This is a genomic window from Paractinoplanes aksuensis, from assembly GCF_024137025.1.
In the GTDB taxonomy this organism is placed as follows: domain Bacteria; phylum Actinomycetota; class Actinomycetes; order Mycobacteriales; family Micromonosporaceae; genus Actinoplanes; species Actinoplanes aksuensis.
In genome coordinates this window covers 1-57,671 of sequence record NZ_JAMYJR010000038.1, presented here as the reverse complement: position 1 = coordinate 57,671, position 57,671 = coordinate 1, and the positions used below count along the sequence as shown (strand labels likewise).

The 57,671-nt window shown below is 68.5% G+C and carries 46 protein-coding genes (1 of these 46 running past the window's edge); 23 read left to right on the top strand and 23 right to left on the bottom strand.

What is annotated here, in order from left to right; translation table 11 throughout:
- The 6 genes from M1L60_RS33375 to M1L60_RS33350 all read left to right on the top strand — a co-directional run.
- A protein-coding gene (locus tag M1L60_RS33375) for a toxin glutamine deamidase domain-containing protein (RefSeq protein WP_253241550.1) crosses the window boundary here: on the top strand, window positions 1–1,420 show its 3' end. Its footprint begins 14,567 nt before the window's first position; the window shows 1,420 of its 15,987 coding nt (coding positions 14,568–15,987); the start codon falls outside the window, past its left edge; the stop codon is at window positions 1,418–1,420.
- Between the two features lie 279 nt (window positions 1,421–1,699).
- Entirely contained in the window at window positions 1,700–2,005 is a 306-nt protein-coding gene (locus tag M1L60_RS33370) for a hypothetical protein (RefSeq protein WP_253241549.1), read from the top strand.
- 48 nt (window positions 2,006–2,053) lie between these two features.
- Complete coding sequence (locus M1L60_RS33365; RefSeq protein WP_253241548.1) at window positions 2,054–2,740, top strand: hypothetical protein; 687 nt, start codon at window positions 2,054–2,056, stop codon at window positions 2,738–2,740.
- Window positions 2,741–3,221: 481 nt separating this feature from the next.
- Window positions 3,222–3,692: a hypothetical protein gene (locus M1L60_RS33360; protein WP_253241547.1), complete on the top strand. Its 471-nt coding sequence runs from the start codon at window positions 3,222–3,224 to the stop codon at window positions 3,690–3,692.
- Between the two features lie 142 nt (window positions 3,693–3,834).
- Window positions 3,835–5,034: an AfsR/SARP family transcriptional regulator gene (locus M1L60_RS33355; RefSeq protein ID WP_253241546.1), complete on the top strand. Its 1,200-nt coding sequence runs from the start codon at window positions 3,835–3,837 to the stop codon at window positions 5,032–5,034.
- A gap of 172 nt (window positions 5,035–5,206) precedes the next feature.
- A complete protein-coding gene (locus M1L60_RS33350) occupies window positions 5,207–6,283 on the top strand; it encodes a hypothetical protein (RefSeq protein ID WP_253241545.1) in 1,077 nt (358 codons plus the stop codon).
- Between the two features lie 677 nt (window positions 6,284–6,960).
- Here M1L60_RS33350 and M1L60_RS33345 read toward each other — a convergent pair.
- Window positions 6,961–8,535, bottom strand: coding sequence for an alpha/beta hydrolase (locus M1L60_RS33345; RefSeq protein ID WP_253241544.1), 1,575 nt, complete (start codon window positions 8,533–8,535; stop codon window positions 6,961–6,963).
- Between the two features lie 185 nt (window positions 8,536–8,720).
- Here M1L60_RS33345 and M1L60_RS33340 point away from each other — a divergent pair, with 185 nt between their 5' ends.
- Both M1L60_RS33340 and pgsA read left to right on the top strand, forming a co-directional pair.
- The gene (locus M1L60_RS33340; RefSeq protein WP_253241543.1) at window positions 8,721–8,891 is read left to right on the top strand and encodes a hypothetical protein; all 171 of its coding nucleotides are present in this window, start codon (window positions 8,721–8,723) and stop codon (window positions 8,889–8,891) included.
- On the top strand, window positions 8,891–9,505 hold the full coding sequence (gene pgsA, locus M1L60_RS33335; protein ID WP_253241542.1) for a CDP-diacylglycerol--glycerol-3-phosphate 3-phosphatidyltransferase: 615 nt from the start codon (window positions 8,891–8,893) through the stop codon (window positions 9,503–9,505). The genes M1L60_RS33340 and pgsA overlap by 1 nt, the downstream gene beginning before the upstream one ends.
- Here the strand turns inward: pgsA and M1L60_RS33330 are convergent.
- The 3 genes from M1L60_RS33330 to M1L60_RS33320 all read right to left on the bottom strand — a co-directional run bounded on the left by M1L60_RS33330 (window position 9,441) and on the right by M1L60_RS33320 (window position 11,995).
- Window positions 9,441–10,289 (bottom strand): UbiA family prenyltransferase, encoded by an 849-nt coding sequence (locus M1L60_RS33330; protein WP_308208575.1) that lies wholly within the window; start codon window positions 10,287–10,289, stop codon window positions 9,441–9,443. The two genes, pgsA and M1L60_RS33330, sit on opposite strands and share 65 nt — an antisense overlap.
- Window positions 10,290–10,307: 18 nt before the next feature.
- Window positions 10,308–10,649 carry a beta/gamma crystallin-related protein gene (locus M1L60_RS33325; protein WP_253241540.1) on the bottom strand — a complete coding sequence of 114 codons (342 nt, stop codon included), beginning with the start codon at window positions 10,647–10,649 and terminating at the stop codon, window positions 10,308–10,310.
- 407 nt (window positions 10,650–11,056) lie between these two features.
- On the bottom strand, window positions 11,057–11,995 hold the full coding sequence (locus M1L60_RS33320; protein WP_253241539.1) for a TIGR03619 family F420-dependent LLM class oxidoreductase: 939 nt from the start codon (window positions 11,993–11,995) through the stop codon (window positions 11,057–11,059).
- Between the two features lie 170 nt (window positions 11,996–12,165).
- On the opposite strand from M1L60_RS33320, the gene M1L60_RS33315 reads away from it, so the two are divergent.
- From M1L60_RS33315 to M1L60_RS48020, 3 genes are all read left to right on the top strand, one after another.
- The gene (locus M1L60_RS33315) at window positions 12,166–13,101 is read left to right on the top strand and encodes an alpha/beta hydrolase (RefSeq protein ID WP_253241538.1); all 936 of its coding nucleotides are present in this window, start codon (window positions 12,166–12,168) and stop codon (window positions 13,099–13,101) included.
- A gap of 57 nt (window positions 13,102–13,158) precedes the next feature.
- Complete coding sequence (locus M1L60_RS33310) at window positions 13,159–13,593, top strand: hypothetical protein (protein ID WP_253241537.1); 435 nt, start codon at window positions 13,159–13,161, stop codon at window positions 13,591–13,593.
- 99 nt (window positions 13,594–13,692) lie between these two features.
- Window positions 13,693–14,487, top strand: a complete 795-nt coding sequence (locus M1L60_RS48020) for a GNAT family N-acetyltransferase (RefSeq protein WP_253241536.1) — start codon at window positions 13,693–13,695, stop codon at window positions 14,485–14,487.
- 55 nt (window positions 14,488–14,542) lie between these two features.
- On the opposite strand, the gene M1L60_RS33300 is transcribed toward M1L60_RS48020, so the two are convergent.
- Complete coding sequence (locus M1L60_RS33300; protein ID WP_253241535.1) at window positions 14,543–15,652, bottom strand: FAD-dependent monooxygenase; 1,110 nt, start codon at window positions 15,650–15,652, stop codon at window positions 14,543–14,545.
- Between the two features lie 188 nt (window positions 15,653–15,840).
- Here M1L60_RS33300 and M1L60_RS33295 point away from each other — a divergent pair, with 188 nt between their 5' ends.
- The 3 genes from M1L60_RS33295 to M1L60_RS33285 all read left to right on the top strand — a co-directional run bounded on the left by M1L60_RS33295 (window position 15,841) and on the right by M1L60_RS33285 (window position 19,812).
- The gene (locus M1L60_RS33295) at window positions 15,841–16,041 is read left to right on the top strand and encodes a hypothetical protein (RefSeq protein WP_253241534.1); all 201 of its coding nucleotides are present in this window, start codon (window positions 15,841–15,843) and stop codon (window positions 16,039–16,041) included.
- Window positions 16,042–16,060: 19 nt separating this feature from the next.
- Window positions 16,061–18,766, top strand: a complete 2,706-nt coding sequence (locus tag M1L60_RS33290; protein WP_253241533.1) for a helix-turn-helix transcriptional regulator — start codon at window positions 16,061–16,063, stop codon at window positions 18,764–18,766.
- A gap of 122 nt (window positions 18,767–18,888) precedes the next feature.
- The gene (locus tag M1L60_RS33285) at window positions 18,889–19,812 is read left to right on the top strand and encodes a 2-hydroxyacid dehydrogenase (protein WP_253241532.1); all 924 of its coding nucleotides are present in this window, start codon (window positions 18,889–18,891) and stop codon (window positions 19,810–19,812) included.
- 58 nt (window positions 19,813–19,870) lie between these two features.
- Here the strand turns inward: M1L60_RS33285 and M1L60_RS33280 are convergent, their stop codons facing one another.
- Window positions 19,871–20,569: an alpha/beta fold hydrolase gene (locus M1L60_RS33280; protein WP_253241531.1), complete on the bottom strand. Its 699-nt coding sequence runs from the start codon at window positions 20,567–20,569 to the stop codon at window positions 19,871–19,873.
- 854 nt (window positions 20,570–21,423) lie between these two features.
- On the opposite strand from M1L60_RS33280, the gene M1L60_RS33275 reads away from it, so the two are divergent.
- A complete protein-coding gene (locus M1L60_RS33275; RefSeq protein ID WP_253241530.1) occupies window positions 21,424–21,564 on the top strand; it encodes a hypothetical protein in 141 nt (46 codons plus the stop codon).
- Between the two features lie 60 nt (window positions 21,565–21,624).
- Here M1L60_RS33275 and M1L60_RS33270 read toward each other — a convergent pair whose 3' ends face one another.
- Window positions 21,625–21,978, bottom strand: coding sequence for a beta/gamma crystallin-related protein (locus M1L60_RS33270; protein WP_253241529.1), 354 nt, complete (start codon window positions 21,976–21,978; stop codon window positions 21,625–21,627).
- Between the two features lie 503 nt (window positions 21,979–22,481).
- Between M1L60_RS33270 and M1L60_RS33265 the strand changes: the two genes are divergently transcribed.
- Window positions 22,482–22,841, top strand: coding sequence for a hypothetical protein (locus tag M1L60_RS33265; protein WP_253241528.1), 360 nt, complete (start codon window positions 22,482–22,484; stop codon window positions 22,839–22,841).
- 73 nt (window positions 22,842–22,914) lie between these two features.
- On the opposite strand, the gene M1L60_RS33260 is transcribed toward M1L60_RS33265, so the two are convergent.
- The 5 genes from M1L60_RS33260 to M1L60_RS33240 are packed head-to-tail and all read right to left on the bottom strand — an operon-like array spanning window position 22,915 to window position 27,376.
- The gene (locus M1L60_RS33260; RefSeq protein ID WP_253241527.1) at window positions 22,915–24,081 is read right to left on the bottom strand and encodes an ABC transporter substrate-binding protein; all 1,167 of its coding nucleotides are present in this window, start codon (window positions 24,079–24,081) and stop codon (window positions 22,915–22,917) included.
- An 11-nt stretch (window positions 24,082–24,092) separates the two neighbouring features.
- Window positions 24,093–24,836 (bottom strand): ABC transporter ATP-binding protein, encoded by a 744-nt coding sequence (locus M1L60_RS33255; RefSeq protein WP_253241526.1) that lies wholly within the window; start codon window positions 24,834–24,836, stop codon window positions 24,093–24,095.
- A complete protein-coding gene (locus M1L60_RS33250; protein ID WP_253241525.1) occupies window positions 24,823–25,542 on the bottom strand; it encodes an ABC transporter ATP-binding protein in 720 nt (239 codons plus the stop codon). Before M1L60_RS33250 ends, M1L60_RS33255 begins: the two co-directional genes overlap by 14 nt.
- A complete protein-coding gene (locus M1L60_RS33245; protein WP_253241524.1) occupies window positions 25,539–26,507 on the bottom strand; it encodes a branched-chain amino acid ABC transporter permease in 969 nt (322 codons plus the stop codon). Before M1L60_RS33245 ends, M1L60_RS33250 begins: the two co-directional genes overlap by 4 nt.
- Window positions 26,504–27,376, bottom strand: a complete 873-nt coding sequence (locus M1L60_RS33240) for a branched-chain amino acid ABC transporter permease (RefSeq protein ID WP_253241523.1) — start codon at window positions 27,374–27,376, stop codon at window positions 26,504–26,506. The genes M1L60_RS33245 and M1L60_RS33240 overlap by 4 nt, the downstream gene beginning before the upstream one ends.
- Before the next feature lie 234 nt (window positions 27,377–27,610).
- Between M1L60_RS33240 and M1L60_RS33235 the strand changes: the two genes are divergently transcribed.
- Both M1L60_RS33235 and M1L60_RS33230 read left to right on the top strand, forming a co-directional pair.
- Entirely contained in the window at window positions 27,611–30,499 is a 2,889-nt protein-coding gene (locus tag M1L60_RS33235; RefSeq protein ID WP_253241522.1) for an AfsR/SARP family transcriptional regulator, read from the top strand.
- Window positions 30,500–30,862: 363 nt separating this feature from the next.
- The gene (locus tag M1L60_RS33230) at window positions 30,863–31,324 is read left to right on the top strand and encodes an aldo/keto reductase (RefSeq protein WP_253241521.1); all 462 of its coding nucleotides are present in this window, start codon (window positions 30,863–30,865) and stop codon (window positions 31,322–31,324) included.
- Window positions 31,325–31,476: 152 nt separating this feature from the next.
- Here the strand turns inward: M1L60_RS33230 and M1L60_RS33225 are convergent, their stop codons facing one another.
- Entirely contained in the window at window positions 31,477–31,800 is a 324-nt protein-coding gene (locus M1L60_RS33225) for a hypothetical protein (protein ID WP_253241520.1), read from the bottom strand.
- Between the two features lie 152 nt (window positions 31,801–31,952).
- Between M1L60_RS33225 and M1L60_RS33220 the strand changes: the two genes are divergently transcribed.
- Window positions 31,953–34,811, top strand: coding sequence for an AfsR/SARP family transcriptional regulator (locus M1L60_RS33220; RefSeq protein ID WP_253241519.1), 2,859 nt, complete (start codon window positions 31,953–31,955; stop codon window positions 34,809–34,811).
- Window positions 34,812–34,836: 25 nt separating this feature from the next.
- Here M1L60_RS33220 and M1L60_RS33215 read toward each other — a convergent pair whose 3' ends face one another.
- The gene (locus M1L60_RS33215; RefSeq protein WP_253241518.1) at window positions 34,837–36,138 is read right to left on the bottom strand and encodes an FAD-dependent oxidoreductase; all 1,302 of its coding nucleotides are present in this window, start codon (window positions 36,136–36,138) and stop codon (window positions 34,837–34,839) included.
- Window positions 36,139–36,276: 138 nt separating this feature from the next.
- Between M1L60_RS33215 and M1L60_RS33210 the strand changes: the two genes are divergently transcribed.
- Window positions 36,277–37,779: a trypsin-like serine protease gene (locus M1L60_RS33210; RefSeq protein WP_253241517.1), complete on the top strand. Its 1,503-nt coding sequence runs from the start codon at window positions 36,277–36,279 to the stop codon at window positions 37,777–37,779.
- A gap of 52 nt (window positions 37,780–37,831) precedes the next feature.
- Window positions 37,832–38,257, top strand: a complete 426-nt coding sequence (locus M1L60_RS33205; protein WP_253241516.1) for an MFS transporter — start codon at window positions 37,832–37,834, stop codon at window positions 38,255–38,257.
- On the opposite strand, the gene M1L60_RS33200 is transcribed toward M1L60_RS33205, so the two are convergent.
- Window positions 38,200–39,270 carry a caspase family protein gene (locus tag M1L60_RS33200; RefSeq protein WP_253241515.1) on the bottom strand — a complete coding sequence of 357 codons (1,071 nt, stop codon included), beginning with the start codon at window positions 39,268–39,270 and terminating at the stop codon, window positions 38,200–38,202. The two genes, M1L60_RS33205 and M1L60_RS33200, sit on opposite strands and share 58 nt — an antisense overlap.
- Complete coding sequence (locus tag M1L60_RS33195) at window positions 39,270–39,662, bottom strand: hypothetical protein (protein WP_253241514.1); 393 nt, start codon at window positions 39,660–39,662, stop codon at window positions 39,270–39,272. Before M1L60_RS33195 ends, M1L60_RS33200 begins: the two co-directional genes overlap by 1 nt.
- A gap of 389 nt (window positions 39,663–40,051) precedes the next feature.
- Here M1L60_RS33195 and M1L60_RS48015 point away from each other — a divergent pair, with 389 nt between their 5' ends.
- Complete coding sequence (locus tag M1L60_RS48015; RefSeq protein WP_253241513.1) at window positions 40,052–41,032, top strand: ROK family transcriptional regulator; 981 nt, start codon at window positions 40,052–40,054, stop codon at window positions 41,030–41,032.
- 26 nt (window positions 41,033–41,058) lie between these two features.
- Here M1L60_RS48015 and M1L60_RS33185 read toward each other — a convergent pair whose 3' ends face one another.
- From M1L60_RS33185 to M1L60_RS33175, 3 genes are all read right to left on the bottom strand, one after another.
- Complete coding sequence (locus M1L60_RS33185; RefSeq protein WP_253241512.1) at window positions 41,059–41,553, bottom strand: DUF6924 domain-containing protein; 495 nt, start codon at window positions 41,551–41,553, stop codon at window positions 41,059–41,061.
- Window positions 41,554–41,709: 156 nt separating this feature from the next.
- The gene (locus M1L60_RS33180) at window positions 41,710–41,934 is read right to left on the bottom strand and encodes a hypothetical protein (RefSeq protein WP_253241511.1); all 225 of its coding nucleotides are present in this window, start codon (window positions 41,932–41,934) and stop codon (window positions 41,710–41,712) included.
- Between the two features lie 359 nt (window positions 41,935–42,293).
- On the bottom strand, window positions 42,294–42,404 hold the full coding sequence (locus M1L60_RS33175; RefSeq protein WP_253241510.1) for an alpha/beta fold hydrolase: 111 nt from the start codon (window positions 42,402–42,404) through the stop codon (window positions 42,294–42,296).
- Window positions 42,405–42,734: 330 nt separating this feature from the next.
- On the opposite strand from M1L60_RS33175, the gene M1L60_RS33170 reads away from it, so the two are divergent.
- On the top strand, window positions 42,735–51,722 hold the full coding sequence (locus tag M1L60_RS33170; RefSeq protein ID WP_253241509.1) for a hypothetical protein: 8,988 nt from the start codon (window positions 42,735–42,737) through the stop codon (window positions 51,720–51,722).
- 89 nt (window positions 51,723–51,811) lie between these two features.
- Here M1L60_RS33170 and M1L60_RS33165 read toward each other — a convergent pair whose 3' ends face one another.
- The 4 genes from M1L60_RS33165 to ypfJ form a co-directional block, all read right to left on the bottom strand.
- Window positions 51,812–52,198: a hypothetical protein gene (locus M1L60_RS33165; protein WP_253241508.1), complete on the bottom strand. Its 387-nt coding sequence runs from the start codon at window positions 52,196–52,198 to the stop codon at window positions 51,812–51,814.
- Window positions 52,199–52,209: 11 nt separating this feature from the next.
- Window positions 52,210–52,569: a hypothetical protein gene (locus M1L60_RS33160; protein WP_253241507.1), complete on the bottom strand. Its 360-nt coding sequence runs from the start codon at window positions 52,567–52,569 to the stop codon at window positions 52,210–52,212.
- Between the two features lie 483 nt (window positions 52,570–53,052).
- Window positions 53,053–56,142 (bottom strand): S8 family serine peptidase, encoded by a 3,090-nt coding sequence (locus M1L60_RS33155; RefSeq protein WP_308208574.1) that lies wholly within the window; start codon window positions 56,140–56,142, stop codon window positions 53,053–53,055.
- Window positions 56,143–56,300: 158 nt separating this feature from the next.
- Window positions 56,301–57,191: a KPN_02809 family neutral zinc metallopeptidase gene (gene ypfJ / locus M1L60_RS33150; RefSeq protein WP_253241506.1), complete on the bottom strand. Its 891-nt coding sequence runs from the start codon at window positions 57,189–57,191 to the stop codon at window positions 56,301–56,303.
- Window positions 57,192–57,671 lie beyond the last annotated feature (480 nt).

Here is a 57,671-nt window from a genome sequence, read left to right as displayed (position 1 = left end):
ACTGAGAAGACTGGCCGACAAGCCTTCAAACCGGCAGCCCAGGCTAGACCAGTTCTATTCTGCCGACCGCGGTTTTCGTATCACCGAGGCGGAAATGGCAGAAAAGTATAGAATCACTGAGTACGACCCGACCGTGGACCCGCTAAACGACCTTTATGTTCAGTACACCTTCGGAGTTCCGGTTGAAAGCATCTATCCCTTCTTGCAATTCGTAGCACACCCCGAGAACACATATGAACCGGAACGCATCGCTCTCCTCCGGGCAGGGCTCGATTTTTCCGATCACATCACGGAAACCTTCAGGCCGACATCAAGCCGTGCAACACCAGCCGACGTAATAAGGGATGTGATGGGTCTCCGCGGATTCTTAGCAGTCGTCTACACAAATGTTGTAGGTATGGCACTGCCTGGGGTCGTGGCGATCAAAAACCAGCAAATTTTCGCTGCGCGACGTGCTCGCTCCAAAAGATCTGGGGGAGACGAACCGATTCCGGACCAACTGGCCAAGAATTACTTCTTAGCCGCTTCACGCTTTTCACTTGCCGCGATTCGCTCCATGCTTTCCGGGCCGGCTCGCGATTGGCTAGAGTCTCAGTCGGCGGATATCGTCCACTACCTTGACCTGCATGCCAGATCCAATACCGAGATAGATTTGGTCAGCAGATATCACAACACGACTTTTCTCGGACTGACTACGAAGCTCCGCGATGACCGAACCGCGGTCACCCCACAAAGATTGTTGAACAATGCGCTGCTCCCCATTTCAGCCCGAAATGTCGAACTCGACCAATACGAGTTGTTCGGCATTCGAAGCAACTTCACGATCAGTGATATTCCTCCTCGTGAACCGAGGATGGTCCGCTTCGAACTGCGCGCATTCGGAGAAAAGCCTCGAGTGAACACCTCTGAGATGAAAACCAACGCCGACCTGATTTCTCAACTGACTCGAGAGTCCGATCGTGCGACCAAGGCCCTCGCCTCTCCTTCACCGGCAACCTCCGCCATCCTCACGTTCAACAGGAGGCGAATTACGATTGAGGAACGCGATTTGGCCCAGATCGAAGCCATTGCGGTATGGCTTGTCCAGCAGCACATCTACCGGCAGCATGTCGGCGGAGCACCCCCGTTCCAGGTCGTGATCGAATCCGGCGGCAACAATCCCAAGACCGCGGCGGCGCGGGAACGTGGGAACGCCGTGAAAACGCGGCTCATCGAACGCGTCAGAGCTCTGGCGCAAGCCGCCGGCTTCCCCGCCGACGTTCAGTTTTCTGTCCGAGCCATTAATCGGGGCAACGGCGCCAGCCAAAGCCCCATACAGGATCAACGCACGTCTGCGGCTCGAAGCGCTCGGTGCGCTCTTATTTGGATAGAGCGTGTCAACGATCCGGTCGTTACCGCGAACAGCAGTCGTAGAGTCTGAACGACACGGGCACGGTACATGGCCAGGCAGCACCCACTCAGCCCATGTTGCCGGGCCGTGGTCGTTGGCAAATTCGTACGGCTGCTACCGAGATTCATGCATCAACTCCTATGGCTCACGGGCCTCGGCCGTAAGGCGGCGCGCCGCTCGATACGTCGTCGCGAGTGAGAGCAATCGGCGCAGAAGCGGCTGGGCTGCAGGTCAAGACGGAGCCTGGTCGACACAGGCACACCGTGTCACCACCCGGCCCGAGCTCAACCGATCTGATGGAGACAAGAAATGACCAGGCCCGACGAGGTGGAGTCCCGCCTTCACCACATGCTGCTGAGACTTGCCGGCTGGCTGCCGGATCAAGTCACAGCAGGGGCCCGCATGTGCCTGGCCGAGGGCAGGCCGGTGGACACGGCAAACGCTGTTCTCGGCACTCTCGTGGCTGACCGTCTGCCTGTAGCCCCGGTGGATGCCGAGGTCTTGGTTCGGCTTCTGGCGTCCGAACCGGCGCTGAACCAGCTGGCAGGTCTGCCTGTGGCCAGCCTCGACGTGCACCCGGCCTTCGACTTCGTCCCTAGGCTGCCCGGACCGTAGGACACCACGCCTCCGCCGCTTCTTCTCGATGCGACCGGCACTCCGCAGTTGCTCGACCCCATCGATCTGGCCACGGTGGATGCCCTAGCCCATGTGCCGCATCCGCTCGCGCTGTGGCGAACCTGGCGAGCTGCACAACCGGGGACCGCCGAGAGTGGCCCGATACGGGTCTATCTGCTGGTGATCGACACGGATCCGTCGGCCTATCCCGGCGCGACGGGGTGGCTGCAGGAAATGCTGACGAATGCCGGCGTGACCGACCCGCAGGTGGACACGTTCGGCCCCGCGACGGAGCTCCCGGCCTATCAGCAGCAGGCTCGCGGACGGTCCACGTTGCTGTGGGCTGCGAACCCGGCCGGTTCGGTGCGGACGGCCCGGGTCTTCGACTCGTTCGCACTAGAGTCCGGCGGCCGGTCCGATCCTGCGCATCCGCGCCTCTCCGACACCACCGAGACGGCTCGTGTGCTGCGCTATCTTGAAAATGGAACGATGTTGCTGACCACGACGGCTCGCGAGAACGACGTTCTCGACCCGGCGGCCGGCCCCGTGGTGCCGATGACCTTCCGCACTGACGGTCGCTGGATCTGGACCGACGCCGTGGCTTACTACCTTCGTACGTACGCCTTGAGCCCTGACGAGCAGTTATTGAGCCACATCCGAAGCCAGGGCGAGCCGCCGCCAGTGGACATGGTCGCCGAGCATCGGGCTCTGGCCGCGCTGACGTCCGGACGCTGATGGTCGACGGAGCCGACAGTTGTGCTTAGGTGGTGCACGAACGTTCCGTCGAGCGATTCGACCCTTCAGGACTGCCCGGCGGTGACATTCACTTGGGCGCGCGAGGAAGGGAGCCGCGTGATGAGTTTCCAGCATGAAACGCACCAGCGGGGGTATCGATGAGCCCGGCCGAGGGCAATGTCTATGTCGACCCGGAAGACCTCAAGCGGGCCGGTCTGGACGACTGCGGCACCGGCGTGACGGAGAGAACCCTGATGCCGACCCCGACGCCCTGGACTACCGGAGCCTCCTGATCGCCATTCGGCCCGACGCGGACGGACACCTTCACTACCGCGAGAGCCGAAGGTGGTCCTGGCTGGACTGCCTCCGGCTTTCACGTACATGGTCAGCGACCGATCAGCGCCGGGAAATCACCCCGGCGCAGGTCAGACCGGCCGGCCACCCGCTCGGCCGAGGGCTCCGGGACCGGTAGCGCCTCGCATTGCAGGTCGGACCGGTTGCCTTGGCCATTGATGTCCACGCAAGACAACGGACGGAAGCCGACCTGCAGCGTCTCCGGGACGCCGAACCCTCGTTCTCCGCCGAGACGCTCACCAGCCGGTTCCTGACCGGCACCGTCCGCTTGCCGGAGGCCTACCTGGGCTCGCTGCGTCAGCCGGAGTCCCGGGGCGTGAGCAGGCTGGCCCAGGTCGCCCTCGCCGACGGCGAGCTGGTCGGTGGCGCCGAATGCGTCGGGCCGATCGACTCGCCGCGTCCAGCCGATCTCTCGGTTCTCGTGGCCGACGCCTGGCAGGCGCCGTGGCGTCGGCCTGCTGCTCGTGAACGGCCTTCTCCGGCACTGTGCCGCGGCCGGGATCACGCGCCTCGAAGCGGTGGCGGCAGGGCGAACGCCGGCTGCCTCACCCTGTCCCGGGCGATCGGCGAAGCGAACGGCTGGTCGATACGGTCGTAGGCGTCGGACGGGCTCCGGCAGTTCGAGCTCATCCGTCAGGAAAGCGCGGTGAACGACGACGCCCTGACCCCGCTCCCCCTGCCGGTGAACCTGGAGACGGCGACTGCGTCGACACGTACGTAAGCGAGCTGGGCTGGCATCGATGAGATTCGAGGTGCTCGGGACGGTCCGGGCGCTCCGTGACGGCACGGAGCTCGACCTCGGAGCCCGGCAACCCCGGCTGATCCTGACGCTGCTTCTGGCCAACGCCGGACGAGCCGTCGGACTCGCCGACATCGTCGATCTGCTGTGGGGTGACCGGCCGCCGCGCAGTGCCGTCAACGTCGTACACCGGTATGTGGGCGCCCTCAGGCGGACGTTCGAGCCGGACCTGCCGCCCCGGGCGACCGGACGCTGGCTGGTGGGCGACGCGGCCGGCTATCGGATGCGTGTCGGCCCGGACGACCTCGACCTGCTTCGGCTGCGAACCCTCGCCGAGCAGGCCCGGTCGGACGAGTCCGCCGGGCGTCTGCCCGAGGCGCTGGCGGCGTACGAGACGGCTCTGGCCCTGTGGCGGGGACCGTGCGGCGCCGCCGGCGACCACCTGGCGTTCGACCTGGTGGATCACGAGTGCGCCGACGTCGCTCGCACGGCTGCCGCCCTGGCGTTGCGCCTCGGCAGCGTCCGATCGGTCCTTCCTGTGCTGCGGCGCATGGCCGAACACCGGCGCCTGGACGAGGCGCTGCACAGTCAACTGCTGCTGACTCTGTGCGCCGATGGCCACCAGGCCGAAGCCATCGCGCTCTACCAGACCCTGCGTATGCGGCTCACCGAAGAGCTCGGCGTCGACCCGGGCGAAGAGCTCCGCGACGCGTACCGGTCGGTGCTGGATCCGAATGCCGCTGAACCGGTCCCTCCGTCGGGACAGTTGCGGATCAGCCGGCTTCCGGTCACGACCCTCGTGCTGCCGGCTCAGCTGCCGCCCGACCTGCCCTACTTCACCGGCCGCGACGACGTGCGAAACGAAGTCCTCGACCTGGTCGACGACCACGGGCGGACCCAGGGATCCATGCCGATCCTCGCCGTCGACGGGCTTCCCGGAATCGGTAAGACCAGTGTCGCCGTCCACCTGGCGCACCAACTGGCCCCCGCGTATCCGGACGGCCGACTACCGCGCGCCAGGAGGGCAGTCGAACCCGGGCAGCAATCAGCCCGGACGAGATCCCTTCATCGACTGGCTGGGGCTTTCCTTCACACCAGGGGACCAGACATACGACTCCGCGGGCAGAGTCATCATGCGGTCGCCGACTCCGGCATCCGGCTCGACGAATCCACCGGACGTCGGTCAGCCCCCACCAGATGATCGCGGCAAGCCACTTCGCGGGTGGACCGACGGTCGTGCTGAAGTGGTGCACGAACGTTTCGTCGTACGGCCCGATCCTTCCGGACCGCCCGGCGGCGACATTCACTTGGGCGCGCGAGGAAGGGAGCCGCGTGATGAGTTTCCAGCATGAAGCACACCGGCGGGGGCGGCGATGAGCCCGCCCTCAGGCCACATCTACGTCGACCCGGAGGGCCTCAAGCGGGCCGGTGAGGCGTACGACGACCACGCCCAGTACTACGACCATCAGCTCAGGAATGTGCAGGGTCTGCGCTCGACGTACGACGGCTGCTGGGGCGACGACGAGATGGGACGCGAGTTCGCCACCTCGTTCCTCGCCGGCTTGGACGGCGCCGAGGCTGTGCTCAAAGGCAGCCATGCCCACGTGCGGTACGCCGCGGACACCCTCGCGGACAGCGGCACCGACTACCGTGACACGGAGGACGGTGCGGTCGACGCGGGAACCCGGCTGATCGCCCTGGCTGAGCCCGGGCCACCACCTCCCATTAGCCCGGGGCCGCCGCCCCCGACCACCCTGGCAAACCAGCCGTCACCGGCCGCGGCCGACGAGAATCCAATACCCCAGGAGTATTTCGGGAAGCCGCAGATCCCTGCGTCACCCGTGCAGGGTGGGGCGGCCAACCTCAGCCTCAGCACCGACCCGACCGGTGACACCACCCCCCTCACCATGCGCGACGGCGAAAAGGCTGACGGACTCATCCCCAGCGAACACTTCGGGACACCGCAAACCCCCGCCTCCCCCACGCATGGCGGTCCTCTGAACCTCATCGCTGAGCCCGGCGGGGAGACGCCGGCCCGCTCGCCCTACGGCGGTGAGGTCGAGGCGCCTGTCCACACCGCGGCACCGCTCGGCCCCGGGCACGGCCCGCACGAGGGGGACGTCCAGACGCCTGGCGCCGGCGCCGCACCGTTGGCTCCCGGCCATGGCGGGGCGCCGGAGATCTCGGCTCCTCACTACAACGGCCAGCCGCTGGAAGATGGCGTCCGGATGGTGGCGCTCGCGCCGGAACCCGACGGATCGTTCGTCTTCGACGCCAACCGCTACGACTCCGTCACTCCGGTGTCGCAGTCCGCGGTGTCCGGCGCTCAGGGACAGCCGATCCCCGGTGACGGTCTGCGGTTCTTCCTGGTGCGTGAGAACCCTGACGTCGACCCCGACGCCCCGGGCTACCGGAGCCTCCCGATCACTCTTCGGCCCGACGCGGGCTGACGCCGTCGCTCCCGCGAGAAGCCGGAGGCGGTCCTGGATGGGCTGCCTCCGGCTGGCGCGTACCGGGCCAGCGACCGATCAGCGGCGGGAAGCCAGCCCGGCCGACGCGGGCCCCGCTCCGCCGAGGCTCCGGAGCCGGCAGCGCCCTCGGACTGGAAATTTGACCGATTGCCTTCGGCCCGTTCGGGCAGCGTGCCATCCCGCAGACAGCCGGCGATGGTGTCGTCGACATAGGCGACATCCCCGTAGCGACGAAACGCGGGTGGTGCCGCCGACCCCCTCGACCAGAGCTCCCGAGTACGGCGTGGCCACGTCACCGGTCTCGTCGATGAGCAGGATCGTCGTCCTGGCCCCATCAACCCGCACCGCAGTGCCGGAGCGGGCGCCCAGTCGCGGCAGAGCGCGTTGAACCAGGCGTTGCCCAGACATCCCGCCGCCAGGCCCGAGGCCAGGCGACGGCGGTGACACCATGGCCAGGTAGACCGCCTGCAAGTTGTCGGAGCCGGCTGATCCAGGCGGGGCGTACCGGCCGAGCAGGCCGGTGGCGTCGCCATGGTTGGCCCAGGCCGGGAAGGTCAGACGGGGAGGAGCCGACCGGGTTCAGCGAACAAGTTCAAGGGCCGAGCAAACGGCTGCGCCGCCGGCCCGATGGGCCGGCGGCGCCGCGTGAAGGCGTCTCAGCGGCCGATCAGCTGCTGAACGTCGGCCCGGCTGATGCCGTCGGCGTCGGCGACGCGCGCGGCGGACGGGTCCGGCACCGGCACCGGCGCGCACTGCCGGTCGGATCGGTTGCCCCCAACCCGCTTGGGCAGGGTGCCGTCCCGCAGATAGTCCGCGATGGTGTCGTCGACACAGGCGACGCCGCTGAGCGAGCCGGCGTGGGTGGTGCCGCCGACCCCCTCGACCAGCACCGAGCGTGGGAACCGCTTGCGAACTTCCAGAGCTCCCGAGAACGGCGTGGCCGCGTCGCCGGTCTCGTTGATCAGCAGGATCGGCGGCGTCTTGGCCCCGTCCACCCGCACCGGAGTGCCCGGGCGGGCGCCCCAGTCGCGGCAGGGCGCGTTGAACCAGGTGTTGCCCCAGGTCAGGAACGGGTATCGGGCGTGCAGGGCCCAGGCGTCCCGCTTCCACGTCGCCCAGTCGCGGGGCCACGTGACGTCGGTGCACACCGTGGCCAGGTAGACCGCGTAGCCGTTGTCAGCACCGGGCGTGCCGGGCGGGGCGTACAGGTCGAGCAGGCCAGTGGCGTCCTTGCCGTTGGCCCAGGCCGAGAAGACGGTGGCCATGTCGGGCCAGTAGTTCACGTTGTAGCCGGCCGACAGGAAGATGTCGTCCCACTCCGACGGCCCGATCTGACCGGCGGCCGGGGTGGCGTTCAGCTGTCGCCGTTCGGCGTAGAAACGGTTGCGGACAGCCTTACCGGTCGTGCCCAGGTGGTAGATCTCGTCGTGCTCGGCGACCCAGTCGAAGAAGACGCGGCTGGCCTTGTCGAACTCGACGTTCTGGTCGAGGTTGCCGCCGTACCAGACCCGGGTGGGGTCGACGTTCGCGTCGAAGACCATGCGGCCGACCTTCTGCGGGTGCAGCGTGGCGTAGACCTGCCCGAGGTACGTGCCGTACGAGAGACCGTAGAAGTTGATCTTCTTGGCGCCCAGCGCCCGGCGGATGCTCTCCATGTCGGCGATCGTGTCGGTGGTCTTCATGTGGTCGAGCAGCGGACCGCCCGCCTTGTCACACGCCTCGGCGTACGCCTTGGCCTTGCTGAGCCAGGCCTGCTCGATCTGCCGGGTCGTGGGCACGTAGTCGGGCCGGTTGTAGCCGGTGTAGTTGACGTCGCAGCTCAGCGCCGGCCGGCTGGAGCCGACACCACGCGGGTCGAAGCCGATCCAGTCGTAGTCAGCGCCGACGCCGCCGGGCACGAACCGGCCGAGCACCGGCACGATCAGACCCGATCCACCCGGCCCGCCCGGGTTGGTGAGCATGACGCCCTGGTAGTCCTTCTCGGACGAGCTGTGCTTGACGCGTGACACCGCCAGTTCGATCTTGGCACCGTCGGGACGCGCGTAGTCGAGCGGCACGCGGACGAAGCCGCATTCGGCGCCGATCTGCTGCAGGCGCGGATCGGCGCAGACGCCCCAGGCGACGGGGGCCGGTGTCCAGCCGCCCCGTTCCGGGGCCTGCGCCTCAGCCGTCACCGGCAGGAGGGCAGCACCGAGGAGCAGGCCGACACCGACCGCCAGGAATCTTTTCATCCCGAGCCTTTCTGGTTCCGGTCGACCGGCCGCCCCATCAAGGCATGGAAATGAGCCGGTCTCTTGTCCTGCCAGACGCCGAAGGAGTGAGCAGGTTCAGCTGAATGCGGACGCAACCAGCCGGCGGCAGACCGTGAACCTGAGAACAGCGGCTGCGTCGGCAGGTACGTGACGAAATTGGGCGGGTGCCCGTGAGATTCGAGATGCTCGGACCGGTAGAGGTCTGTCGTGACGGCGCGGCGGTGGACCTCGGGGCCCGGCAACCCCGGCTGATGCCGGCCGGCGCCGTCCACCGGCAGACCCGCTTGCGGATGAGCCGAGTCGCTGAGCTCGACCGGGCGGCGGTGCGTCTCTGATGGAGGAAGAGAAGTTGCCGGCGGGACCAACCCGCACGGTGTCGCCCTACAACGCCGCGAACCTGCTGACCGTCCTGCGCCTTGTTCTGGTGCCGGTCTTTCTCGGTCTGGCGGTCTCCTCGGGTCTGACCGGCACGCCGGCCCACTTCGCTGCGTGTCTGGTCTTCATGGCGGCGTCGGCGACCGACTTCGCCGACGGCTGGATCGCCCGCCGCTGGTCGCTCATCACGCCGTTCGGTCAGCTCGCCGACCCGATCGCCGACAAGGCACTCACCGGTACGGCGTTCGTCCTGCTCTCCGCCTTCGACCGGCTGCCCTGGTGGGTGACCCTGCTGATCCTCACCCGCGAGTGGGGCGTCACCGCCCTGCGGCTGTGGGTCGTCCGGCACGGCGTGATCCCGGCCGGACGAGGCGGCAAGGCCAAAACCGTCCTGCAGGTCGTTACCCTCACCTGGTACTTGTGGCCGGCGCCCGCCTCGCTCGACCCGATCGGCGTCGGGCTCATCACCGCCGCCACCGTATTGACCGTGACAACCGGTGTCGTCTACCTCATCGGGGCGGTGCGTTTGCGGTACGGACAGGGCACGGCGGTGCCACCGCGCCAGAACCTATAGATGAGTCGAGATGAAAAAGGTCAAGCCACGATGCTCCGGTGGCGTCCTCAACAGTGTGGTGCGCAGCTTGCAGCACGGTACGGAACCGGGCCGGGAAGAGGTCCTGGGCAAGACGCTCGGCCGGCTCGGGCGGATCGACGAACACCACGTCGGTGATCTCGTCCGGGTCCGGGCGCACCTGTTCCGTCAGTGCCCCGAGGTAGAGGTGCACCGAAAAGGCGCGGTGTGTCCCGTGACGGCGGCCAGCAGGCCGAGGCAGCCAGGGATCGAACGCAGCCACCCACCACGGTGTGGCCCGGCCGAACAGCAGGGCCGTGGACTTGACGCCGATCCGCCGGTCGCCCTCCCGATCCTGGTGACCGTAGATCGTGTCGTAGCCCAGCGTCCAGAAGACGCCCGCCGCCCACAGCAGGACAGCCGGCGCGCCGACCGTTCCGGTGACCGCCACCCAGCCTGCGAAGACCAAGGTGTTGAAGCAGAGACCGAGCCAGGCCAGCGGAAACAGGATGACCTCTTCATGAACGGATACGCGACGTAGGTGGGAAGGCAGACAGCGACGACGGCGGCGGTGCCGATGGGCCCCTGCAGACGCAGCCTGGGATATTCCGTAGCGAGCCGGGCCGGCTCGCGGAGGAGTTTCATGAGAGCCACTCGACTTCCGCCATTCACGGATTCCCGTCGCAAGACCTGGGGTGAATTCGGGTCCTTTGCCGTTGGGGCCACTTTCATCAGCACGACCGCGGCGTGTGCCCGCTCCTCGGCTTGAGGACCAGGCACACGCCACCGTCGACTCAGACCCGCACTAGCAAGGCTTGATGGAGCTGACCCTGTCGTTCAGTCCGTCGTAACCCAGATTGGTCTGAACCCAGCCGGTGTAGTACGAAATCGAGTCTCCGCGATAGTTGGCGTCCGCGAAGAGGCGCCAGCAACCGAGCTGCACCTTGAGGCTGGTAATTTTGTCGTTGATATTGTGCGGGGCGAGATCCGGGAGAGCCCCGGTGACCTTGTATCCAGGTCCACCCCAAGCTTCATCGACGTAGACGAACAAGGTTTCGCCGGCCGCCGATGCGGGAGCGGGCGCCACCGCCAGACCGACAGTGGCGACCACGGCCGCAGCCGCAATACGTCCCAGTGCTTTTTTCATCAGATATTCCTCTCGATAAATTCGGCGCCGCTATCGACGACCGGTTATCACGCTAGATCCGCCATCAGCGTCGCGCCAGACAAGCCGGCGAGAGCATATTCACTTGAACAAAGTGTCCGTGGATACGTTTGCCAGGGTGTCAGCATTTGTTGCGCGATGAAATATGAGAGGCCTGGATCCGCGATTCAACGCGTCCAGCAGTGACCTAGCTGGCGGAACGCCGAACCCGCGTCCGGCGTGCATGGCACAGCGTCGGGGTTCCGCACGATTTGCATCGGCTACATGTTGACTTGGCAGCCGGCAGCGTTTATGCCTCGGGCGGGCACCCTCCTTCGATGTCCGCCATGAGGATGGAGTGGGCACAGTACGGCGGCCCTGCAGGCCGACAACCAGGCCCACGGAGCGACTCAGGCGACGGTCTCGCGCACTGAGGCGTGGAACTCGGCCAGCCGGTCGTAGTACTCGTTGCGGTCGCGCACGACGTACGGCAGCGTGGCGTAGACATGGTCAACGCCACCCTCAGCCAGCTCGGCGATGTCGGCCGCGAGTTGCCCGGCGCTGCCGGTGAACGGCTTCCGGTCACCCTCGGGCACCTCGACCAACGGCGCCACCAGGCCGATCTGGTAGACGCACCTGATCTGGGCCGGGTCGCGGCCCTCCTCCTCGGCCAGCTGGCGGATCTGGGCCAGACCGGCCACCGTCTCGGCCGAGGAGATCCCGGTCGGCAGCCAGCCGTCGGCCCGCCGGGCGATGCGCCGGAACGCGGTCCGGTTGCTGCCGGCCAAATAGACCGGCATGGGCCGGGCGGGTTTCGGGTTCACGTCGGCCGGGTCGATGCGGTAACGGCCGGTGTTCACAGCGACCGGGTTGGGACCCCACACGGCTGCGGCGACGTCGAGGAACTCGTCCAGGGCGGCGCCGCGCTCGGCGATCGGCCGGGGCGCCGTGGCCGCGAACTCGTCGACCGACCAGCCGCTACCCAGGCCGGCGATGACCCGGCCCCGGCTGGAGTGGTCGAGGCTGGCCAGCGTCTTGGCCAGTTTGACCGGCAGGTGCAGCGGGGCCACGAGCACGCCGGTGCCGAGCTCGACCCGGCTCGTGACGGCGGCCGCCATGGCCAGCGTGATCAGCGGGTCGGAGACGATGCCGTACAAGGCGGGCCAGGGCAGATCGGGTACGCCGTAGAGCCCATGGGCTCCCGACTGGTCGTGCGGGAGGAGGACCCGTTCGAACGCCCACACACTGTCGTACCCGATCTTCTCGGCCGTGCGGGCCGCGTCCGTGATGTCGGTGGCGAGGTCGTAGTCGGTGGTTTGCGGAAGGCTGACGCCCAGCTTGATGGTCACGTCCTCTAAAGCGATCTGGACGACTCGGCGTTCACCGTTGTGAATAAGATCGCTACGGGGCCGAGATCGATTCGCGCACCAGTGGCACGCCGGCCCCGCGTTCATCGACCGCTGTGTGACGGCGTCATTCATGCGATGAACTTCGAGACCCGGCACCCGTCGACGTGTTCGTGATCCTGCGAAGCTTTCTGCGGGCCGGTGCTGCCCTCGTTCTGGTTGTTCTGCTCGCGGTCGGTGTGATCTACGCCTGGCCACTGGGTCTCGACGCGGGCACGGCCCGCCCAGTCTCGTTCACCGAGGCGCAGGCCCGTGCCGGCCGGCTGGTCGCCCGGGACGAGGCCGACCCGGCGGTCACCGTCAAGTGCCGGTCGCGCGCGCTGATCCACCCCGGCCGGGCCGCCAAGTCCGTGCTGATGCTGCACGGCTACACCGAATGCCCGGCCCAGATGTCGTCGCTGGCGCAGCGCTTCTACGACCAGGGCTACAACGTTCTGGTCCCCCGGGCGCCCCGGCATGGTGTCGCGGACCGGAAGGCGCACACCGGGCTGGAGGCCGACGAGCTTCTCGCGTACGCCTCGGAGTCCTTCGATCTGGCCGCCGGCCTCGGCGACGAGGTCGGGGTGGTCGGCATCTCGGGCGGCGCCGTGCTGGCGACCTGGCTGGCCCGGCATCGCGCCGCGGCCCGCCTGCTGACGCTGTCGCCGTTCTACAACCCCTCGGCCACGCAGGCGCCGGCCTGGCAGGTGAAGCCGTTGGTCGTGCTGTACGGCAACCGGCTGCTGCCCGACCGTTACGCCAGCGGCACCGAGTTCTCCTACGCGGCGCTGTCGCAGTACCTGCGGATCGCCCGCAACCTCGGCGGCGGCCGAAGCTCCACCTTGAAGTCGATCGGCCTGGTCACCTCCGAGGCCGACACCTACATCGACCTTCACCGAGCGACCGAGGTGGCGGAGTCGCTGGGTCCGGTCACCCGGTTCGACCTTCCGGCCTCCTGGGGCATCGAACACGACATCGTCAACCCGGCCGCGCTCGGCCCCCGCACCGCGACTCTCGAGAAGACCTACTTCGAGCTGTACGAGGGCCGAGCCGTGCCAGCCGTCGGGTGAGAACCTCCGCCTCACCCGACGCCCCTCTTGACCGTCCGCTCGCCGACGAGGTCCTCTGTGAGTTTCCCCTTTCGCCTGCGCTGGTCCTGCGAGTCCACCGTCCTGGAGCGATACGTCGCCCATTCTTTGGAGCTCCATCGGTCCTTCGAGATCATCACGCTCGAAGCCCGGTACACCGAGGTCGTCCACGAGGTCGATCTGTTCCCGTTGAACCCCTATCCGTTCGAGCCCGACAAGGTGCAGGTCCTCGTCGGGCACCCGATCGCCTCGCGCATCACCGTCCACCAGGACGGCCGCGCGTACGTCGTGCGGGTGCCCGAGTTCGCCGGAGTTCCGGAGGAGTCCCTCACGGTACGAAGGAGCGGGGCGGCGCCGGTGAACCCCGGGGTGTTGATGGTGCCCGCCGAATCGGTCGTCGGACTCGTCAAGTCGATCTGCGCCCACAACGTGCTGCCGGGCTGGGCCGAACTCATCGAGCGGTCCGACGGGTGAGTCCCGGGCCCGGCGCTACCGGCACACCGAACGATGTGACTGGTCACCGAATCTGCCGGGCCAGGTGAACCGGCCGCTCCGCAACGCGTCCTCTCCCACGTGACAGAAGAATTCGAACACATCGAAGCGCAGTCATTCCTGGCCGTGACCAGTGCTGCCGGTCCCACCCTGGAACGCGATTACGACGCGCGCGCCACCGCCATCGGCGGGGTGACCGTGCTGAGCAGGCCCGGCCCGGACATGCTGTTCTGGTGCCAGGCGATGGGATTCACCGAGCCGCCCAGCGCCGAGCTGATCGACGAGATCGTCACCCACTACCGGGCCCGAGGGGTCGAGCGGGCCCGGATCGTGCTGCCGGTACCGGCCGAACCGGCCGATTGGCCGTCGATCGTGGCCCGGCACGGACTCACCGTCGCCGACCGCAGCGTCAAGCTCGCCATGCGGTCCCCGTTCCCCTCGTTCGAGCCCCGCACCGACCTTCGCACCGCCCGGATCACCCCGGACGAGCAGGAGCACTGGGTGACACTGATGTGGAACACCTTCGGCTTCGATGCCGAGGCCAACTTCGACGTGACCCGGGGAGCTCTGAAGGACCCGCGGTTCGAGGCGTACGCCTGCTACGACGGTGACAAGATGGTGGCCACCGGCATGATCTGGCTCGGCCCGGGATACGCCCATCTGTCGTCCGGGGCCACCCTCCCCTCGCACCGGGGCCGCGGCGCCCAGACGGCCCTGCTCGCTGCCCGGGTCGAGGCCGGCCGCCGGGCCGGCTGCTCCCTGCTGGTCAACGAGGCCGAGGTGACCGACGAGGGCTACTCCGTGTCGGCCCGCAACCAGGTCCGGGTCGGCTTCGTGCCGCAGTACGAACGCCGCGCCTGGCTCTGGACGGCATAGCGCGCCGGGCCGCCGGCTTCTCGGTACGCCGGCGGCTCCACCTTGCGACCGGAGCTCAGCGGGACGGTTGCCGCAGTGGACCGTACGCCGCCCGGTAGGAACGCGGCCCGAGGACCGGCAGCAACAGGTCACGCAGCCAGATCGGCGCACCGGCAGCCCGGGAGAACGTGTCGGTGTGGGCCTGCACGTGATCCACCCGGGCCCGGCGGCGCCGCTCGTACCGTTGACCGGCGGTGTCCCACTCCCCCGCGGCCAGTTCGTCCGCCAGCACCAGGGCATCCTCGACCGCCAGGGCCGCACCCTCGGCCCAGATCGGAGCCGTGGCGTGGGCGGCGTCACCGATCAACGCGCAGCGGCCGGCCGTCCAGGACGGGAGCCGGATCTCCTCAACCGGTGAGTGATACAGCGTCTCGGGCCGATCGAGCGCATGCCGCAGCACCGCCTGGACCGGCGCCGGGTAGTCCCGAAACGTCGTGCCGAGCCAGGACGGGTCGGCACCGACCGGACCGCCCCGGGTGGCGGACGCGTAGACGTACACCTGCTCGTCGTCGACCGGCAGGAGCAGCACCGAACCCGCGCCTCCGGACCAGGCGACCCAGCAGTCGACGCCCGGGTTGGGAGCCATGAACCGCCAGCTCGCCCCGCTCAGCACGGCCTCCTTGGCGCCGGCCTCGCCGAAGAGAGCGCCGCGTACAACCGACCGGACGCCGTCAGCCCCGGCCACGAAGCCGTAGCGACCGGTGCCACCATCGGTGAACTCGACCTCGGCACCGCCGTCAGCCACCCGTACCGACTGCACCGTGGCGGCTCGTGGTTCGACACCGAGACCGGCGGCCAACAGCGTATGCAACTCCGAGCGCATGACGCAGCGGGACCGCGCGGACGGTCCCCAGAAGGCCTCCTCGTCGATGCCGAACAGTCGCCGCCCGGTGGCACTGCGGTACTCCCGGCGGCCGACCGGCCGTCCGATCTGCTTCAGCTGGTCGCCGACCCCGAGCGCGTCCAGGGCCGTCACCGCGTTGCCGGGCAGGTTGACCGCCAGGCCGCCACCGGCGCCCGGAGCCCGCTCCACCAGCTGGACCGCCACCCCACGCCGCCGCAGCGCCCGGGTCAGGGCCAGCCCCGCGATCCCGGCGCCGACCACCAGCACTCCGTCGTTGTTCATGTCACCACACCTTTCCCCACCCACAACGCGGGAAGCGACTCGAGGTTCATCCGACCGGCGTCATCCGGGCTGGATGGGCCTGGTCGCAGTGACGGTCGTCCCATCGGTGAGCGCGCGGGCCTCCGCGCCGTCGTAGACAGTGCCGGCGATCCTGACCGCCCGGCCCGGACGGAGTGGAGGCCTCCCTGATGAGTCGATGGGCGTACTTCCTGCTGAACGCGTTCGCCGCGATGGCGGACGCCGAATACACCCACCCCCACGCCCGCCCGGACGAGCCGCAAGCCGAGCCGGCGCTGGACCTCGGCGACCGCGCCTCGGTCCGGGCCGCGTTTCGCTCGATCGTCGAACGGGAGTGGGGCCCGCGCGCCCTCGAGGAGGGCGGCCGATAGGGCGCGTATGGTGGCCGTCGTGGCAGAGCTGTTCGGGCGCGAGGTGGAACTGGCGCGCATCCGCGGCTTCCTGGACTCGATGCGCCACGGCGGCGACGTGCTGATGGTCCGGGGCGAGCCCGGTGTCGGCAAGTCGGCGCTGCTGGCCGCCGCGGCCGGCTTGGGTGCGGCCGAAAGCCTGCGGGTGCTGAGCGCGAACGGCTTCGAGTTCGAGGCCGACGTCAGCTATTCGCTGCTCAACCAACTGCTGCTACCGCTCTACACCGACATTCAGCGACTGCCGCCGGCACTGCGCGACGCGCTCACCGTCGCTCTCGGCTTCGGCCCCGGACCGGCGCCGGCCACCCTGCTCGTGTGCAACGCCACGTTGCTTCTGCTCACCACCGCCGCCCGGACGAGGCCGGTCCTGCTCGTCGTCGACGACGTACAGTGGATCGACCGGCCCAGCGCCGTCGTCCTCGGGTTCGTCGCCCGGCGCGTGCAGGGTGCGCCCGTCGGCGTCATCGCCGCCTCCCGCACCGGCACGGAAAGTTTCCTCGACCGCCGCGGCCTGGCCGAGGTCACGGTCGAACCGTTGAGCGACGAGGCGGCCGGCCACCTCGTCGACACCCGCTTTCCCACCCTGACCGGGCGCCTGCGCCACCGTCTGCTCGACCTCGCCCAAGGCAACCCGCTGGCCCTGGTGGAACTGCCGGGCAGCCTCACCGACTCCGCCCATCCGCTGGACGTGGTGCCGCTCAGCGACCGGCTGCAGACCATCTTCGCCGCCCGGCTGGCCGATCTGCCCGAGGCCACCCGCCTGCTCCTGCTGCTCGCCACCTTCGAAGGAAGCGGCGACGTACGCACGCTTCGCGGCATGACCGACCTGGCCCATCTCGCCCCGGCCGACCGGGCCCAGCTCGTCCGCGTCGACGACACCAGCGGGCGCATCGTCTTCCGCCACCCGTTGATCCAGTCGGCGATCGTCGCGATGTCCACCTACGCCGAACGCCGGCAGGCTCACCAGGCCATTGCCGCCGCGCTGCCGGGCGACCCGGAACGCCGGGCCTGGCACCTCGCCGCGGCCAGCGCTGGACCCGACGAGGCCGTCGCCGCCCAGCTCGAGGAGGCCGCGCAGGTGGTGTTGCGGCGCGGTGACGCCTTGGCCGCGATCGCCTCGCTGGTCCGCGCAGCCGAGCTGAGCGACACACCCCAGGATGCCGCCCGCCGACTGGCCCAGGCCGCCTACACGGGCGCCGAGGCCGGCGTTCCCGGCGACGCGACAACGCTGCTGGCCGACGCGCAGGCGATGAGCCAGGGGCCGGCCGGAGCGCTGCTGGCCGCCAACGCGACCGCCCTGCTGATGATCAACGGCGACGGCGACGTGCACACCGCCCACCGCCTGTTGGCCGGCGCCATCGAGACCGGCGACCACGGCTGGCGCGCCGCCGACCCGGCCCTCGACGAGGCGATGCACACCCTCATGCTGCTGTCCTGGTTCGCCGGCAGCACCGAACACTGGGCCGTGTTCCACCGGAACATGGCCCGGCTCGTCCCTGCGCCGCCCGACATCCTGTCCGTGCTGAGCAGAACGTTCCCCGACCCGGTTCGCACCGGCGCCGCGGCCCAGCCCGACCTCGATGCGCTGCTCGCCGCCCTGCCCGGCGAGCAGGACCTCAACCGGATCGTGCGGACGGGCACCGCCGTGACCCACCTGGACCGGCTGGGCGAGATGCGGGAGCAGTGCTGGCGACTCGTGCGCCAGGGCCGCGAAGGCGGCGCGCCCCAGTGGCAGCTGAGCGGCCTGATGCACTTGTGCCGGGAGGACTACCTGGCCGGACGCTGGGACGAGGTCGAGGAACTGGCGGCCGAGGGCGAGCGCGTCGCGACCGACAGCGGTTTCCCTTTCCTGCGGTGGTACTTCCTGCTCAACCAGGCCGTCATCGCGGCCGGCCGGGGTCGCTTCCGCCAGGCGTACGAGCTGGCCGACGAGATCACCCACTGGGCGGTACCGCGCGGCCTGGCCAGCTCGCTGGCCAATGCTCACCTGCCCCGCACCATGGCGGCCGCGGCCGAGGGCGACTTCGAGGCCGCCTACCGGCATGCGACCGACATCAGTCCGGCCGGGGTGCTGGCACCGTATGTGCCGATCGCCACCTGGGTGATGTTCGACCTGGTGGAGGCCGCGCTGCGCACCGGCCGGACGACTGAGGCCCGGGCACACGCCGAGGCCATGCGAGCGGCGGACGTGACCGCCCTGTCTCCCCGCATGCGGCTGATCCAGCACGGCGTTGACGCACTCGTGTTCGACGACGAGGCCGGCGAACGCATCGAGCAGACCCTGGCCGAGCCCGGTACCGACCGCTGGCTGTTCGAGGCTTCTCGCATCCGGCTCGCCTTCGCCGGGAAGCTGCGACGCCGCAAGGAACTGCTTCGAGCACGTACGCATCTGTTCGCCGCCCGCACCGGCTTCGCCACCATGGGCGCCGAGCCTTGGCTGGCCCGAACTGACGCGGAACTGCGCGCCGCCGGCGACCGGTCGGCGGCGACCGCACCGCCACCGGCCGCCCTGACACCGCAGGAGCTCGAGATCGCCGGCCTGGCCGCTTCCGGCCTGACCAACAAGCAGATCGCCCAGCGCCTCGACCTGTCCCCCCGCACGGTCGGCGCTCACCTCTACCGGATCTTCCCGAAACTGGGTGTCACCTCCCGGGCCGGGCTACGCGACGCCCTCAACGAGATCTGACACCGAGCCCCCGCGACGCGGGGATGTGCGACGACGCCACCGAGGGGGCTTGGCCCCGTTGTCGAGGCAGTGACCAGCGGCACCGCCATGAACGGCGAACCCCGGTCTGCGTTCAACTGGTCATGCGCACCAAAATCTGGATCCCGCACAAGGCCGGGTTGCCGTACTTCGACGATCTGGCCACCGATGTCGTGGTCGAAGTGGCGAACGAACCGGCCGCGTTGCCGTCGGACCCGGACGGCGTCGAGTTCTGGGTTCCGACGTTCCTCGGCCAGCCCGATCTGCGCGGCCTGGTCGCCGTACTGCCCGATCTTCGCGTGATTCAGCTGCCCAGCGCCGGTTCCGACGCCTGGAGCGACATCCTTCCGCCCGGCGTCGTTCTGGCCGACGCGCGTGGACTGCACGACGCGGCCACCTCCGAGTGGGTGGTGTCGGCCATCCTGGCCAGCCTGCGGTCCTTTCCGGCGTTCCACCGCGCCCAGCGAGCCCATGAATGGGCGCACGACCGCTTGACGCCGACCCGGGAGTTGCGGGGGCGACGGGTGCTGGTCGTCGGGGCCGGCAACATCGGCACCGCACTTGCCCGTCGGCTCGCCCCCTTCGACGTCGAGCTCACGCTCGTCGCTCGCACGGCCCGGCCCGAGCACAACGTCCGCGGCGTCGCCGAGCTGCGGGCACTCCTGCCCTCCGCCGACATCGTCGTGTTGCTGGTCCCGCTCACCGAGCACACCCGCGGCCTGCTGGACGCCCGCATGCTGGCCGCGCTCCCGGACGGCGCGCTGGTCGTCAACGCCGCCCGCGGCCCGGTGGTCGACACCGCGGCCCTCTACGCGGAATTGGCCGGTGGGCGGCTGGAGGCCGCCCTCGACGTCACCGACCCGGAGCCGCTGCCGCCCGGGCACCCGCTGTGGGACCTGCCGAACGTGCTGCTGACCCCGCATGTGGGCGCCATCACCGACAGCATGCGGGGACGGGTGTACGAGCTGGCGGCTGCCCAGGCCCGCCGCTACCTCGCCGGCGAGCCGCTGCACAACCGCGTGGTGTGACCGGCCCGTGGGCGGGGCCGGCTCACGGGCGTGAGCCGGCCCCGGGGGACGGGAAGGTCTAGCCCGCGTTCCGGGCGGCGGTGGCGATGACGTCGGAGACGACGCCCGCCTGGGTGATGAACAGCGCGTGGCTGCCGGGCACGTTGGTGATCTCGGCGCCGATCCGCTTGGCCATGTGCTGCAGCATCGCCTGATCGAACGCCTTGTCCTCGGTCGCGATGACCGCCCACGACGGCTTGTCGCGCCACGCCGCGTTCTTCACCGGCGCCGAGAACGCCGACATGTTGATCGGCACCTGCGAGTCCCGCAGGAACGCGGCGTCGGTGTCACTGGTGTCGGCGGCGAAGCCGGCCTGGAACTTGTCCGGGTTGATGAAGCCGAAACCGTCCTCGCCGACGTCGATCACGAACTCGGGGGTGGGCGCGAAACCCTCGTACTGCTGGGCCGTGGTCTCACCGGCGTCCGGCGCCAGCGCCGACACGTACACCAGTCCGGCCACCTTCGGGTGCACCCCGGCCTCGGTGATGACCGTGCCGCCCCACGAGTGACCGACCAGGATCGTCGGCCCGTCCTGCCGGTCGAGCACCCGGGTGGTCGCCGCCACGTCGTCCTCGAACGAGGTCAGCGGGTTCTGCACGATCGTGACCCGGTACCCCCGGCCCCGCAGCCGGTCGTACACGCCGCGCCAGCCCGAACCGTCGGCGAACGCGCCGTGCACCAGCACCACATTCTTGATCTCTTGACCGTTGTCGCTCATGAGAATGCTCCCTCACTCTGTCCCGCCGTGGCGGGTGACGTGACCTTCAGCGATCTGACGGAAACCATGCTGCGGTCCGGGGACCGCCGGTCGAATCAGTCATTCGCCTGCCTCTCACCGGCCCCGGCCCGACTGTCAGCCCCGCCGGCCCGCGCGCCGAGCCACCCGACGTCCAGGCCTGGGCTTCGTTCGCTCGCCGATACCGGATCTTCGCCGCCGAACGGTTAGGTCATTCGACAGATGGCCGCGCATGAACTTCGGTGACGGCCGGACGTCGTTCAAGCGTGAACAAAGCGACCACGCCGTCCTCAGGGCCGGGGAATCTTTGTCGTCGGTGTCTCTCGTGTCGCCCGGCGCCCCCTTTGCGCTGGAGCACGGAACCGGCGGAGGGCTGAGCGCCGAGGCGTCCCGGATCGCGTCGATGACGTACTCGAGTCTCGCCGCGACGCGTGCTCCTGGGCGCCGTCGCCGTCGGATGAACAGGTCCGGAAAGTGAGAGCGCTGGGTTCGGCCGTCCTGGCCCCGGTTCTCGTTCCAGGCCGAGTCGTAGCCGTCGAAGGTCACGCGGCCGTTAGGGCTCGGATCGACCGTGCCGGCGCCCACGTGGCGGGACAGATGCACGGCCCTGACGGCCAGCGGTTCACTGGTGGATTCGGTGGAGAGCTTGATGCGTACGGCTTCTCTCCGTGGACCGCCACCTGGGCCACTGCCGTGCAGAACGGCCGGAGCTCCGGATTCGAGCGAGACGGATCGACAGGTGATCCGCGCGAGTATCGAAGAACTCGGCCCGCGCCGTCGTGGTGCTCAACGCCGGGACGAGCGGCAACTCCCCGCTGAACTAGGGTCAAGGTCGTGTGCACGACCCTTCCGCCGTCCGCGATCCGGCTGCTCCGATCCGCTGGGATGCCCGCTACGACCAGGGCGACCATCTGCACCCCCACAACGCCGGAATGGAGGTCCTCGCCACGGCGATCAGCCTCGACCTTCTGGCCTGACCGACGCCCTGGCCCGGGCGATCGGCCCGGGCCAGTTCCCAGATGAACTATTCCGCCGGATCAGCAGACCCGGGCGGAGGAGATCCGGTCGTTCCATCCATTGTCGGTCAGGTTTCCCCGGTATTGATACGTGCCCATCACGAAGTGGTCGCCGCCAAAATTCACGTGATCGAAGAAGCACCATTGGACACCGTTGGTGGCAATGCTGGAGACCTTGTCGTTCAGTCCGAGGGTGCCGAAGTCCCGAACCTCCTTGGTGGCGAAGATGTTCTTGTAAATGCCCAGGCGATAGGCGTCCGAGAACACCTCCAGGTTGCGCGCATCCGGCATGGCGGAAGCGGGGCTCGCTACCATCAGCCCTCCACCCATGACAACTGCGGCCACAACGATACGACGGATCTTATTGAAGCGCATGACAATCCCTCCTGATTCGCCGATCGGCGAGGGTCAGACCACACCAAATGGCGGAACGCTGAATCGCGGGCCGCGATGCCGGCCGGCGCTCAGACATCTAACGGCCTCTTCCGTAAGCGCGGCAACTCGGATCAGTGTGGGATATTCGACACCATGGCGGAGTCATTCATCGTAACTGGTCGGCGCATTTTCGCGCCCATCCAGCGGCACTACCCCGGTTAACGTTGTATTTCCAATTGAACGTCCGGTTCCGCGCTGCGTGCCGGCGAATGCGCGCATGCGACGGCCGGCGGGTCGCGGATCCGCATGCTTCGCGAGTCGTATCAAGCAGAAGACCGTGCGGCGACGGACAACGCGCCGGGCGTCGGGGCCGCGCTCACCCACGCCGCCATCGCGCCGAAATCCTCTCAGCTGAACCATCGTCTGCTCAGGACGTCGTGCGCAGTGTCCAATCAGCACAGTCGGCCGAGAACGATTCTCGGATCCGGCAGAAGGAGGTAATGGTGAAGCTTTCGATCAAGACACGCCTGAGCACGGCCCTGGCCTTGGCCATGGCGGCAGCCGGCGCCCTCACGCTGGGGACGGTCAGTCCGGCCGCCGCCGCGACCCCCTTCGAACTGAAGGTCTGCTCGTCGACGAACTACCGGACCTTGGCCAGCTGGCAGGGAGGTGCCCTCGACGTCCCCCGGGGGGAATGCAAGCGACACAACTGGCAGCCTTGGGGGCCCAACCCGTCGCTCGTGCTCAATGTGGCCCTGTACGGAGGTTCGAGGTACATCACCACGGCCCGGGTCGACATCGTGCCCGGTGCCGGACTGTGCACCTCGGGCACGACGAGCAGCCCTTCGGCCTACTCGTGTTGACGCCCAGGTAAGACCCTGAGCAGCGAGCACCTTCCACGCCAGGACGGGAGGTGCTCGCGCAGAACGACCGGATTCAGTCGGCGAGCGTCCAGCGGCCCTGCTTCACCGTCAGGATGCCGAGGGCGGCCGGCTGCAGGCCCGAGTGCTCCTCGGCGCTGAACCGCAGCGGGCCGCTGACGCCGTCGATCTGCCCCTTCTCGAGCTCGTCCCGGAGCGTCGGCCCGTCCGTGCCGCCGGCCCGGCCCACCGCGTCGGCGATCGACTGCAGGGCGTCCGCGGCGAAGGAGGCGAATCCGGAATAGTCGCCGTTGGCCTTCTGGTAGGCCTCGACCCACGCCTTGCGGGCCTTCCCGGCCGGCGTGCCGGTGTCGATGTCCTCGGTGGCCAGCACCTTGGGGAACACCATGTGGGTGCCTTCGGCAGCCGCTCCGGCTCCCTTGATGAACAGCTCGGCCCCAGCCCCGGCGTCCAGGTAGATCTCGCCCGGGTACCGGGCGTCCCGCAGGGCTTTGACCACTGTGCCGGCCGCCGGCGAGACAGCCCAGACGACGACGGCCTCCGGCTTGGCCGCGACGACCTTCGAGACCTGGACCGTCACGCTCGTGTCGGCCTGACCGAACTGCTCGGCCGCCACGACGCGGATCGCGGCCTTACCGGCCGCCTCGGTGACCGACTTCTGCCCGTCCTGGCCGTAGACGTTGTTGACCGAGATGAGACCGACCCGGCCGACGCTCCTGCGCTTGAGCTCGGCCACGATGACGTCGGCGTCCTGCGCGGGGTTGGGCGAGATCTTGAACACGTACGCCCGCTCGGCGACCGGAGCGGTCAGGGCACTGGCCGAGGCCAGCGCGATGGCGGGCACCTTGTTCTCGGTGATGGCGGGGACGGCGGCCAGACCGCAGGCGCTGCACGCGCCGACGATCAGAGCGTCCGCCTTCTCGTTCTTGATGAGGGCGTTGACGTTGGTGACCGAGGTGTTGTTGTCCGTCCGGTTGTCGCGCACGACCAACTTGATCCGGCGGCCGCCGAGCGTCCCCGACTGGTTGAGCTGGTCGGCCTTGAGTTCGAGGGCCTTCTGATAGGCCGTGCCGATCGAGGCCGTCGGCCCGGACAGCTCCAGACTGGCGCCGACGACGATCTCCTCGCCCGAACCGGCCTGGGTCTCGTCAGCCGCACAGCCCGCCGCAGCGGCCAGGGTGGCCGCGGTCAGAACGAGCGGCAGGAGGCCACGTAGTCGCACTTGAGTTTCTCCTAGTGGTGTTGTTCGCCCGGAGCGGGAATGGCCCCGAGGTAGGCCGAACGCACGCGCGCGTCGTTGCGCAGCGTCGCGGCCGGCCCGGAGGTGATGATGTGCCCGCGGTCCAGCAGATAGCCGCGGTCCGCGAGCCGGAAGGCGACCGCCGCGTCCTGTTCGACCAGAAGGACGCCGGCCTCCGCACCAGCGAGGCCGGCGATGATGTCGCCGACCTCGCCGACGATGCGCGGGGCGAGCCCGAGCGAGGGTTCGTCGAGCAGGATGACTGACGGCGCTGCCATCAACGCACGGCCGATCGCGAGCATCTGCTGCTCGCCGCCGGACAACGTGCCGGCCGGCTGACCGCGACGCTCAGCCAGCCGCGGAAAACGCGCGTAGATGTCGTCCAGGCCGGCGGCGATCGCCTTACGGGCACGGCCGTACCCGCCGAGCAACAGGTTGTCGTGCACGGATATCGGAGCGAACACGCGACGCCCCTCGGGCACCAGGGCCACGCCGGCTCGGGTCCGCCACGGCATCGGGCGACCGCTGATGTCCTCACCACGCAGCAGCACCCGCCCACCGGTCGGGCGGATCAGGCCGGCCACCGTCTTGAGCAGCGTGGACTTGCCAGCGCCGTTGCGGCCGATGAGGCAGACCACCTCACCCGCGCGCACGGTGAGGCTGACGCCGTGCAACGCCTCGATCCGTCCGTACCCGGCGACCAGCCCGGACAGTTCCAGCAGATCAGTCCCGGACATCGTCGTCCCCCAGGTAGGCCTGCCGCACCTCGGGATCGGACGCCACCTCGGCCGGGGTGCCGTCGGCCAGCAGCCGGCCGCGGTCGAGCACCAGGACGCGGTCGCTGATCCGCAGGACGCTGGGTACGTCGTGCTCGATCAGCAGCAACGTGGTGCCGCCGTCCCGCAACCGGCCGAACAGGCTCAGGAGTTCGTCGCTCTCACTGCCGGCCAGCCCGGCGAGCGGCTCGTCCAGCAGCACGATGCGCGGGTCGAGGGCCAGCGCGCGGGCCAGTTCGAGGCGGCGCTGCTCGCCGTAGGCCAACTCGGCCGGGCGACGAGACTCCGTGCCGGCCAGACCAACCTCGGCGAGCAGAGCGAGCGCACGCTGCCGGCCGTGGTTCCGGGCGCCGTACGGCACCAGCAGGTGATCGAGCACGGTGAGCGAGCCGAACAGACGCAAATTCTGGAAGGTTCGAGTCAGCCCGGCACGAGCGATCTTATGAGCGGCCAGCCCGGTCAGATCGCGACCGTCGAGAAACGCGCGGCCCCGGGCCGGACGTACGACTCCGGACAGGACATTGACGAAGGTGGTCTTGCCGGCGCCGTTGGCGCCGATCAGCCCGACCACGCCCCCGCTGTCGTGGCGCAGGCTCAACCCGTCGAGCGCCGTCACACCGCCGAAGCGCACAGTGAGGTCCTGGACCTCGAACACCGCCGGGCTCATCGGGCTCCCCTGGCGCGCCGGCGCAGGGCGGCGGGTAGACCGGCCAAGCCTCGCGGCAGCAGCAACAGACTCAGGACCAGCACGACGCCGTACGCGGTGAGCTCGGCCCCCGCTTCCGAGCCGGGCAGACGTCCCCGCACCACCTCGGCCAGGGTGACCACGGTGAACGCGCCCAGCGGGGCGCCCCAGACGCTTTCCCGGCCGCCGACGGTGATGATGATGAGCAGCTGCACCGAGTTGAGCAGGCCCAGCATGCTGGGGTCCACGTAGCGGAACCAGTGGGCGTAGCCGCTGCCCGCGACCGACGCCAGCACAGCGGAAACGACGAAGGCGGTGCGCCGCAGGGCGGAGATGTCGATTCCGGCGGCGGCCGCAGCGATCGGACTGTCGCCCGCCGCCGTGAGCGCCGAACCCACGGGCGACCGGAGCAGCAGGTGGACGGCGACTGTGGCGACCAGCAGAAGGCCGGCACAGAGCCAGTAGAACGGCAGGTCGGTGGTCAGACTGGCGCCGAGGATGCGGAGGGGAGGCAGGCCGCTGATGCCGGCGTTGCGGCCGGTCACCGGAAGCTCGTTCACCAGCGCGGCCACGGCCAGGCCGAAGGCGAGCGTCGCCAGCGAGAGGTAGTGCCCCTGAGCCCGGAAGATGACGGCGCCGAGGCTCCAGGCCACCGCGGCGGCGAGGACGACGCCGGCCAGCAGGCCCCACCACGGATCGACGTGGTAGCGCACGGTGAGGACCGCCGAGGTGTACCCGCCGATGCCGTAGAACGCAGCTTGCCCGATGGACACCTGCCGGGCCAGACCGGTCAGCGGCACCAAGCCGAGCGCACCGATCGCGAGCAGAACCATCAGCACCGCGGTCGACAGCGTGTAGAACGGCACCCGGGTGAAGACGGCCGGCACCGTCAGCAGCACCGCGACAAAGACCATGTACCCGGCGACCGGCCGGAACCGGGCGGTCACAAGCGCTCCCGTACGGCCGCGATCAGCAGGCCGCCCGGGCGCACCAGCAGGACGGCGACCAGCAGGCCGTACACGATCGTGTCGCGATAGCCGCTGCTCACCAGCCCGGTCACCACGGCCTCGACCACCCCCACCACGAGACCGCCGGCGATCGCCCCCAGCGGAGAGGTCAATCCGCCGAGCACGGCCGCGGTGAACCCTTTGAGCCCCAGTGGCACCCCGGCCGTGGCGTCCGGCGGTTGAATGGGCGCCAGCACGACACCGCCGATGCCCGCCAGCACCGCCGCCAGCAGCAGGGCGATCAGCCCCATACGCAGCGGCGCGATGCCCATCAACCGGGCGGTCTCCCGATCGGCGGCGACCGCCCGCATGGCCCGGCCCGTCTGCGATCGGGAGAGCAGCGCCCAGACGGCCGCCGCGACAGCGGCGGCGGCGGCAGCACACCACAGATACTGAGCGGAGATGCTCACGCCGAACGCCTGGAACTGACGATCGCCGCCGAACGGGGCGGCGAAGTGCTGGTCGGCGCCGAAGACAAGCACGGCCGACCCCTGGATGAGGATGGACGCACCGATGGTGAGCACGATGAGGCGGTCGTGCCCCGCGTCTCGGGCCGGTGCGAGCACGGCCAGGTGCAGGGCCGCCCCGCAGCCGGCCGTCACGGTCAGGGCCAGAGCAGCGGCCACAACGGGGTGCGCGCCCTGTTCCGCAGTGAACGCGAACGTGAGTCCGCCGAGCATGACAAAGTCACCCTGAGCGAAGTTGATGATGCCACTGACCTGATAGACCAGGGCGATCCCGAGACCGATGACGGCATAGGTGGTTCCGGTGGACAGGCCGATCAGCACGTAACCCGGTATGTGTTCCATCCGTCGCCCCCTCGTCGGCCCTGTCACCGGATCAGACGCCTCGGTCCGGACGGCGTTCACTGAGCGTGACGTTGCTCTCGATTCGATAGCGCGATCCGGACATAAATAGTGCGACCGATCTTTTGCTAGGCTCCCAGTCCGAGGCGTCGCCGTTGATCGGTCCGGCGTTGCCCAGGGCGAGCGAAGGAGTGGTTCCCCGATCGTTTCGCTGGAGTTGCTGGAGAGGTTGCTTTCGTGACTGTGGGCGATGGCGGAGCCATCTCGTTGTCTTTCAGCGTGCTCGGTCCGGTGCAGGTCCGGCGGCCGGGCGGGGAGCTGGACCTGGGCCCCCGGCAGCAGCGGCTCATTCTGGCGCTGTTGTTGGCCGCGGCGGGCCGGCCTGTCAGCCTGAGCGGCATCGTCGAGGTCTTGTGGGGCCAGCATCCGCCATCGAGTGCCGTGAACGTCCTCCACCGCTACATCGGCGCCCTGCGCCGCATGCTCGAGCCGGACCTGCCGGCTCGTGCGGCTGGTCGCTGGCTGCAGGGTGACGCCAACGGCTACCGGATGACGTTCGAGGCCGACCAGCTGGACCTGCTGAGGATGCGTACGCTGACCGCCCGGGCTCGATCGGCGGCGGAGTCCGGACACGACGGCGAGGCGCTGTCGCTCTACCAGGACGCGCTCGCCCTGTGGCGAGGGCCGTGCGCGGGCGCGGCCGAGCTCGGGGCATCCGACCACCTGGTGTTCACCGTCGTCGACCATGAATGCGCCGACCTGGCTCGCGAGGCGACCGACCTCGGACTACGACGGAACGACGTCAGAGGTCTGCTGCCCGTGCTGCGCCACATGGCGGAGGTACGACCATGGGACGAGGCCCTGCAAGCGCAACTGCTTCTCGCCCTGTCCGCCGACGGTCATCAGGCCGAGGCGATCGCGTTGTACCAGGACGTACGCCACCGGCTCGCCGAGGACCTGGGTGTGGATCCGCGTGACGAGCTCAAGACGGCCTACCAGATGGTGCTGCGAGCGAACGGCACCCGACCCGTGCGGCTTGATACACCGACCGATCCGGCACCGACCGCAGTGCCGGCGCCGAAGCCGTCGGCGCCACGGGTGCTGCCTGCTCAGCTCCCGGCTGACCTCGGCTACTTCACCGGCCGTGACGAGGCTCGAAGCCACGCCCTGGATCTCATCGACCAGGCCCTACCGGCTCAGGAAGCCACGCCGGTGTTGTCCATCGACGGCATCCCCGGCATCGGCAAAACCACCCTGGCCATCCACCTGGCCCACCAACTCGCCACCAACTACCCCGACGGCCAGCTCTACGTCGACCTGCACGGCTTCGACCCCGAACCAGCAGTCATGCCACCAGCCGAAGCCCTCCAAGGCTTCCTCAACGCCCTCGGCATCCCCGACTCCGACATCCCCGTCAGCGACTTCGCCCGCGCCGGACTCTACCGCTCCATCCTCGCCGGCCGGCGGATCCTCATCGTCCTCGACAACGCCCGCAACGCCGACCAGGTACGCCCCCTGCTGCCCGGCACACCCGGCTGCCTCGTCCTGATCACCAGCCGGCTCCGCCTCACCGGCCTGGCCACCACCCACAGCGCCCACCTCCTCACCCTCGGCGTACTCACCCTGAAAGAAGCCCGCGATTTTCTCGCCACCCGGCTGGGCGCCCGCACCTCGGCCGACCCCGAGGCCACCGACGAGATCATCGAACGCTGCGGCCGCCTCCCCCTGGCCCTGGCCGTCGTCGCCGGACGAGCACTGGCGCACCCCGACCACCGGATGAGCGACATCGCTGAGGAACTCCGGGCCGAGCACGGAAGCCTCGACGGCTTCATGGGCGACGACCTGGACAACAACCTCCGCGCCATCTTCTCCTGGTCCTACCTGCTGCTCTCCCCCGACGCCGCCCACCTGTTCCGCCTCCTGGCCCTCCAACTCGGACCCGACCTCACCATCCCGGCAATCGCCAGCCTCATCGGCGCACCGACGCCCGACGCCCGGCGGCTGATCGGCCAACTGGTGCGCACCGGCCTGCTCACCGAACACTCCCCCGGCCGGTTCAGCACCCATGACTTGGTCCGTGCCTACGCCCAGGAACTCGTGCACCGCCACGAGGACGAGCAGGATCGCCGCCAGGCCGTCCGCCGCCTCGTCGACCATTACCGACGGACCGCCCACGCAGCCAATCGCAATCTGAACCCCACGGTTGGCATCGACCCGCCCGAGGTGACCGGTGCTGTAGTCGTCACGGAGCTGAGCACTCCCGCGGCGGCCATGGCGTGGTTCACCGTGAACTGGCCCGTACTCAAAGCGGTAGTGCAGTATCGGCTCGACGACGGTGATGCCACTGAGGCCTGGCAGCTGGTCCTCAGCCTGATGCAGTTCTGGCAGAACGAAGGCGCGGCACACGACTGGGCCGGCCTGACCCGAGCGTGTCTGTACGCAGTCACCCGGGCCGGGGACGACTTCGGCCGGGCCCACATGTCTCGCGGCTTGGCCGGCGCCCTGCACCTGTTGGGCGACAACGATGCCGCCGAGCGTCATCTTCATGAGGCTCTGGAGTTGTTCAGCCGACTCGGATGTCTCGGGGAACAGTCGGTGGTGTATCGCAATCTTGGAATGATCGGTCTCGCCCGGAAGAATTTTTCCTCCACCGTCACCTACTTGGAACGTGCCCTGCACATGGCGAGGCGGGCCGGGAGCTCAACCGAGCAGGTCAACGACTTGACGATGCTGGGCTCGGCGTACATCGAGATGGACCAGCACGACAAAGCCTTCGAGATTCTCCACCAAGGACTGCGGATCGCTGAGGAACACCAGGATCTCAGGGGACAAGGCGGATGCCGCTGGGGGCTGGCAGAGTACTACAGCGCCACCGGGGATCTGGTCGCTTCACTGGCCGAATGGAAGTTGACGCTCGACATCTCCCGACGCGTCGGATGGCTGACGAACATCATCGAGTGCCTCATCGCCGTCGGCGACACCGCTCTGGCATTGGGCGATCGGGCCGGCGCCCGGGCGGCCTGGCAGGAAGCTCTCGGCCTGCTCGACCATCGGCGCCTTCCCTACACGGCCGATGTGAAGCTCCGCCTGGCCAGGCTCGAAAAGGCGGTAAAGATCGACGGTTGAGGATCTTGCTGAATGTCGCCCGGGCGGCTCGCGAAGGCGGGTGGTGGACGAGGACGTCGCTCAGGCGGCCGGTCGGCTTCATGGCGAGACCGAACCGAACCGTACAGCCGCCAGGTCGACGCCGTGTCCCCTGGCTTTGTGCGTCCGCTCGGGTACCCGTTGTTTGTGATCTTGGGGCCCAGGGGCTTTCGGCCATTTCTTGTGTCCGCCGGTTCCGGACCCACCCGGCCCGCGCGGCTCCGAGCCGAGGCCGGGCTCTGCCGGTGATGTCCGGCTTTGCGTGCGAGGCTGGGCGGTATGGCCGTGGCGCGCGCCGACGACAGCGCGTGTGAGGCCGTGCTGGCTGATGTAGGAGGAACTGCGATGGAGTTCACGCGACTGGGCCGGACCGGGCTGAGGGTGAGCCGCATCGGGCTCGGGTGCATGAGTTATGGCCAGGCCACGGCCGGGATGCATCAGTGGACCTTGGATGAGGACGCCGCAGCATCTTTCTTCCGGCAAGCCGTCGAGCTGGGTGTGACGTTCTGGGACACCGCGAACGTCTACCAGGGTGGCACGTCGGAGGAGTTCGTCGGGCGGGCGATCAGCCGGTTCACGCGGCGGGAAGAAATCGTGCTGGCAACCAAGGTCAGCGGGAAGATGCACGACGGACCGGGCGGCAGCGGCCTTTCTCGCAAGGCCATCCTGGAACAGACCGACGCCTCACTGCGCCGGCTGGGCACCGACTACATCGACGTCTACTACATCCACCGGTTCGACCCGGACACCCCGGTCGAGGAGACCATGCAGGTCCTCGACGACCTGGTCCGGGCCGGCAAGGGGTGATCACCGTCCTCGCACCCAATGCGAGGCGCATCACCACGCACTGCGGCTGTGAGAGGCACAGCGGCGCCGGAGAGCACCTGTTCGATCTCGATGTCGGCTAGGTGAGGAAGCAGTTGCTCGACAGCGGACAACGACTCATCGTCCGACGTCCATCACGCAGCACGCACGCCGAAGTGGTGCCCGGGAACCACATGGCAGTCCAGATCAGCAACGATGGCACGGGCCCGGCGAGTGATCTCCTCGACCGGACGGGTGGCCCCGCCCGCGCCGAGAGTTCGTGCCAGGTCATCACGTACGGCTGCCCACCGATGCCAGAAGTCATCGATCGCCACAGCTTCCGGCTTCGGCTTCTTGCGGAACAGTTCAGAACCATGGCCACCCAGCATAAACCGCACGCCACCTGTCGGCCGTCCCCACCAGTGGTTGCCCGCGCAACCACCATGTCCAGGTCGAACATCGATCAGCCCAGAAAGCACGATCGGTCGTTCTTGCTACGCTCTGCCCGAGGTCTCCCGTCTTGTCGGCGCACTGCGCTGTCGACGATGCCGGCAGGCCGCCGAAGATTCGCGCGTAGGAGGATGCTTCCTTGGCTGTCAGCGATGGCGAACCCTTGTCATTGTCTTTCAGCGTGCTAGGTCCGCTCCAGGTGCGGCGACAGGACGAGGAACTGGACCTGGGTCCCCGGCAGCAGCGGCTCATTCTGGCGCTGTTGCTGACCGGCGCCGGTCAGCCGGTCGGCCTGGGCCACATCATCGAGCTGTTGTGGGGCCAGCATCCGCCATCGAGTGCCGTGAACATCGTCCACCGCTACATCGGCGCCCTGCGCCGGCTGCTCGAGCCCGGTCTGCCGGCCCGCTCGCCCGGGCGCTGGCTCCAAGGGGACGCCAACGGCTATCGGATGAGGGTAACGGCCGACCAGCTGGATCTGCTGACAATGCGTACGCTGGCCGCCCTGGCCCGCTCGCAGGCGGAAGCCGGACACCACGCCGAGGCGCTGTCGCACTTTCAGATGGCCCTCGCCCTGTGGCGTGGACCGTGCGCGGGAGCAGCCGATCTCGGCGCGCTCGACCAGCCGGCCTTCAGCGTGGTGGACCATGAGTGCGCCGAACTCGCCCGGGAAGCGACCGACCAGGGACTGCGGCTCAACGACATCAGAAGCCTGCTGCCCGCACTTCGTCGCATGGCGGAGTCGCGGCCGTGGGACGAGGCCCTGCAAGCGCAACTGCTTCTCGCCCTGTCCGCCGACGGTCATCAGGCCGAGGCGATCACGTTGTACCAGGATGTCCGGAGCCGGCTCGCCACTGAGCTGGGGGTGAATCCGGGCGACGAGCTGCGGACGGCCTACCAGGTCGTGTTGCGACCGGACCCAGTCCGGTCCGGACAGTCGGATCCGCGAACAGCGTCGCCCGCCGCCTCGTCCCCCATCGCTGGACCGGCGGCGCCGGCGATGATGCTGCCCGCGCAGATCCCGGCCGGTCCGACTCATTTCGCCGGCCGCGACGATACTCGGCGCCGGATCTTCGAGCTCATCGACGACCATGACGCGAACCGCACGTCGACCCCGGTGTTGTCCATCGACGGCATCCCCGGCATCGGCAAAACCACCCTGGCCATCCACCTGGCCCACCAACTCGCCACCAACTACCCCGACGGCCAGCTCTACGTCGACCTGCACGGCTTCGACCCCGAACCAGCAGTCATGCCACCAGCCGAAGCCCTCCAAGGCTTCCTCAACGCCCTCGGCATCCCCGACTCCGACATCCCCGTCAGCGACTTCGCCCGCGCCGGACTCTACCGCTCCATCCTCGCCGGCCGGCGGATCCTCATCGTCCTCGACAACGCCCGCAACGCCGACCAGGTACGCCCCCTGCTGCCCGGCACACCCGGCTGCCTCGTCCTGATCACCAGCCGGCTCCGCCTCACCGGCCTGGCCACCACCCACAGCGCCCACCTCCTCACCCTCGGCGTACTCACCCTGAAAGAAGCCCGCGATTTTCTCGCCACCCGGCTGGGCGCCCGCACCTCGGCCGACCCCGAGGCCACCGACGAGATCATCGAACGCTGCGGCCGCCTCCCCCTGGCCCTGGCCGTCGTCGCCGGACGAGCACTGGCGCACCCCGACCACCGGATGAGCGACATCGCTGAGGAACTCCGGGCCGAGCACGGAAGCCTCGACGGCTTCATGGGCGACGACCTGGACAACAACCTCCGCGCCATCTTCTCCTGGTCCTACCTGCTGCTCTCCCCCGACGCCGCCCACCTGTTCCGCCTCCTGGCCCTCCAACTCGGACCCGACCTCACCATCCCGGCAATCGCCAGCCTCATCGGCGCACCGACGCCCGACGCCCGGCGGCTGATCGGCCAACTGGTGCGCACCGGCCTGCTCACCGAACACGCACCGGGTCGATACCGGACGCACGATCTGATCCGTGCCTACGCCCAGGAACTCGTGCACCGCCACGAGGACGGACCGGGCCGGCGCCAGGCCGTCCGCCGCCTCATGGACCACTATCAGCGGACTGCGTACGAGGCCAACCAGTTGCTCATGCCACTACCCGGCCCGGGCCCGCTCGACGTGACCGACGGCGTGGTCACCGCCGAGCTGCACACTCCCCGCGAGGTCATGACATGGTTCACCGCGAACTGGCCGGCGCTGCGGGCGGTGGTCCGGCGCCGGCTCCGTGACGGGGACACCACCGAAGCCTGGCAGCTGGTCTTCAGCCTGCTGCAGTTCTGGCAGAACGAGGGTGTGTGGCACGAGGGCGTGGCGCTGATCCGGGAGTGTTTGCCCGCCGTCGTTGCCGCCGGGGACGATCTCGGCCGGGCCCACATGTCCCGTGCCTTGGCCGGGGGATTGTTCCTGCTGGGCGACTACGAGGCTCCGCCGCATCTTCTGCATGAGGCCCTGGAGCTGTACGACACACTCGGACGAACCGCGGAACAAACAGTGGCGTACCGCAACCTCGCCTACGTCAGTCACGCCCTGAAGAACTCCGAGGAAGCCGTCAAGCAGGCCGAGTGCGCCCTGCGCCTGGCGACGTCCACGGCGAACTGGAGAGAACAGACCTTCAGCCTGTTCTTCATCGGCGACGTGTACGTTCAGCTAGGCCGGCTCGACGACGCACTCAGCCATCTCGACCAGGCGCTGCTGATCGCTCAGGAGCACGCAGACTCCTATCTGCTCGGCCTCCACGATTGGTCGATGGCCGACTATCACGAAGCCACCGGAGACCTGGCTGCCTCACTGGCCCGACGCGGGCGGGCCCTCGAGTCTCTGCGGGAACTCGGTTGGCTCGTCAGCGTCGTCGAAACCCACATCGCCTGGGGGGACACTGCGCTGACCCTGGGCGACCAGGCCGGAGCCCGGGCGGCCTGGCATGAGGCGCTGGAGCTGATCGGCCGGCGGCGCCTGCCCCAGGCGGCCGAGGTGCAGGCCCGGTTGACCCGCCTGGACCAAGCGGCCGATCTGAACGTCTCGTCATCTTGAGCAGACTCCGTCCGGCCGGGTGCTCCTAGGTGAGCGCCGCGCGAGCCGTTCGCAGCAGTTCGGCCCGGCTCGGCCCGTCCGCGAACGGCGGCCGCCAGCCCGATGCGAGCTTCGCCCGCGTGGCCGGCTCCATCGGGATCAACACCGACGGTGGCAGTCGCATGTCCAGGTAGTGGTTGATGGTCTCGCGATAATGCTCGTCATCGGCGTGGGCCTTGGCGATGACCGATGGCGGTAGCCGGCCGTCGACCTCGAGGTCCAGGCCGTGCCACTGCCGGACCAGGCTGACGTCGTCGGCGACCTGCACGTGGAACCAGGGAAGCATCTCCGCCCGGCACCACTCGTCGAACATCCGGGCCATGGTCAGCACGTCGTGGCCAGCCTCGACCAGGTCGATCAGGTGCCGGGCCTGCAGGAGCGAGGTGGCCATGCCACGGCCGTTCATCGGGCTCGGCGAGAACTGGGCGTCCCCGACGTGAACCACGCCGGGAGTGACGTCCTCGTCGGCCTCGGTGAGCCGTCCGCGATAGACGTTGCGCATCCGCCGGCCCACGTGCACCGGGGAGATCGGCCGGACCGATTCCGGGCGCATGAGACTCGCCAGCGCGGGCACGGCCGCGGTCACCGCGTCGTAGGCGGACGGAAGCCGGATGACAGCGAATTCGTCGTCGGCGGACTCGTGGACGAACAGGGTGGAGACCACGTCGCTGTCCTGCCGGAAGAGCATGACCGAGTACCCCGGAAGCGTTCCACTGACCGCCTGGCCGTCCGCGAAGGCCGCCAGCCCGCGCTCGGCCACCTGGTACTGGCGGGACGCGTACGCGATGCCCGGGTCGGCGTCCAGCCCGGGTGCTCGGCGGTCGTCCAGGAAACGCGCCCGGCCGGTGGCATTGAGGACCAGATCGGAGGTCACCACCCCATGGTCGGTGACCAGCGTCACCCGGCCGTCCGCGGCGTACGAGGCGTCGCGGGCCGTCGTGGGCAGAACTTCGATCCGCGCGTCGGCCCGGACCGCATCCCAGAACACCGATTCGTACACGCTACGACGTATCCCGAGGCGGACGTCCTCCGATCCGGGAGCCGGCAAGACCTGACCACCCGCCGACCTGACCACTTCCAGCATGTCCGGCAGCTCGGCGCGCAGCGCGTCGACGACCTGAGTGCGAATGCCGTGCGGCTGGTGGAACTGCACGACCCCGCGACGAGTCCAGCGGCCGGCCACCGGTCCGCGATCCCGTTCGACCACGGTGATCCGGTGTCCACGGCGGGCGAGGGCGAGGGCGAGAAAACAACCTGTCGGACCTAGACCGACGATGCTGATGTCCACAAGATCTGAAACGCGTGAGCGTCCACGTCGTTCACGAGCCCGGCTCGTAAAGAAACGATAAAAGGATCACTTACCGCAACGGAAACCCGCGAATCGCATCATGACTCCCGGATCACACCCTCCAGGAAGGACCAACTGATGCGACTGCGATGGGCGGCTCCCATCCTCGGCCTGATCGTGGCGGCGGCTCTGGCCGTCGCCACGCCGGCCGCGGCAATCCGTGGCGGACACGATGTCACGAAGGCTTATCCCTTCGCCGGGTCCCTGCAACGTCCGGAATCACCTCGGGCCGACGGTCACGTCTGCGGTGTCACCCTTATCGCGCCGCAGTGGGCTCTCACCGCCGGGCACTGCGTCCGCAATGCCGGCGGCGCCCAGGTCGGCACGCCCCAGGGCTGGAAAGTCCGGATCGGCTCGCTCAGCGCCACCTCCGGTGGCCGTGTCGTCGCGGTCGACAAGTTCTACGCCTACGGGGCCGAGCCCGTGTTCGACGGCGACATCGCCCTCATCCATCTGGCCACACCGGTCCGTGCCGTGCCCGCGAAGCTGCCGGCGACACGACCGGCTGAGCACACCCCGGTCCGCATCGCGGGCTGGGGCATGACGTGTGCCGAGCGACAGCCGGCGTGTTACCCCGACCGGCTGCAAGAGGCCGACACCATCGTTCAGCCGGTTGGCGCATGTGAGCTGAGCAGCATCGTGGCCGAGCGGGAACTGTGCGTCGGCAGCCCGGACGGAAGCGTCGCCGCCGCCGACCTGGACTCCGGTGGGCCCGCTCTGGTCCGCGCCGGTCACCGCTGGGCCGTCGCCGGCGTCGTGAGCGGCAGCAACGGCGACGACCAGCCCGTCGTGTACACCGATGTGCACCACTTCACCCGGTGGATCACGTCGATCGTCGACGGCACCGACGTCCCGGACGACTCGATCGTGCCCGACCTCGAAGGCGCCGTCGCCTTCAACGGCTGCTCGGCCTCGGTGGTGCGGACGGCGACCTCGGCCCTCACCGACCCGGCTCTCTTGCTGACCAACGGGCACTGCGTCGCCGAGCGGCCCGCGCCGGGCAAGGCCATCGTCGACCAGTCCGACGACAGTCGCGTGCACGTGCTCAACAAGCAGGGTTTCGTCCAGGCCAGCGCCCGGACGACCAGACTCCTGTACGCCACCATGACCGGGACCGACCTCGCGGTCTACCGGCTCGACAAGACCTACGCGCAACTGGGGGTCAAGACCTTCACCCTCGGTACGACGGTCGCGACCGCGGGAACGAAGCTGACGATCATCGCCGGTGGCACCGGGCGCCGCTACTCCTGCACCGTCGACGCCGTCGTTCCTCACCTGCGTGAGGCGGACTACCAACAGGACGGCTCGTACCGGTACGACGAGTCCTGCGGCGCCACGCACGGAGCCTCGGGCGCCCCGCTGGTGCTCGGCGACGGTCGCACCGTCGTGGGCGTGCACGGTACGGGAAACGACAGCGGTGAGCTGTGTACCGAGAACAATGCCTGCGAGGTAGCGGCCGACGGGACCGTCCGCGCGGAGAAGAACCGCCGGTACGGCCAGCGCACCACCATGCTGGCGGCCTGCCTCACGAAGAACTCGCGCCTCGACCTGACGCGGCCCGGGTGCGCGCTGCCCGGCTGAGCCCGACCGTCCCTCTCGGTCACCGAGGCTGAACCACGACCGACCCAGCCCGTTGCTCTTCACATCGAACCTGGCGCGACGCTGGAACAAACTTCAGGGGATCGTCGACGCCTGCACGATTCCCTACGCGGCGCTGTTGCTGACCGCCGCCGTCCTGGCCGATCGGTGGGGACGGCGGCGGATCCTGCCGGCCGGCATCGTGCTGTGCTCCGTGACCTCGACGGCGTGCGCGTCGGCCTCCGATCCCGCTCAGCTGATCGCCGCTCGGGTGCCCCAGGGCGGCGGGGCCGCCCTCGTGGCGCCGACCTCGCTGACTCCGCTGGTGGCGGGAGTCTCGGCCGCGCGCCACATCGATGAGAACGGCCCGGAGGTGTTCCGCTGGGCCAGCCGTACCCGGCCGGAGGTCGCCGGCGTCGTTGATCAGTCGATGCCGAAGATGTCCAGCTCCAAGGCGTCGGCCTGGTGGGCGACCTGGTAGCAGTGGGCGGCCAGGTTTCGCGCCGACGCGCCGTCGAGCGGAGTGAACGACTGGGTGACGATCTCGGTGGCGCCGTTGTCGCCGGCGACCAGAGCGACGCGGCCGTAGGCAGCTGATCCGGCGAGCAGGCGTTCGGGGGTCAGCAGGGCCGACATGGGGCCGACGCGCGCTTCGAGGCCGCAGAGCTCGACCCCTTCCGCGTACGGATCGGCACTGTCGACGGCGAAGACCCGGACCCTGTGCGTACGGCCGCCGGGCAGCGGCACGGTGACCTCGTACTGCCCGTCGCCCTTCTCGTACTGGGCACCCAGGATGTGCGCGAGCGTACGTACGCGGTCGTGCAGGCCTTTGGTCCGTCCCTTGACCCTGGGCGGCACTGAGCCGGGGGCAGGGGCCGGCGGGATGGGGGCGTCGGTGAGCAGCCAGCGCTCGATCAGGTGGTCCAGGCCGTCCTCGGCGTCGAGGAAGTCCACGGCGCGGTCGAGGGTGACCGGGCGGCCCCAACCGGTGACCAGCGGGCGGTCACCCAGAGCCGCGCGCCAGGCCGCCGCGTGCGCGCCCACGTAGCAGGCGCCGAGGACGACCAGCCTCAGCGCGGGCGAGGCAGTCGCCGGGTCGAGGTCGAACGGACGGACTTCGTCGCCGTCGCAGCACTGCAGGTGGCCGTCCTCGCCGCCGTGCGAACTCCAGTAGACGCCGGCGGTTCCCTCGCCGGTCACCGCTTCGAGCAGGTCGCGCCGGGTAGCTTGCCGGTCGACGACGACGGTGTAGCCGGCCTGGGTGAGCACGGCGACGTCGTCGCCGATGTGCGCCAGTTCGGCCGCCAGCATCTCACGGTCGCCGGCGCTCGCGGTGCGGTAGCCGAACAGGAACAGGAACGTCCGGCCGTCACCGGGGCCGGCGCCGGTCGGTGCGTGCACGACCCGCTGGGCCGGGTCGTCGCCGCGGGCTTCGGGCGACCAGTGCTTGATGCCGGGGCGGGCGTTCACCCAGTCGGCGGGGAGGCTGGTCATCAGTAGTCATCCTTGGCCGTGTGGGCCTTTTCCAGCTCATCGGCGAGGGACGGCAGGACCTCGAGGGGAAGGGCGAACTCGCCCGGGTCGAGCGTGGCCAGCGGCGCCTGGTAACTCAGCATGTAGTCGCCATACGAATCCATCACGAGCGCGCCCATGGCCAGCCGGCCGTTGTGGCGCAGCGCGACCTCCGCGCTCATCTCGGAGCCCTGGCACACGGAGGTGCGGAATCCGACCCACTCCCGGTCGTACGCCTCGTAGTGGCTCACGACGATCTGTTGCGTCCGCCCGTCGACGGTCGCGACGATCAGCGAGAACCAGTCGTCCTCGTCGTTCGGGTCGAGCGTGAAGTTCGTCCGCGCGAACTCGCGCAGCTCGTTCCAGGTCGGCATGCGGGATTTATACAGCCCCGGCAACGATGCGGGAAATCTAGGTGCCCAGGAAACTAGTTCGGGCGGGCGGAACGACAATTCTTGCGATTCGCTGCCTGACTGACGCGGCGCCGGACGGACGCACAGAAATCACCGATGTCCGTCGCTTCGCCGAAAATTCAAACGATCGTCCGTCGAGGGCATCTCCGATACGCCGAACGTTCTCTGGCCTCTGGCGTCGTCGCGATGGTTCAGTCGTCTCGTCCACCTGAGACAGATGAGTGCCGGACTTCGACGCGATCCGGCGGACCGAAGGCATCACCACGGTCGCCGGAATGAGCTTCGCTCCGGCTCACACGTCTTGATAGTCGGCCCTTCAGCCAGCCCCGCCTATCGAGGACGTGTCGATCGTGAGCACCGTTCAGGAGACACCGCACCGCCGCTGGTCCGGTCTTGTCACTCGCCTGCGTCAACTCAACTTCGAAGCCGTTCTCGGCACCCTGGTCGACAACGGTCCGTCCACAGCGTCCGAGATCGCCCAGCTCACCACCATGTCGCTGCCCACAGCCAACCGGTTGCTCCAGGAGCTTCTGACGGGCGAGGTGGTCACCGAGCTTCAGGGCCGGTACGGGCGCCGCGGCCCGCGAGCCCGGGTGTACTCGCTGCGGCTCGAGCGACTGACCGTCGCCGCCGTGGTTCATCAGCCCGGATCGCTCACCGTCATCCGGTCCGGGCCGCGAGCCTTCGAGCCGCCCGTCACCGTGCCGCAGGACGGGCGGCCGGGACCGGCTCGAATGGCCGAGGTGCTCCGCGAGGCGGAGATCCTTCCGGGCGAGGTGACCTGCCTGGTGACCGGTACGGTCTGGGACGGCGATCAGGCGCCGGCCGACCAGGCATCGCGATTGGAAGCCGACCTGTCCAGCCGGTTGGGCTGTCCGGTCGTGGCTCGGTCCACCGTCAACCTGGCCGCAGTGGCCGAAGCGCGACTCGGCCTGGCCCGCGGCGTCGAGGAGTTCCTTCTGGTCACCGGCGATGGCATGGCCCTGGTGGTAGGGGGTGAGCCTCGGCCGGGCGCCCACGGCGCGGCCGGGTCGCTGCTGGCGCTCGGCGACAGCGTTCTCGACCGCATCGGTGAGCCGGGGGCGGTCCCGGCGATCGTGGCGACCTGTCTGGTCACTGATCCGGAGCTCGTGGTCCTCGGCGAGGGCGGGGAGCAGGCCTGTGCGTCGGTCGACGACCTGCGGACGGCACTCGCGGGCGTCATGGCGACGGCGCCGAGGGTGGCGGAGAGCCGGTTGGGCCGGCTCGCACCCGCGCTCGGCGCCGTCGAGGTGGCCCGGGAACTCGCCTTCGCCGCTCTACTGGCAACAGCTTCGAGCCCACGGGGCTGATCCCGGGACAGCGGTGGTGATGCGAATCAGTCCGGGAAGCCGCGGAAGATGCCGTCCGACGAGGCTGCGGCCGTCTCGGCGAACTCCTCGAAACCCATGTTGCCCGTGCCGAGATTCGCGCTGATCGCGTGGGTCTCCCGCGGAAGACACCGGAACTCGCGCCCGAACTCCGTGGTCTCGTCGTACATCTCGTCGTCGGGCGACAAGGCGCTGACGATCAACACCGGGTGCTCCTTGTCGGACATCGTCCGTTCGTCGGCCACCATCACCGCGTCCAGGTACTCCGCCAGGTACGAGTGGTCGTTGACGACGGACAGGACCTCGTCGGGGCTCGCACCGGCCCAGGCCGGGTCGTCGACGAGGACGTTGATGATCAGGAAGTCGTCCTCGGCGTCCTCCGGCCTCTCTTCCAGATCCTCGACGGTGGCCTGCCATCCGGCCTCGTCAGAGAAGTCCGTCCGGACGACGACGTTGGCGAACTTCTCGACTGCTTCTTCGATATTTTTGGGAAAAGCTCTCACGAGGCTTCAAACGCACAGGCCTCAGGTTTGTTCATCGGCTACCCCAGGCCGGGCCTCGACAACTCGTCGGTCCGCGGGCGGGCGCCGGGCGTCCCGGACGGCCGCGATGGCGGCGGGCGATTCAGTGATCGCCTCACCGCCACCGCGGGCGCTCCGCTACTTCGCGAGCTTGCTCAGGTTGGTGATGGTCTGGGCAGCCAGCACGTACTCGTTCTCGGCCAAGTCCGCGATGGTCTTGATGTTGAAAGCCTTCAGCAGCGCCTGGGCGTCGTTGTCGCTGACCCCGGCCAGGGCGGAGACCGGCGCCTCGGCCAGCTCGGCCACCGAGTTGGACTCGTACGCCTTGTCGAGGGCGGCGTCGAGGTTCACTGAGATCGGCATGGTGATTCCTTTCGCGGTTGACATTTCGGAGAGCGCCCCGCCGCTCGCGGCTCCTGCCGCTCAAAGGTCAGAAGGAATTGAGGCGAAAACGAGAGGACGGAAGCCGATCGTGTCGGCCCTCATCGTGTTTCGTGTGGACAGGTTGATGCCACAGCCGTCGAACCGGCTTGTTCGTCTCGCTTCGACCCGCCTTTTCTCCGAGAGGGGCGGTCGCCCCGGATTTATATCACGGCTTTCGCGGGATCAATATCACCGGCTGCTGCCGGACGCAAATATCGAAGATACGTTCATTCGTACAGCCTGATCTTCTGTGAGGCCCGACACACTGACTCGATCGGGATCGTTGGCCGCCTGGATGGTCACGCCGACCTCTTGTCGGGAAGGTCCTTGATGAAGTCCAGGACGGCGCCGGTCAGGGCCTGTGGTTGCTCCTGCATCACCCAGTGCCCCGCGCCCTCGATGATGGTCACGCCGCGGAAGCCGGGGTGGGTCTGCGACAGAGCGTCGACCCGCGAGCGCTCGCAGGCAACGGGCGCGAGGACGACCTCCGATGGAGGACGTCGGACCGGGGCGGGCGTTCAGTCTCGATGAACAACAGTGCGGAGTTGCTGCACGTTCGTTCTGTGACTGGTTGCGGCCTACCCCCGCCGGACCGACATTCTTGGGACAACGAAGAAAGGGTCGGAATATGCGGTCCAAAGGAGCTGCGACAGCGACGATTTTCGCTTTCAAGCGTTCTCGCAGACTTCTGCGGAAACTCTAGGTTAACTGCGGATAAAATCGGGGGCGGCAGGCCAACCGTGGTCGACATCCATATCGAGGACCCCAACTATCAGTGGGTTTACGACGCGGTCCTTTACACCTTGGGCGAGCAGTTGCCCAAGGCTGACATCGCCCGGGTGCGGGCGATGGTCGGTGACCTGCTGACCACGTCGGTCATGGTGAATCAGCAAGTTGATGCGACCGCCTCGTTGAGCCGCCGCGTGCCGCTTCATCTGCAAGGCGGGGCCGGGGACGCGTTCGCCGACTACGCGGCTGGGATCACCAAGGACCTGCCCGCGGCCGGTGATATCGCCGCCGCGCTGGCCGGGGCAGCCGACGGGTTCGCCCTGGACACCGAGGCCGCCCAGTACGTCGTGCTGATCGTCGCGTTCTGGACGGTCCTGGAAATCTTCAAGGCCATGCTCACCGGCTTCGGTGCGGCCGCCGCCCCCGCCATCATCGCCGCCGGGCGCAGAGCCATCAAGGAAACCCTGGACGAGCTGAGGGGCACCCTCACCAAACGGTTGCACACGCTCAACGACAACATCGCCCGCTCGCTGTTCGGAATCACCGTCACCCGCGCTGTCCCCGGCGCCGGCGGCAAAGCCGCCCGCAAGAAGTTCGCGGACATGACCATGCCGGAAAAGACCAGATACATGAGCGGCAAGGGTGCCGAGGAAGGAGCCGGGGAAGCTGCCGAAGAAGGCCTGCACGAAAGCTCCGCGCAAGTCATCCAGATCTTCGAAGGTAAACGCGGCGACCTCGACGAGATGCGAGTGTTCGCCTCCGCCGCGTTCGGCGCCGCCACCTCCGCCTTCATCAGCCTCTACAGCAAAGCCGGCCGCACCGTCATCCGCGTCACGACCGACAAGAAGATCTCCGACTACATGGTCAGCGGCAAACACACGAATCAGTTCGGTCAGATGACGGTCAGAGAGCTCTACCGAGCCATCATGGAAACCCTCGGCGAGGGCACCGTCGTCAAACTCCTCGGCGGTGGCGGCTTCAACCCCGGCGCTACCCTCTCCTCCTCGTTCCTCATCGGCATGGGCACCGGCCTGCCCATGCTTCTCGTCGAAGTCCCCGAGAAGCCACCCGCCGGCAAAGACACCAAGAGCGGCGGCAAACTCACCACCGGTACGGGCACCAGCACCGAACCCGGCACTGGCGCCCGTGCGGGAGCTGAGCCAGGCTCAGAACCGGGCGCAGGGGCCAGGACAGGGGCCGGCGCTGGAGAGAAGGTGCGCGCAGAACCAGGAGCCGATGTCGGCACGGGAAGCCCCGCATCAGCCGGCGCGGAAGGCCGGTCCACGACGAGCGGCACGTCCACCACAAGCCACCCCGGCACAACGGGTAACCCGGAAGGCAACAGCAGTTCCCAGCCGACCCGCACCAACCACAACGCGAACCCAGCCACCGTCTTCGACGGCCCTGACCCGGCCATCCCCACTTCCAACACGACAGGGTCCGGCAACACCAGCTCCACGCCGGCGACAGCCGCAATCCCGGCAACGACAACGGGCGCCGACCCGGCCACCAACGGCTCGCCCTCCGCCAACGCCACCCCGACTTACGGCGCCGCCCTCGCTACGGTCGGCAGTCCCTCCGCAAGAGCGGACGTCGCCGGCGGGACCTCCGTCCCGGGTAGCGCCTTCAATGCAGGCGGCATCGCCACCACCACTGGCAACACCTCGGCCACGGCGAACGCCGCCTCCGCGACCAACAGCGCATCAGCGGCCAACAGCCAGAGTAACGAAGGTCCGAACAGCACCGCCGCCCTGCCGCGCCCAGCCGAAGCCACCGTAGCCGACGACACCTCGCTGACCGCCGGCCTGCCCTCCCCGCCGAATCAGCCGCAGGGCCTGGCCGGGCTGAGCACCCACACCAACTCCGCGGCGCCAGGAGAGCCTGCTGCCGCCACGGTCGGCTCCGCGCTGCCGGCTCCCCCCGCCTCCGGCACAGCCTCGTCCGGTCCGGCTGTCAACAACCCGCCGAAGCAGACCGCCAACTCGGAAACATCGCTGTCGACACCCGGGCTGCCGGGGCTCGAGTCCACCGTCATTCCCACGGTTGTGCCCACACCGACCGCCGACACCATCAACACCCTCATCGTCACGCCCGATGTGGCCACGTCCGAGCCCGGTTCCGCTCCCCAGCAGGTGGCCGACCAACCCACCGTCCCGGCACACGCTGCCCCGTTCCCCCCGACCGGAGCCAGGCTCGACATGGCCATGTCGAGCCTGCCGCAGTGGGATCGGAAGACCCCGGACTGCGTCTCCCGGGTCGCTCAGGTCATGAGCGCGGCCGGTGTACGCCCCCGAGCCGCCGTCGACGACCGGCCGCCCACACCGGCCGACGTCGCCGACCGCATCGGAGGAGCCTTCCGGCCAGCCGAGCTCTCCGTCTTCGACTCGCTCGACCTCGGTCATGCCACGCCGGTCTGGTTCGACGCACCGGGGGATCCACAGCACCTGGCCTTCGTACAACGGCTGTCCGACGGATCCTTGGAACTCCTCGAAACCCAAGCCGAGCCCTCGCTACGCCGCGTCCCCTTCGTCACCGGCGGCGACCTGCCGGAACCGGCTCGGCCGCTGGCCCGCAACCTCAGGGTCCCGATCCACGACGGCCGCCTGCGGCAGTTCCACGTGCACGACGCGACGCCGTCGTCCGGCAACAAACGTGTGATCGGCACCGACCTGGCGGCGGCTTTGGTCGACCCGCCCCGAAGTCGGCGCGTCGGCATGAATCCGGTTGCCCAGAATTCTCGATCCAGCATCGACGAGGTGATGCCGCCGGAGGCGGTTGTCGATCCACTTCTGAACCCTCCTCCGCCGCCGGAGGAGCCGTTGGAACTGTGGAAGAACGAGAACAAGCTCCGCCTGCTGAGCGCGGCCTTGGCGGGACCTCGGGTCCTTCGAGCCACCGAATCCAGGAAGGCGCTGTTCAGCGCCGTGCACAATCACCGACTCGGCCGGCGGCCGTTGGCTCCGCACGAGTTCGTAGCCGCGTCAGCCGAGACCGCCCGCTACGCCAAGATCGTTCAACTCCTGGGCGGATCAAAAGTGGTGGAACAACGCAGGGAAATGGCCCAGTGGGCTGCCGATCAGTCCCAGTTGACCGATCTCGAGCAGATCAACCTGGTGATCGCCGCGGAGATCGGACTCTCTACCAGGCTTCTGGCCGAGCACCGGGCAGCCATCGAGGATGCGGCCGACGACGCGGAAGCGGCGGCCCGGGCTTTGCTCGGCGCGCCTCAACAGGTTCCGTTGGCGCTGCCAGATCCGCTGGGCACGGCGGACGACGAATCCACGTCGATGGCCGGCACACTCGCGGTCTACTGGGATCTTGCTCCTTCGCTCGTAGACTATGTGGAAGCGGTTCGCGACGGCAACCGCGCGGGGCGAGCCACGCTGCTACCCCTTCCGCCGATAGCCGCCGCCGAGCCCCACGCGGACCTGATCGGATCTGTGCTCAAGGCCGCGTTCGAAAGCGACATCAGCGTTTCGCCGGCCGCCCCCGCCCGGATGCGGGAAGCGGCAAGAAACGCGAGCGACGAGAGCGCGCTTCTCCGCGACCTGGTCAACATTTCGGGCCTGAACATCCAGACGCTGGAAATGCCGAATCGAATCATGTCCGAGCAGGAGGCTCAAGAAGCAGTCCGGAGTCATGCCGACGGTCACACCGGGCCCGCCGTCCTCGTCGTTCGAATGGATGGATACTGGCGTCCCGCCGTGCTGGATCCACCCCATCCTGAGACACGCCCCGTGGCACCCTGGTACACCGTCGGCGAAGCGCTGGGCGAGTTTGCGGTCGCCCGTGTGGTGCCGCCGGATCGGAACGCCACGGTGACCGCTGTCAGGACGGCGATCGATCAATACCTGTTCGAGGCAGGCGTCGCCGAAGAGGCACGGCGGACCATCTCGGACGCCGTCGGCGCGGCCGTCAGGAACCTGTTGACCGACTCCGGCGACGCTGCGGCATCCGGCGAGGATCAGCTTCATCAGTTCTGGGAGAAGATCATCCTCGAGGGCGTCACCGTCGCGGCCGGCGGACGGATCGCCTGGATCAAGCCTCAACTGACCGACCTCACCGTGCTCGACGAGCAGCCGGCCGGCTCCGGACGGTACGGCGTCTCCTTCGCCTCGACGTCGGTCGAATCGGCGCACGAACGTGACAGCGGTGTCTCTCTTCTCGACATGGCTGCGGAGTTCATTTTCACCAGCGTTTCCGCTCACCTGTCGCGTGTCCTCTGGGCGGTGCCGCAGATCTCGACCAGCGTCAGTGGCGGGTCCGGCTCGGCCTCCTCCATGAAGGTCATCTCGAGCCGGAAGGTGTTTGCGATCAACCTGACCCAGTTCACCGGCGCGATCACCTTCACGGTGTCGCTCGACGGCGAGGTCGCCGCTCGGGTGCCTGCTCCGCGTCGCGGGGACGGCAGCGGCACCGTTGAAGTAAGGTTCCCCACCGAGTACGTCCTTTCCCCCCGCAGTCCCCGTGATCTCCCGCATCGTCCCCCCGGGGCCGAGGCACCACGGCGTCGCGATCCGTTCGCGGGCACGCGGGAAACCCTGAACGCCGTCGACGTCGGGGATCTGGTACGCGCCACCCACCATCGCCTGGCACAACAGGCGGGCTTGTCGCCCACGGCGCGGGTCGCGATCGCCACGCGGCTGGTGGCCGAGGTGCTCAACGAACGGGCTCTCCGCAACCGGAGTATCGCCGCGCTCAGCAACGGCGTGGTCCTGAGTCGGATGACGGTGGGAGTGCGGACGTTGCAGCCGAGGGTGAAGCTCGAGCCGGTGAAAATGCAATACCTGGCCGGCCGGACGACGAACCAGGTGGTCATCCGGGAGGACAAAGGCTTGGTCCGGGGAACCAAACAGACCGAGCAAAGAAGCCGGCAAATAGCCGCCTCGTCCGATGTCCTCTTACGGGGGATCACGTTGTCCCCCGAATCGGCCGTGAGCGGCAGTTTCGGCTTGACTCTTCCCGAGATCGCCTGGGAGCACGAGACGTCGCGGTCGCTGGACGTGAAGGCCGGGAACCACACCGTCCTGAACGTCGAGGATCATCAACATCGTTACCGGACGGTGCTACGCGCCCGCGTCGACTTCCTGGGCGAGGAGACGAGTCCGGTCGTGGCGGACGTATCAGCGGAGCTCGGCGTCCTGAGCCGCGACTGGACAGCTTTCGTCCGTCGCTACCTCGGCCAGAGCGAAGCAAGCCTGGACTCGGTGCTGACTGGTGAAGCTCTTTCACTCACGACGCTGCCCGTCGAGCCGGATATCGAACTCATGGAGGCGCCGGCCGGGACAGATTTCGAAGAGCCGAATGTCCTGGCCCCTCACCTTTCGCGTGTCCCGTCCCCGCGCGAGGATGTCGACAACGTGCCTCTGGTTCTCGCCGCCGGGCGTGGCCATGGCGAGGCTGTGTTGACGCGCTGGGCCGGCATCGACCGGGTGGTCAGCGGTGTGCGCCAGTCGCTCAGGGCCGTGGCCGGCGGCCAGGGCACTCACGCGGAATGGGCCGACGTGGAGGCGACACTTATCGCTGCTTTCGGCCAAGCGACGCTGGAGGCCGATCCCGATCGGGTCTGGGCCGGCGCCCAGCACCAGTTTCACATCGGTAAGCGGGTGTATCACGTGGTGGTGACGGCCCACCCCGGTCCCTTGGAGGAGGTGCCACCCGACGCAGCGACAAGTAACACCAGAGATCTCCGCAGCCTCACCGTGTCATCGGCGAAATCTCATTCGTACGAGGGGAAACTGGCACTTCGCGGCCAGGCCAGATTCGGAAAACAATCTGTGCGGGGCCCGCTGGGTGGTGGCTACTCAGGCACGGCTGAGACCACGGGGGCGATGTCCACCGGTCAGACCCGCAAGGACTACATACGGTCCGAGTTCCGGGTCGACACCAGCTTCCGCATTCCCACGCTGATCGTCATCGAGGTCAAGGGGCCAGACGGTGCGACGTCCCGGCAGAAGCTGAAGGGCGAGATCACGGAGTATGTGTCCGTGCCCCGGTTCCATGTCGGCTACACCGCCCGGCCCAACCGGGTCGGCGTTCATCGAGCTGGGCCTCGCGCCGGAGAAATCGTTCGGTTCGACCTGCATGGAAGCTCCGGAGTCCGACCCTTCTTCGGCAACATGCCTGAGCTGTCGGCCCTGGTCGCCGAGCGTTTCGAGGCGGGTCTCGGCCGACGGCTCGACCCCATGACGTGGCCCGCTGCCATCCGTCGGCTGGGCGAAGGAAGTCAACTGGCTGCCGCATTCTCCGACCTGGTCGACGGGCGCGGCTGGCGGGTCGTCCTGGGGCAGTTCGACCGTCACACCGCTACCGCGATCATCCGTCTGCAGGTCTACGACGTAGAAGCGTCCGAATCGACCGAGGCCGGCGAGATTGAGAAGTACTCACAACAAACCAGCCAGGCCGGGCGAAGCTTCACGACCACCTTTGCTTCCGAGTGGTCGGCCAATGCGAGCATCCAAGGTGCTCTGGGTCAGGTCCGGCCGGACGAAGATGACGGGGAAGGCTGGCGCCTGGCCGGAGGCGGCGGCTGGAGCCACAAACACACCAGGGCGACCAAAGCCGAGCACACGCTAGGCACCATCAACATCACCAGAGAGACCGTGACCGGCCGGCACTATCGCGCCGCTGGACGCTTCCAGGTCGCTGTCGTCTGGGACGACGGACCGCGGGGCAGGCACAACGCCACCGAGGAGGTGGTGGCAGGCGAAGGTCTCATCACCTTCCTGGCTGAGCCCCGCCTGGCGAGTCGGCTCGGGCTTCTGGCCGCTTCACATCAGGAGACCGCGGATCAGCAGGCTGCAGACCCACGGACAATTGAGCGAGACCTGGTCGAACGAGATGTCACGCGAGCGCTCACCTATGTCGAACACATGGACGCCGAGCAGGTTCTGGGGGAGATCCTGGCAGTGGCCCAACAGTGGGGCCTGCTTCCCGCCGGGCCGGACGGCGCCGCGATTCATCACCCTCTGGCCGTCCAGCTTGAAGAGATGTTCCGGTCCCGACGCCTCGAGGACACGTTCTTCGACCTTTCCGGTTCGGGAGTCGTCGGCGTCTTCTCGATCCCCGGTGTCATTCCCTACCGGCTCTCGGTCGAGACCCGAGTCATGGACCGGACGGTCGTCGAGTCACGCCTGGTCGAGGAAAAGGTCGACGGTGTATTCCGTTCCGAACGGATCGAAGAGTACGCCCACGAGGACCATGGCAGCGTCGGCGATGTCTATTCCGGTCAACTGCGAATTCGGAAGGCCGGTGACGGAGACGCTGGAGGATTCACGCCGGCCGGCTCCTACAACACCGGCACGGTCTCGGCCCACGGCACAAGCAGTTCCGTCAAGGACATCAATCGCTTGACCACCAAGTCTGGCCGGATGACCGAATTCACGGAGACGATGATCATCAGGGTGCGGATCTCGCTCGACGTCGGCCCCTGGAACCGCCGCAACGCCGTCAGGCAGGTTCCCGGCCGCCTTCGGTACATCGTGCCGACTGCGCTGACGAAACCAGCGAGCGAGGAGGACGCGCCTCAGATCCTGCCGCCATCCGATCGAGTCCATGGGTCCTTCAACGACGTACTACGCCGCTCGGAGTTCCAAGTACTCACCTTCCGATCAGCCCAAGTCATCGACAGGCTGGTGGGCCCGAACGGGTCTGATCCTGAGACAACCTTGGCGGTCAGTGAGTCGCTCCTGCGGACGCAGGTTGTCAGCTTGTTGTCCGGCGACGGCCTCCAGATCGGCGACAGCAGGGTGCGCCTCATCGTCAACGACGTCCGGCCTGTGCTCGACCCGGAGGGCAGACCGGTCGGGGACAAATTCAAAGCGCGGAAATACACGCAGTCGGCGGACGCACCGACGCAGTCGGCCGGCAAGCACCGCGGCTGGAACGCGAAAGGCACCTTCGACCTGCACAGCGGGCGGCCGACGCCGATCGTGTCCACGGGGGCGGTGGCCAAGTTCGGTGGCTCGGGAGGCCTCGGCCACAATCGGGGCGGCGGGACCGAGGGCGGCAGCGAACTCAGCACGACGATCGAACGCAACGCCGAGAGTACGAAGACCCTGTGGTTCGTCGTCGCCGACGTGACTGTGCAGAAGTTGTCAGCCGGGGGCGACATCGTCGCCGCGGAGGAAAGCCCCAGCGGCCTGACCCTCGTCCACGAGAAGGGGGCGGATGAACTCATAGCCGAGCTCGAGGCCGCGGTACCGCCCGTCCCGGACGCACCTGACCCGGACGCGCCCAGCCCGGACACGCCCAGCCCGGACACGCCCAGCCCGGACGCCTCGGCCCGCAGCTTCTCGATGTTCCCGTTCATGAATGCGTCCACCACGTGGTTCAGCGCGAGTTCCCGGCAGTTCTCGAATCGCACGGGCCGGTCCGTGGAAGAGTTCGAGTTGTCCGTGCTCGACGACAATCCAGCCGCGCCGGTTCAGCCCGCACAGGCGGACAGCGCCTCTGAACACGACTCGCCCCTGCCACCTCCCGCTCCCTCATCGGGCGCAGCGCCTCCACCGGAACAACCCGGCCCGACGGCCGAGGGCACGGAAGCATCCGCGGCCAGCGTTCCGGCATCGTTGCCGGCTCCTGAGAGCGAAGCGCTCCCGGTCGCCGGCCAGGAAGCCTTCCGGCCCGGATACGGAGCGGAAGGACACGTGCGGATCACGCCGTCACGAATCACCGTCCCCCTGCGGGCCGAGGTCGCTTCCCCGCCGGTTCAGCCGGATCCGCAGTCCGCGCCGGAGCATCCGGCAGCACCCGTCCAAGCGGATGACGCGGTCCTGACGAGGTCTCGCCCGGGCACTGCTCGTCGGTCAGACGGGGACGGGACGGGCCTGAGCGGCGTAGCTCACGAAGGCGTCCACGATCTTCCGCCGATGTTCGCCACCGATGGTGTCGATGTAGAAGCCGGGATTGACGACCTCGAACTCGAGTACGATCGGCTGCCCGTCGGCGCGCCGGAAGAAGTCGAACCGGTAGTAGTCACTTCGCAGCCCGAAGCGTGACCGCCAGAACGTGTGCAATTCCTGCCCCAACGCTATTTCCGACGGCTGCGGTTCGTACGGCGTCACCAGGCGGGCCTGCTGGCACGGGATCAGTACGCGACACCCCGGTACCGTGAGGCAAGTTCCTCGAAACCCACCGTGTTGGGGAAGTATGTAGTCGGCGGTGTCGGATAACCCGCTGCAGCGAACTCGAGCAGATAGTCCTTCCGCATGCCGTACCGCATGGTCGTGGGATCGTTCAGCACGCGGCCCGTGAATTTTTCCTGCAATTGCAGCAGGTACCGCGAGATCCTCGCGACCTTCGCCTCGACCGATCCCAGCACCCGCACCACGACGAGCTCGACGCGCGCGTTCAACTGGTCGGCCGGCAGGTCGAGGCGGCTTCCGGCACTCACCGAAAACACACCTCGCAGATGCAGCGGATCAACGTCGTCGTCCTCGAGCACATACCGATAGCAGTCGAACCCGAGCTCCATGAAACGTTTCGTCAGATGATGAGTCTCCTGGCTGTGATTTTCTCTGGCCCAGGCCTGCCGCTCGGCGGACAGCCCGGCATAGAAAGCTGCTTCGGCCCCCGGTACAGCACGTAGTTCACCTTCGACACCTCGTCGCCATGCACGTCCACGAACAGGGCATTCCGGTCAGCGTCCGTCAGGAGGTCCCTGAGCACCGTGAATCCGTCCCGCAGGACGTCGATCTGCGTGTCGGCGCGATGCTCGAATCCCGACCGGACGACGGCGCCCATCCGGTCGAGATCGTACGGTTCGTACCACGCGACGGCGGCCCGCCGGCCCGGGTCCGCTACCCGGAACCGATACTTTCCGTCTTCGTAGGAGGACCCGGCCACGCTCCGGATCCAGGTGGGGCCCCGCTGCACGAACGGCTGATATCCCGGCCAGCCGTTCGTAGAGAGACCGGCCGGCGTTGTCGATGCACACATCGAACGAAGGGGCGTCGTTGTCGAACGAGGCCACGAAGTCGAACCAATGCGCTCAGTGGTCCCGCTCGTGTCGCAATTCGATGTGCAGCGTGTTCTGTTCGGCGTCGAAGCGCGAGAACTCCGCGGACTGACTCTGGAAATCGATCAACATGGTGAGGCGGTACCCGTCTGCCTGTTCGTGTCGTTGGGCCGCATCGAGCGGCACGTCCCGCAATCGCCTGCGGTTCAGAGAGGCGTCGCGCTGTTCGCGCCGGCGGGCACTCGACCGTGGCCCGGGGTCGGATGATGAACGCCCGGTCGGAGAAGTGCTGTCTTTCAGCCCCGGCGCGAAGGGCTCGGCGGGGAGGGGAGCCCGGCGATCGGACTCCTCTCCCCCGTCCGCGACGGTGCTCAGCCGATCCTGATCAGCTGTGCTTCGGTGCTGCTGCGGTTGTCGGGGCTGACGACCATCCAGCCCAGCGTCTCGGTCCGCGCGAACTCGCCCCTGTTCAGGATGACCGTTGTCCGCGCTGTCGCCCCAGGAGCGACGGTGGTGACCATGCCGGTGCTCAGCGCCGGAGCGAAGGCGTTGAACGTCGCCACCCCGGCGGTCTCGTCGGGGACAGCGGCCGAGGAGGTGATGTCGATGCTCTCGACGTGGTAGGTCAGCTTCGGGTCGGACGTCGAGAGACAGGGCGAGCCGTCCTGGCAGAGCTGGGCGATCCGCACCGGCAAGACCAGGGTCGAGCTGTCGGTCGACACCTCGGTGAACGACTCGACCGATGCGGCGCCGGAACGCAGATCGACGACGAGCGTGGCCGCCTGGCCGCTCGGGACGCCGGCGGTGGCCAGGCCGAAGTCGGCCGACACGACCACGTAGTCGTCCTTCTTGTCGGCGTTGACGTCGATGAGGACGTCGAATTCGTACGCTGCGGCGTTGGACAGACGTGCATGGGTCTGGACCGCGAAGGCGATGCTGTTGTCGGCAGGCCGTGCCTGCACACCGGCCGCCTTCAGGTCCACCGCCCCGGCCGTGCCCTCCTTCGGGTCGCTCAGGCCCCAGGCGTACCAGTCCGCGCGCCCGCCGGCCACACCACCCCGGTTGGTCACCGTGGCCGAGGTCCTACCCGTGCGCTTCAGTGCTCCGATGTCGACCTTGGTGCTGACCTTGGAGACCGCCTGCGGGACGAAGTAGTACGGCACCCGCAGCGCGACGCCGGCGTTGGCCCCGCCGACCGGGGTGAACGTGACCAGGCCGGAGACGTCGCGGAACTCGGCCGAGTCGCCGGCGGTGGGCGCCGGCACCCTCAGCGTGACGTCCACCTTGGCTTCGCCGCGCGGCGGCACGGTGACCTTCCTTTTGTTCAGCGCGACCTGGTGCTTGCGGCCGGCAGGCCGGGTCGCCGAAACGGTGAAGGTCGCCGGGACCGGGCCGAAGTTCTTCACCCGTACGGTCTTGCGCTGGGTGTAGTTCTTGTCGAGCTCGGCGAAGCCGTAGTTCAGCGTGGCCGTGCCCGGGTCGCCGAGGGCCACGGCCCGCGTCGCCGCGGCCGCCTGCACCTGGACCAGACCGGCGCCGTTGCTGCGCGTGAGGTACCCCTGGACCTTGGCCGCATCCGCCGTGTTGACCAGCGCGGCCTTCCAGTACTCGACCTTGCGCCAGTCCGGGTGCGCCTGCCTCACCAGAGCGGCCGCGCCCGCTGTGTGCGGGGAGGACATCGAGGTTCCCGAGGCGTAAAGCGCTCCGTTACCGCTTCCGGACAGCGCCGAGGAGATGCTGACGCCGGGCGCCGTGACGTCAGGCTTGAGCCAGCTGTCGCCGACCCGCGCGCCCGCGGACGAGAACGAGGCAGTACCCAGGTAGCCCGGGTTGGTCAGCTGTTCGGCGGTCAGGGTGGCCCTGGAACCGTCGGCGGCCTGCAGCGCGCCGGCCGCTGTCGAGGGCACGCCCAGGAACGGGATCGTGACCGTCACGGGCTCGTTCGTGTCCGCGTTCTCGGTGATCGGGCCCTCGTACGGCGGGAAGTCCGCAGTTGTGTTGACCTGAACGACCGCAGCGGCACCGGCCTCCTGACCGTAGACGGCCTTGGCGGTGCGCGCACACACGCCGCGGGAGACGACCGCGATGACCCCTTCGACGCCCGCCTGCTGGAACTCGGCGGTGCTGCAGCCCAGGCCGATACCGCCGGCTCCGTTGCCCACGACCTTGACCGGCAGCGAGGTGCCGCTGGTGAAGGCGGCTCCGTTGAGCACGACGGCCTCGAGCTCGTTGCCGGCGCCGAGGGCCAGCCGGGCACCCGGCAGTGCGGCGACCGGGTCGCTGGCCGCGACGCTGATCGCACGGGTGCTCGAGGCCGGGGATCCGGTGATGTACGGGCTCGGCCCGGAGTTGCCGGACGACGCGACGACGATCACGCCGGCCTTGGCCGCATTGTCCGCAGCCTCGGCCTCGGGTGTGTCGGACACACCGAAGCCGGCGCCGAGCGACATGTTGATGACGTCGATGTCGTTGGCGACGGACCACTCGATCGCGTCGACGACGAGGTCGGTGCTGCCCTCACAGCCGAAGACCCGCACGGCGTACAGGTCGGCCTTGGGCGCGGCGCCCGGGCCGACGGTCCAGGAACGGCCGGAGATGGTCCTGGCGTCGTACCCGCCGGTGTAGGTCTTGCCGTCGGCGGTCACACCGAAGCCGGCCGTGGTGCCGGCGACGTGGGTGCCGTGCCCCTGACAGTCCAGCGGGTTGCTGTCCGGGACGGGAACCGGCTGGTAGTCGGGGCCGGCCGGATCGGGTTGGTAGCTGTCACCGGCGAGGTCGATGCCGCCCTTGATCTTCGGCGCGCGCGGGCCGAACAGCGCCGGGTCGGCGAGCTCGGCCGAGGTGGCGTGGGCCTTCTCGTACGCCGCCTCGGTGCCCGGCCCGCCGAAGTCGGCGTGGGTGTAGTCGATGCCGCTGTCGATGATGGCGACCTTGATGCCTTCGCCGTGCAGCTTGCCCGGTGCCGACCACGCCTGCGGGGCCCCGATCAGCGGCACACCGTTGGTGTTGTCCCGCTGCAGCGACCGGAGGGTCCGCACGCCGATGACGCCCGGCTCCTGCGCGAGCTGCCGGGCCCGATCGGCGCCGATGCGAACCTTCACGCCGTTGTAAGCCTGCTGATAAGTGCCGAGCACGGTGCCGCCGAGCTCGCGGACGCGCTGTTCGACGGGTGCCTGCGCCCGGTCGAGGCTGTCGCGTTTCTGCTTCCGCTGCGCGTTGTTCAGGGGCGTATCGGCCGCGGCCACCGCCAACGGCTCGGCCGCCAGCTGAACCATCACCGTCACCGGCTCATCGGTCACGCCGGCCGGCAGGTTGACCACCTTGGAACCGGGGGGAACCGGTCGGGTGTCGTGTCCGCCGCCCGGCGCGGCGCCCGCCGCCGGCGTCGCGCCGGCCAACCCCACCGCTGTCAGCACCAGCACGGCGCCCGCCGCGCCCACCCTGGATCTCTTCAGCCGCACTGGCCCTGCCTTCCCTCGTTCGAGTCCGCATCGGGGCGGAACTCCGTTGTGAGGGAGGACGACCGGAGGAACCAGAAGGTCATCGATATGATCCGGATCACAAACCCGACAGTCCACTGTGGCTCCGGCCGGGCCGCTTCCGTTCCGCGGCAGAAGTCTCAGAACGAAGAAGCGGCGCAACCGTCGGGGTTGCCCGTGTCGTAGCCGCGCCTGAAGCTTTGCTGGCGCTGCTCGGCCGTGCCGTGCGTGAACTCCTTTGGGTTGACCGGGTTGCCGGCGCGCTCCTGAAGCGTGTCGTCGCCGATCTGACCGGCTGCCTGAACGCCCTCCTGAATATCCTGCTCGGTCAGGCTCTTGAAGATCTTCTGGCCCTTGGCGTCGGTCGTCCCGGTGGCTGCTTTCGCCCACACCCCGGCGAAGCAGTCGGCCTGCAGCTCGAGCTTCACCGACAGCGCGTTCTCCGAGATGTCACTGTTCTGGGCCTGGCTGATCTCGCCTTCCTGGCCGGTGAGCTCCTGAATGTGGTGGCCGTACTCGTGAGCCAGCACATAGGGCTGCGCGAACTCGCCGGGGGCACCCAGGTCGCGGGCCAGCACCTCGTAGAAGGTGAAATCGATGTAGATCTGCTTGTCGGTGGGGCAGTAGAACGGCCCGACCCCGGAGTCGGCGGTGCCACAGCGCGTGTCGACACGCTCCGAGAAGATCACGGTTTTGGTCTGCCGATAGTCCTGGTCAAAGTACTCCGGCATGGCCTCGCGCCAGTACGCCTGGATCGAGTTGACGTAGAGCACGTTGCGACATTCCAGCTTCTGGATGGCGCCGTCCTGCGAGCACGCCTGCTGGATATCGGCGGCACCAACGCCGCCGTGGCCTTCACCGCTGTCGGAGAATCCCAGATAGACGCCGACGGCAACGACGATGATCGTGATGATGACGCCGACCAGGCCGCCGCCGCCGACCGGCCCGCTGACGACGCGGCGACGGCTCCGGACTCCGCGTCGGTCCTCAACCTGTCTGGTGTCGATCTCGGCGTTCTCGTTCAGTTCCATTTCGTCCTCGCGGAGTTCGGGGCGGTAGCAATTTCCGATGCCCGAGCCATCTTTTCGCCGGCACGGCGGCGAACCGCGCCGATCCTGCCACGCTGTCCGCGAGACGCCACGTTGGCCGCGGCAACAAAATCAAGGTGCTCGGGCAACAATTTCGCGAGGCGAAGCGTTCGGTCGCCGCACGGCTTCGTAACCGCAATTCCACGCCGGGCAAGAATCGGGCACGAGTCGGCAGTCCCGATGTCCCACGTCGAATTCCGAGCGGGCACTTCGCGCGCCTTCCCCCGGTGCCGCCGCCTCGTCGTCCGGACACCAACATGGCCGCGAGCCCAAGCCGCGGCTGAACTTTCTCGTTCCTCACCCGTTCGAGATGTCGTGACCTCCACTGCCGACTTCGGCCATCAGGATCAGCCGCAATACCTGCGCGACTACCTGGCCACCGCGGCCGCCTCGCCCGACATCGTCCGCGTGCGGGCCACTGGT

Coding starts and splice junctions, on each gene's coding strand:
- M1L60_RS33370 (WP_253241549.1), top strand. CDS start 1,700: ATGACCAGGCCCGACGAGGTGGAGTCCCGCCTTCACCACATGCTGCTG.
- M1L60_RS33355 (WP_253241546.1), top strand. CDS start 3,835: ATGAGATTCGAGGTGCTCGGGACGGTCCGGGCGCTCCGTGACGGCACG.
- M1L60_RS33350 (WP_253241545.1), top strand. CDS start 5,207: ATGAGCCCGCCCTCAGGCCACATCTACGTCGACCCGGAGGGCCTCAAG.
- M1L60_RS33345 (WP_253241544.1), bottom strand. CDS start 8,535: ATGAAAAGATTCCTGGCGGTCGGTGTCGGCCTGCTCCTCGGTGCTGCC.
- pgsA (WP_253241542.1), top strand. CDS start 8,891: ATGGAGGAAGAGAAGTTGCCGGCGGGACCAACCCGCACGGTGTCGCCC.
- M1L60_RS33325 (WP_253241540.1), bottom strand. CDS start 10,649: ATGAAAAAAGCACTGGGACGTATTGCGGCTGCGGCCGTGGTCGCCACT.
- M1L60_RS33300 (WP_253241535.1), bottom strand. CDS start 15,652: ATGAACAACGACGGAGTGCTGGTGGTCGGCGCCGGGATCGCGGGGCTG.
- M1L60_RS33295 (WP_253241534.1), top strand. CDS start 15,841: ATGAGTCGATGGGCGTACTTCCTGCTGAACGCGTTCGCCGCGATGGCG.
- M1L60_RS33285 (WP_253241532.1), top strand. CDS start 18,889: ATGCGCACCAAAATCTGGATCCCGCACAAGGCCGGGTTGCCGTACTTC.
- M1L60_RS33280 (WP_253241531.1), bottom strand. CDS start 20,569: ATGAGCGACAACGGTCAAGAGATCAAGAATGTGGTGCTGGTGCACGGC.
- M1L60_RS33270 (WP_253241529.1), bottom strand. CDS start 21,978: ATGCGCTTCAATAAGATCCGTCGTATCGTTGTGGCCGCAGTTGTCATG.
- M1L60_RS33255 (WP_253241526.1), bottom strand. CDS start 24,836: ATGTCCGGGACTGATCTGCTGGAACTGTCCGGGCTGGTCGCCGGGTAC.
- M1L60_RS33250 (WP_253241525.1), bottom strand. CDS start 25,542: ATGAGCCCGGCGGTGTTCGAGGTCCAGGACCTCACTGTGCGCTTCGGC.
- M1L60_RS33240 (WP_253241523.1), bottom strand. CDS start 27,376: ATGGAACACATACCGGGTTACGTGCTGATCGGCCTGTCCACCGGAACC.
- M1L60_RS33230 (WP_253241521.1), top strand. CDS start 30,863: ATGGAGTTCACGCGACTGGGCCGGACCGGGCTGAGGGTGAGCCGCATC.
- M1L60_RS33210 (WP_253241517.1), top strand. CDS start 36,277: ATGCGACTGCGATGGGCGGCTCCCATCCTCGGCCTGATCGTGGCGGCG.
- M1L60_RS33200 (WP_253241515.1), bottom strand. CDS start 39,270: ATGACCAGCCTCCCCGCCGACTGGGTGAACGCCCGCCCCGGCATCAAG.
- M1L60_RS33195 (WP_253241514.1), bottom strand. CDS start 39,662: ATGCCGACCTGGAACGAGCTGCGCGAGTTCGCGCGGACGAACTTCACG.
- M1L60_RS33180 (WP_253241511.1), bottom strand. CDS start 41,934: ATGCCGATCTCAGTGAACCTCGACGCCGCCCTCGACAAGGCGTACGAG.
- M1L60_RS33165 (WP_253241508.1), bottom strand. CDS start 52,198: ATGGAGCTCGGGTTCGACTGCTATCGGTATGTGCTCGAGGACGACGAC.
- ypfJ (WP_253241506.1), bottom strand. CDS start 57,191: ATGGAACTGAACGAGAACGCCGAGATCGACACCAGACAGGTTGAGGAC.